The following is a 55,810-nucleotide window of genomic DNA, read 5'->3' on the forward strand; positions in this document are numbered from 1 at the left end:
GGTGATCCGGGCCGTGGACAACTCGGGCACCTGGACGCCCGCGCTGGAACCGAACATGGCGGGCGTCAAGGTGACCCTCACCGATGACGCCGGCGTCTCGATCGACGGCACCACGGCGGCGGACGGCACGGTCACCCTGTCGCCCGCGACCAGCAAGGCCACCGGCGGCAAGTACCGGGTCCAGGTGATCAACCCGAAGCCGGGCGTGCTCTTCCCGGCCTTCGCCTCCCGGCAGGGGCTGGACGGCGCGCCGACCCAGCTCAGCTCCAACGAGGAGTTCGTCGACCTCTCCGGGGGCAAGAACGTCTCGTACACCACCGGTCTCTGGAACCCGGCGGACTACTGCCAGAAGAACGCGCCGCTGGCGACCGCCTGCCAGACCGCGACGTACCAGGGCAAGTCCCAGCGCACGCTGGTCACCTACCCGTACAACTCGCGCGGCCAGGACGGCGCGCCGGGCAACGCGGTGACGACCAACCTCGCCACCGACGGGGACACCGGCACGATCTTCGGCATCACCTGGAGCAAGGCCGACAAGCGGGTGTTCTCCGCGGCGACGGCCAAGCGCACCACCGACTACGGCCCCGCCGGTTCCGGCGGGATCTACGTCACCGACATGACGCAGACTCCGGCGAAGACGACCGTCTTCACCACCGTGCCGAACGCGGGCAGCACCGCGCACGGGGCGGGGACGGACGACGCGTTCCTCGACGTGCCCGGAAAGGAGAGCCTGGGCGGCATCAAGATCACCGACGACGGCAAGGACCTGTTCGTCGTCAACCTCAACGACCGCAAGCTCTACCGCTACGACGCCACCGCGCCGAACGCCGCGGCGCCGAAGGCCTCGTACCCGATCCCCGACCCCGGCTGTCCGTCGGCCGGGGACTGGCGTCCGTACGGCCTCGGCCTGAACGACGGCGTCGGCTACCTCGGCGGGGTCTGCTCCGGCGAGTCCACCGGCAAGCTCAGCGACGTACGCGCCCTGGTGCTGCCGTTCGACCTCGGTTCCGGGGCGTTCGGCAAGCCGGTGCTGGACCAGCCGATGGACTACCCGCGGCTGTCCACCGTCGGTTCGGGCACCTGCGACGGGGCGGGCTGGTTCCCGTGGACCAGCACCTTCCCGGCCTCGCAGAACGGCAAGCCCTGCAACATCACCACCATCGCGTTCCCCGAACCGGAGCTGGGCAAGATCCTGTTCGAGACCGACGGCACGATGCTGCTGGCCTTCAAGGACCGCTTCGCCGACCGCGGCCCGGGCGCCCCGGCGCCCAACTCGGCCACCGTCATGTCCGGCGGCGACCTCGACAAGGCCTGCCCGTCGAACGGCATGTACGTGATGGACGTCAACCTCGGCTGCGGCAAGACCGTCCGCGGCGCCCGGTTCTTCTCCACCGGCTGGGACGAGGTCGGCCACCACAACACGGTGTTCGCGGGCGCGGCGCTCTCCAAGGTCGAGAGCACCGTGGCGGCCTCCGCCTTCGACCCGGACCACACCCCGGTCGGCTACGGCACGTCGTTCATGGAGCGCGCGGACGGCAGCCACGACCCGAAGTTCGGGCTGCGGCTGACCCCGGCGACCACCAGCTCGCCGTTCGGCAAGGGCGCGGCGATGGGTGACCTCGAAGTGCTCTGCGACCAGGCGCCGCTGCAGATCGGCAACCGGGTCTGGTACGACCCCGAGCGCAAGGGCATCCAGAACCCGGGTCAGAAGCCGGTGGCCGGAGCCACCGTCAACCTCTACGACGAGTCCGGAAAGGTGGTCGGCACCACCAAGACGACGGCGCGCGGCGAGTACTACTTCGACGACAGCGACGTCCCCGGCGGCCTCAAGCCGCACACCAAGTACACCATCCGGATCGACAACCCCGCCGACTACGCCAAGGGCGGCCCGCTGTACCACTGGGTGCCCACGGACCACGACGTCGGCGACAACCACTTCATCGACTCCAAGGGCATCGTCCCGGCCGGGGCCAGGTTCCCCGAACGGGCGCTGACCACCGGCGGACCGGGCGAGAACGACCACACCTTCGACTTCGGCTACCGCCAGCAGGAGGGCGCGCTGAAGCTGGTGAAGAACGACCAGGACGGCAAGCCGCTGGCCGGTGCCAAGTTCCAGCTGTGGCACGAGACCAACGGCACCGACGGCCTGCAGACCACCGGCACCACGCCCGACACGCCCGTCGGTGACCCCTGCACCACCGGGACCGACGGCCTCTGCCAGGGCAGCGGTGTGCCCGGGACGTACTACTGGCAGGAGTTGAGCCCGCCCGACGGCTACTCGGCGCCCGACAACACGGTCTTCGGACCGCTGGTGCTCACCGCCGACAACCTGGACGACGGGGTCAGCGTGACGGCCGTCAACAAGCTGATCCCCACTCCGACACCCACCGCGTCGGCGACACCCACGCCGACCCCGACCCCGACCCCGAGCTCCCCGCCGAGCACGCCGGCCCCACCGGCGCCCGCTCCCGGCGGTGAACTGCCGCACACCGGCGCCAGCAGCGGGATGCCGCTGATCGCGACCGGCGCCGCGGCGCTGATCGTGCTCGGCACGGCGCTGTTCGTGCTGGTGCGCCGACGCCGGGCCCAGCACCGATGACCGACCCGCACTGACGGGGTGACGCCCGGACCGGGCGGGTTCGCGGACCGGAAGGCCCGCGGACCCGCCCGATTCCCGTGTCCGACCGCTGTCCGACGGCGGTCCGACCGCTGTTCGACCGCCCACCCGCCCGACCGCCGACCCGACGCACCGATCGGAGAACCCGAGAGCATGGCCCGGAAGACGAAGGCCGCCGCCGCCCCACCGCCCCGGCGCAGCCGCACCCGCTGGTGGACGGCGCTGATCGCGTTCGCGGTGTGCGCCGCCGCGGCGGGCGGGTTCGCGGTGTACCGGGCCACCTCCGCCGGGGCCGCCGACCGGCCGGTCACCACCGACGAGGCCGCCCGGCTGGCGCTCTCCCGGCTGCACCTCTACCAGGCCAGTCCGGTGGGGGTGGTGCTCACCGCCGACGAGGGCGGGGGAGTGCGGATCCGGGTCGAGGGCGTGGTGGACTACCGCACCCACCGGGGCGTGGGCCGCTACCGCTCGACCGGCGCCGGCGGTGGAGCGCTGGACCACGGGCTGATCATCTGGGACACCGACGGCCTCGGCCTGGCCCCCGAACCGACCGACGACCGGAGCCCGTACTGGCAGCAGGCCGAGCAGGTCCCCCGGGCCGGCTGGTCCCCGCGCAGCTACACCGCCGACCCGCTGGACGCCGGCCTGCAACTGCTCACCCAGGTCGGCGCGGACCGCCCGGACAACCCGCTGCTGCTCGCCCAGTCCGGCGCCCGCTGGCTCGGCCGGGACCGGATCGACGGCCGCGACTTCGACCGCTTCGCCGGCCCGCGCGCCCAGGGCGCCGCGCCGGACGGCAACCGCTCGCCGCTCACCTACTGGGTGGACGGCGACGGCACCCTCGGCCGGCTCACCATGCGGATGCCGGGCCTGGGCACGCCGACCGCCATGGACTTCTCCGGCCGCAACGCCGATGCCAAGCTGCCCGAGGCGCCCTGGCTCACCGACTGACCCCGGCCCATCGGCCGGGCCCGGCTCACCGACCGGTGCTCCTCGGAGCCCGGCCCAGCGCCAACCCGGCGGCCCGCCCCGAGAAGATGCAGCCGCCCAGGAAGGTGCCCTCCAGCGCGTTGTACCCGTGCACGCCCCCGCCGCCGAAGCCGGCCACCTCCCCGGCGGCGTACAGGCCGGGGACCGGGGCCCCGTCGTCGCCGAGGACCCGGGAGTCCAGGTCGGTCTGCAGGCCGCCGAGGGTCTTGCGGGACAGGATGTTGAGCCGCACCCCGATCAGCGGGCCGTGCGCCGGGTCCAGGATCCGGTGCGGCCTGGCCACCCGGGCGATCCGGTCGGTCAGCGAGCGGCGGGCGTTGTGGATCGCCATCACCTGCACGTCCTTGCTGAACTCGTTGTCCAACTCCCGGTCGCGGGCGACGATCTGGCGCTCGATGTCGGCGGCGTCCAGCTTCGGGCCGCGGGCGATCCCGTTCATGGCCGCGACCAGTTCGGGCAGGGTCCGGGCGACCACGAAGTCCTCGCCGTAGCGCTTGAACCGCTCCACCGGGCCGGGCGCGCCCTTGGCGAGCCGGCTCCGCAGCGCGACCCCCAGGTCCCGGCCGGTCAGATCGGGGTTCTGCTCCGAGCCGGAGAGCGCGAACTCCTTCTCGATGATCGACTGGGTCAGGACGAACCACGAGTAGTCGTGACCGGTGGCCAGGATCTGCTTCATCGCGCCGATCGAGTCGGCCCCCGGCACCCCGGACATGCCGCTCAGCCGGCGCCCCTCGGCGTCGAACCACATCGAGGAGGGGCCGGGCAGGATCCGGATGGCGTGGTCCGGCCAGACCGGGTCCCAGTTGTGCACGCCCTCGGTGTAGGCCCACATCCGGTCGCGGTTGACCACCCGGCCGCCGGCCCGCTCGGTGATCGCCAGCATCCGGCCGTCCACGTGGGCGGGCACGCCGGAGATCAGGTGCTCGGGCGCCGGGCCGACCCGCTCGACGGGCCAGTTGGCGCGCATCAGCGCGTGGTTGTGCCCGATGCCGCCGGAGGTCACCACCACCGCCGTGGCCCGCCGCTCGAACGGCTCGACCTCCTCGCGGGAGGAGCTGACCCCGCGTGCGGAGTCGTCGGGCGCCAGCACCGAACCCCGGACGCCGACCACCGCGCCGTCCTCGGTCAGCAGCTCGTCCACCCGGTGCCGGAAGGCGAACCGCACCAGCCCGGCCCGCTCCGCCCGCAGCACCGGCCGCAGGAAGGCCTCCACCACCCCGGGCCCGGTGCCCCAGGTGATGTGGAAGCGCGGCACCGAGTTGCCGTGGCCGGTCGCCGAACCGGCGCCCCGCTCCGCCCAGCCCACCAGCGGTACCACCCGGTGGCCCAGCCCGCGCAGGTACTCGCGCTTGCCGCCGGCCGCCCAGGCCAGGTAGGCCTCGGCCCAGCGACGCCCCCACAGGTCCTCGTCGTCCGGCCGGTCGAAGGCCGCCGAGCCGAACCAGTCCTGCCGGGCCAGCTCCAGCGAGTCCTTGACGCCGAAGCGGCGCTGCTCCGGGCTGTCCACGAAGAACAGGCCGCCGAGCGACCAGAAGGCCTGGCCGCCCAGGTTGCGCCGGTTCTCCTGCTCGACCACCAGCACCCGCCGGCCGGCCAGCGCCAGCTCGTGGGCCGCCACCAGTCCGGCCAGTCCGGCCCCGACCACGATCACCTCGGGCTGGAACGGCATGCGGCTCTCCCTCCGGGCAGTCGCCGTCGCCGGGCGCGACGGCCGTGCCCTCCCATGGTCGCGGGCGGGCCGCGGGCGCCGACACTAGGCTTGTCAGGTGGTGACGAAGAAGACTGTGCCACCGGCACAAGACCCCTCGGCGGAGCGGCACCGGGCCGTGGCGCGGATCCTGGCGGACGAGTCGGGCATGGTGGAGGCCTTCCTGGCCGCCGTCGCCCGGGAGATCCCGGCCTACGCCAACCTGGACCCCCGGCAGCTCGACGAGGTCCGCTCGATCATCGTCTGGACCTTCCGCCGGGTGCTCGAACTCTGGTCGTCGGACGGTGAGTTGGAAGCCGAGGACCTTAGGATGTTCCGCGGCGTGGGCGCGGTCAGGGCGCGCGACGCCCGCCCGCTGGCGGCGGTGCTGCGCGCCTACCGGGTGGCCGCGCTGGCCTTCTTCGAGCGGATCGGCGAACGCTTCGACGACGCCGTCACCGTCCGGGACCTGAGCGCCCTCGCCCGGGTCTGGCTGACCGTGCTCGACCAGTCCTCCGAGGCGATCTTCGACGGCTACGAGTCCACCGGGCGCCGCCTCGGCGAGGACCGCGAGCGCTCGCTGCGCGCACTCCTCACCGACCTGCTGCTCGGCCGGCAGAGCCACGCCGGCACCCTGCGCGCCCGGCTGCGCGAACTGGACGCGGAACTGCCCGCCGCCTTCGACCTGTCGGTGGTCTCCCCGGCGGGGGAGGACGTGGCGGGCGCGGCGGCGCTGGTGGCCGAGGCGCTGGACGACCGGGCCGCGGGCGAACCGGCCGGCCCCGGGATCACCACGCTGCACACCGTCCTGGACGGCGTCGGGGTGGCCCTGGTCAAGGCCGTCGACCCGGCGGAGCTGCACCGGCTGGCCGACGGGCACGGGCTCACCGGCGCGCTGCTCACCGGCGTCACCGCCGCCGCCGCGCCGCGCTCCTACCGGCTCGCCGTCCACGGCCTGCGGCACGCCCCGCCGCTGGTGTGGACCGAGCGCCGGGTGCTCGACCGCGGCGACCTGGAGGTGGTGGCCCTGGTGACCGGGCACCCGGACGCCGACCCCGCCCGGGTCGTCGAAGCCGTCCTCGGTCCGCTCGCCGCGGACGCGACCACCCGGCGGACGCTCGACACCGTGATCTACGCCGACGGCGCCGCCGCGGCCGCCGCCCGGCTGCACCTCCACCCGCAGACCGTCCGCTACCGGCTGCGCCGGCTGGCCGCCGTCACCGGCCGGGATCCGCGGACCCCGTGGAACCGCTTCGTCTTCCAGACCGCCCTGCTGGCCGGTCCGCGCTAGGGCGGGACCGGGCCTGGAGCCGGGCGGTGCTCAGTCGGCGGCGACGGCGCAGCCGGCCGCCGGCACCGGTTCGTCGCCCCGTCGGTGGCTGAACTCCGCGACGAGGGACGAACGGTAGGCCTTGGCGACCTGGATCAGGAAGGCCGCCTCGGCCTCCAGGTCGGCGCCGCCGGACACCGAGAACTCCGCCTTCTGCGTCGAGCACGGCGCGCAGTCGGCGGTCGGGGTGGCGACGCCGACCCGCAGCACGCAGGCGAGCACGGTCGCGTCGGCCTGCTCCGGCGCGACCGCGGCGGCCGCGACGTACCGCTCCGCCGCGTCGAGCAGGTCCAGGGGGGTGCCGTCGCGCAGTACCAGGACGGCGTCCCGGATCTCGATGATCTTGCGGTAGGCGAGCAGGTTCCAGGAGCCGTCCGGCCGGAGCACCTCGCGGATCCGGGAGCGCGGGATGCGCAGGGTCACGTGCGGCACCACCGTGACCAGTTCGTACCAGAGCGGCCACAGCCGCCGGACCGTCGCCAGGTCGTGGACCTTGCGGCGCAGGCTGATGAGCCCGGGTGCGGCCAGCGCGACGGCGCGCAGCAGGCCGTGCAGGCCCATCAGCAGCGGCAGCGCCGCGACGATGTCGGGGTTGCGGACGGGCAGGTAGACCAGGTAGCCCAGCCAGTAGAGGCCGGCGCAGGCGGTGCCCCAGCCGAACAGGTTCAGGCAGAGCCGGAGCGTCCGGTTCTCGCTGCGCCGACCGTAGCGCCAACAGACCAGGCAACAGACGATGTTGGCCGCGAGCTGGATGCCGATCAGCAGCAGCCAGTATGTGGTGGAGGGATCCGGGGCGCCGACCGCGGGGATGGTGTGCTCGGCGTGCGGCGGGGCGTTGAGGTCCAGCGTGAGCAGGGCGGCCATGCCGAACAGGGCCGCGACGTGCAGGCCGAACCGCAGGCGCGGGTGGTCGGTGGTGAACAGCACGAAGTCGAGCACCGCCGCGGCCGAGACGACGCCGGTCAGGTTGCGGATCAGGTCGACGAGGTCCGCCGAGCCGATCACGTGGTGCAGCAGGCGCAGGACCGGTGGCACGTTGAGGGTCATCGCGCCGGCGGCCGTCGCGATGCCGAGCCAGAGGCTCCGCTGCCACGGCGAGCGCGCCGCGGCCGGCGCCCGGAGCAGCACCGTGAACCACAGTGCGGCGATGCTCACGTTCTCCAGCAACTGGCCGTAGTGGTTCAGTTCAGCGAGCATGCCGCTCACCGACGCCCATCGCGGCCTCCAGCTTGCCCAGCACGCTGACCGGCTGCTCGGGGGTGGCGTCGTCGGCGGTGGTGCGGATCAGGCTGGCCAGCATCTCGGCCTCCTGCTCGTGCCGGGTGCCGTAGTTGGTGCGGGCCAGGTAGCGCCGGAGCAGGTCGGGGCCGAGGTCGCTGAAGATCTCGCTCATGCTGGCGGGTTCGGCCATGGACAGCGTCCGGTGGTCGAAGAGCATGTGGCCGATCTCGTGCAGGACGATGTGTTCCTGATGTGGTAGAGATGTGTTGCGTTCCACGAAGATGAAATCGCTGGTGCTGGTCGAGAGCCAGAGCCCGCAGGCGCCGATCGCTCCGGCCTCGGGCGGCAACGGCATGAGGTGCAGCGGTCGTTTCCGCTGTTCGGCCAACTGGTCGCAGAGCGCTTCGACGGAGAACGGCCGCGGCAGGTCGAGTTGATTGACTATCTGTTGGCATTCACGACGCAGGTTTCGGTACAGCAACTGCTTCCCCCAGGCAGAGTTTGATGGCGCAGCGTCGACCTGTGGTGTGTTCGGGCACACCTGGCCGATGATTCACTTCGTGCCGCAGACCTCCCGGCGGGCGGTCGGGCCCGCCGTCCGACGACGGTGTCGGAATGCGTCGTGGCAGGGCTGACGACCCGTGCGCGTCCGGAGGGCCCGAAGGCTCCGGACGGCCGGGCCGTCCTGGTTCCACCTAGGAGCCGGGTCGCTTCCCGGTGGGGGTGTCATCCGCGCAGTGGACCACGTCGTCGACCGGCGAGAGGCGCTCTAGCTTGCGGGCTTCGTTGACCATCACCAACAGTGCTTCCAGGGCCTGGGCCGAGAGGCCGTCGGCCCGCAGGGCGATGCTGCGCACCCGTGCGTCGCGCAGCGCGAGCATCGCCTTGAGCTGGGTGTCGACCCGGTCGGCCACGTCCTCGCTCAGGAAGTACTCGGCCGGCACGCCGAAGAACTTGGCCAACACGGTGAGTTGATCGAGCGTCACATTGCGTTTCTTGCCCGTGGCGAGTTCCCACAGGTAGGTGCCCGAGATGGTGCCGCCGGTCGACTCGCGGATCTCCTTGGCCAGCTTGGTGTAGCCGGGTCGCTTCCGTTCGTCGGGGTACATGGTGCCGATCAGTCCCTGGAGCCGCTCGTCGAAGCTCTGGACGGTCGGTCGACCGGCCGGTGAATCAGCACTGGTCATCTGTTGCCCCTCCCTCCAGGGTCGGGCCTGACACCCGGACCCGGAAACTCTGCGGGCCCACTCTCCCACGGCCGTGCTGCTGTCCGCCATAGTTGACAGCTGTTGCCAACCATGGCGTACGCTGCCGAACCTGAGGGTCAGTCATGGCGCACTCAAGGCCGGGTGGAGGGGCTGGAGGCGGTTCCCGTCGGGGAGTGAGGGCGAGGAGGGGTGGCACCGCCGTGTCCAGGCGTCGCGGTCCGCTTCGTCATGCCCGCACACCCGTCGATCCCCCCGTTCGCCGGCTTCGGGTCCTCAGCCGCACAACCGTCGACCGGACCACCGGTCAGCGGCTATCGGGCGTTGAGAACGGGGGAGTCAATGCAAGTTCTTTTGGCCGAATCCGATGCGGGCCACGCCGGCACCCTGCAGCAGAGTCTCCGGCGGCACGGCTACGACGTGGGGATCGCCTCCAACGGGGTGGCCGCCCTGGAGGCGCACCGCGAGTACGACCTGATGTTGCTCGGGCTGGAACTCATCGACATCGACGGCCTGGAGATCTGCCGGGCGGTCCGTGCGTCGAGCGAGATCCCCATCATCGCGCTGACCGCCCGGGACACCGAACTGGACCGGGTGCTGAGTCTGCAGGCCGGCTGTGACGACTGCCTGGCGAAGCCCTACGGATTCCGGGAGCTGGCCGCCCGCATCGAGGCCGTCATGCGCCGGTCCCGGCGTCAGCCGCCGAGTGTTCACCGAATTGTTCGCGGGCCTTTGAGTATTGACCGGGAAAGCCGCGAGGTGCGCCTCGACGGGCGCTCGATCGCCATGACCAGAAAAGAATTCGACCTGCTTCATATTCTGGCGTCCGAGCCCCGGGCGGTGCTTTCCCGGGAACGCCTGATGTCCGAAGTCTGGAAGGAGACGAGAGGGACCGGGGCGGTGGGCCGTCAGGTCAGTCGGACCCTCGACACCCACGTCAACATGGTGCGCCAGAAGCTCGGTGACCACGAATGGATCGTGACCGTGCGAGGCGTGGGATTCCGTTTCGGCCACTACTAGTCCCGCGTAGTCCCGCATGGTCCCGCGCCGGTCCCCGTACCGGCCCCCACACCCCCGATCTCACCGACACCGCCGCCCCCCGGGGCGGTACGACGGCCGGGCCCGCACCGCATTCGCGCGGTGCGGGCCCGGCCGTCCGTCGTTCCGGGCCCGGCCGTTCCGGCGGCTCGGACCCCCGGGTGCGCCGCCGGTCCCGGGCGTCGTTCCGCCCTCGTGTGACGCTCGACACAATTGTCGTTCCACTGACCCATGGCTTGCCCGGCGCTGCTGTTTTGACATTCCCCTGACCTAGCCCTTTCACGGCCGCGGATAAGGCCCTTGACTTCCCCCGGGTCAACGAACAATCTCTTCGAAGGCTCGATTGCGCGGTGCCGGGGCCGGCCGGTCGAAGTCCGTCCAGGAATTCCAACAGCAGCCAGGGGGAACACATGGATGCGTCAGTCATTGTGGTGGGGGCGGGCCCGGCGGGATTGATGCTGGCCGGTGAACTACGCCTCGGTGGCGCCGACGTGATCGTGCTGGAAAAGAATGCGCAGCCCACCGGTGAGTCCCGTGGTCTCGGTCTGAGCATCCGCACCATGGAGGTATTCGACCAGCGCGGACTGCTGTCCCGTTTCGGAAATGTCGAGACCAGCGGCCAGGGGCACTTCGGTGGTGTCCCGGTCGACTTCGACGAACTGGACAGCAGCCGGCTGCCGGCCAAGACGGTCCCCCAGTCCCGGACCGAGGAGGTCCTGGAGGCCTGGGCCCGGGAACTGGGCGCCGACATCCGCCGCGGCCACGAGGTGCTCGCGGTGCACGACGGCGGTGCCGAGGTCGAGGTCGAGGTCGTCGGCCCGGCCGGTGCGTCCCGGCTGCGGGCCGCGTACCTGGTCGGCTGTGACGGCGGGCGCAGCGTCATCCGCAAGGCCGTCGGCTTCGACTTCCCCGGTTGGGCGGCGACCCGCGAGCTGTTCCTGGCCGACGTCCGCGGCCTGGACCTCGAACCGCGGATGATCGGCGAGACCGTGCCCGGCGGCATGGTGATGGTCGGACCCCTCGGTGACGGGATCCACCGGCTCATCGTGGGGGAGCGCGACGCCCCGCCCCGGCGGCGGACCGAGCCGCCCGCCTACGCGGAGATCGCCGCCGCCTGGCAGCGGCTGATCGGCACCGACATCTCGCACGGCGAGCCGGTCTGGCTCAGCTCGTTCTCCGACGCGGCCCGCCAGGTGTCCGAGTACCGGCGCGGCCGGGTGCTGCTGGCCGGCGACGCGGCGCACATCCACCTGCCGGCCGGCGGCCAGGGCCTGAACACGAGCGTCCAGGACGCGGTGAACCTGGGCTGGAAGCTGGCCGCGGTGGTGCGCGGCACCGCCCCGGAGGACCTGCTGGACACCTACCACGGCGAGCGCCACCCGGTGGGCCGGCGCCTGCTGATGAACACCCGGGCCCAGGGGGTGCTCATGCTCGGCGGCGACGAGGTCCAGCCGCTGCGCGAGGTACTGGGCGAACTGCTCGGGTTCGACGGGGTGAACCGCCATCTGGCCGCCATGGTCAGCGGGTTGGAGATCCGCTACGACGTCGGATCGGACGGCCACCCGCTGCTGGGCCGCCGGCTGCCGCCGCTCGGACTCGACACCGCGGCGGGCCCCACCACCGCCACCGAACTGCTGCACCCGGCCCGTGGCGTGCTGCTGGACCTCACCGCCGACCCCGCGCTGCGCGAGGCCGTCGGACCGTGGTCCGACCGCGTCGACCACTGCGTCGCCACGGTGCGCGACCTCCCGGACGACAGCCCGCTCAAGGCCACGGCGGCCGTCCTGGTCCGCCCCGACGGGCACGTCGCCTGGACCCCCGAAAGCCACCAGGAGCCGACGGCCGCGCTCCGGCGCTGGTTCGGCCCCGCCCGCTAGCGGGCCCCGCCGACCAGACCCTGCCCGACCGACGGCCCAGCTCGACCGAAGGAGAAGCTCTGTGCACAGCAACCTGATCGTCGCCCGGATGGAGATCGGCTCCAGCAACGAGGTGGCCCGCCTCTTCGGTGCGTTCGACGAGACCGACATGCCGCACCGCATGGGCACCCGGCGCCGCCAGCTGTTCGCCTACCGCGGCCTGTACTTCCACCTCCAGGACTTCGACGGTGAGCACGGCGGCGAGCGCATCGAGACGGCCAAGGAGGACCCCCTGTTCGTGCAGATCAGCCAGGACCTCAAGCCGCACATCGAGGCCTACGACCCCGACACCTGGCGCTCGCCCTCCGACGCCATGGCCACGCGCTTCTACCACTGGCAGGCGCAGTGATGGCCGGACGCCGGGTCGTGATCACCGGGGTCGGGGTGCTGGCCCCGGGCGGCATCGGGACCAAGAACTTCTGGACGCTGATCAGCGAGGGCCGGACGGCCACCCGCGGGATCACCTTCTTCGACCCCGCGCCGTTCCGCTCCCGGGTCGCCGCCGAGGTCGACTTCGACCCCTACGAGCACGGCCTGCGGCCGCAGGAGGTCCGCCGGATCGACCGGGCCGGCCAGTTCGCCGTGGTCGCCGCCCGCGAGGCGGTGGCCGACAGCGGGCTGGAGCTGGACCAGCTGGACCCGGCCCGCACCGGCGTCACCATCGGCAGCGCGGTCGGCGCCACCACCGGTCTCGACGACGAGTACCGGGTGGTGAGCGACAGCGGCCGGCTCGACCTGGTCGACCACCGCTACGCCCCCAAGCACCTCTACAACTTCTTCGTGCCCAGCTCCTTCGCCACCGAGGTCGCCTGGTCGGTGGGGGCCGAGGGCCCGGTGACCGTGGTCTCCACCGGATGCACCTCCGGGCTGGACTCGGTCGGGCACGCCGTCGAGCTGATCCGCGACGGATCGGCCGACGTGATGATCGCCGGTGCCACCGACGCGCCGATCTCGCCGATCACCATGGCCTGCTTCGACGCGATCAAGGCGACCACCTCGCGCAACGACGACCCCGAGCACGCCTCCCGGCCCTTCGACGCCACCCGCAACGGGTTCGTCCTCGGCGAGGGGGCCGCCGTCTTCGTCCTGGAGACCCTGGAGCACGCCCGGCAGCGCGGGGCCACCGTCTACGCCGAGATCGCCGGCTTCGCGACCCGCTGCAACGCCTTCCACATGACCGGGCTGCGCCCGGACGGCCTGGAGATGTCCGAGGCGATCGACACCGCGCTGGCGGAGGCCCGGCTGGACGCCGAGGGGATCGACTACATCAACGCCCACGGCTCGGGCACCGTGCAGAACGACCGGCACGAGACCGCGGCGTTCAAGCGCAGCCTGGGCGAGCACGCCCGCCGGGTGCCGGTGAGTTCGATCAAGTCCATGGTCGGCCACTCGCTGGGCGCGATCGGCTCGATCGAGATCGCCGCCTCGGTGCTGGCGATCCGGCACGACGTCGTCCCGCCGACGGCGAACCTGCACACCCCGGACCCCGAGTGCGACCTGGACTACGTGCCGCTCACCGCCCGGGACTGGCGCACCGACGCGGTGCTCACCGTGGGGAGCGGGTTCGGCGGGTTCCAGAGCGCGATGGTGCTGACCGACGCGGACAGGAGCAGGGCATGAGCAGCACGTCCGTCGTGGTCACCGGACTGGGCGTGACCGCTCCCAACGGGCTGGGCGCCGAGGAGTACTGGGCCGCCACCCTGGAGGGCCGCAGCGGCATCGCCTGGATCACCGCCTTCGACCCGAGCGACTACCCGGCCAAACTGGCCGGCCAGATCGACGGGTTCGTGGCGGCGGACCACCTGCCCAGCCGGCTGCTGCCGCAGACCGACCGGATGACCCAGCTCGCGCTGGTGGCCGCCGACTGGGCGCTCGCCGACGCCGGGGTGGACCCGCAGACCCTGCCCGCCTACGACATGGGCGTGGTGACGGCCAGTTCCTCCGGCGGCTTCGAGTTCGGCCAGCGGGAACTGCAGAAGCTGTGGTCCCTGGGCGCGCGGCACGTCAGCGCGTACCAGTCCTTCGCCTGGTTCTACGCGGTCAACACCGGGCAGATCTCCATCCGGCACGGCATGCGGGGGCCGAGCGGCGTCCTGGTCAGCGACCAGGCCGGCGGCCTCGACGCGATCAGCGTCGCCCGGCGCCAGATCCGCAAGGGCAGCCGGCTGATCGTCACCGGCGGCGTCGACGCCTCGATCTGCCCGTGGGGCTGGGTGGCGCAACTCGCCGGGGAGCGGCTGAGCACCAGCGAGGACCCGGAACGGGCCTACCTCCCGTTCGACGCCGACGCCGCCGGCCACGTGCCCGGCGAAGGGGGCGCACTCCTCGTCCTGGAGGCCGCCGACGCCGCGCGCGAGCGCGGTGCGGAGGTCTACGGCGAGATCGCCGGGTACGCCGCTACCTTCGATCCGCGCCCCGGCAGCGGACGCGCGCCCGGTCTCCGCCGGGCGATCGAACTCGCCCTGGCCGACGCCGAGATGACATCGAATCAGATCGACGTGGTGTTCGCGGACGCGGCCGGGCTGCCCGACCTGGACCGGATCGAGGCCGAGGCGATCACCGCGGTCTTCGGCCCGCGCGGAGTGCCGGTCACGGCGCCCAAGACGATGACCGGGCGGCTCTACTCGGGGGCGGCTCCGCTGGACGTCGCCTGCGCGCTGCTGTCCCTGCGCGAGGGCGTGATCCCGCCCACCACCGGTACCTCCCCCGACCCCGACCACCAGCTCGACCTGGTGACCGGCAGCCCGCGCGAGACGCGGCTGCGCACGGCGCTCGTGCTGGCCCGCGGCCACGGCGGCTTCAACTCCGCCCTGGTCGTGCGTGCGGCGCGCTGACCCGTCCACCACCAACCCGAGAACGCGACATCCAAGGAGCGACATGACTGCCCGGGAATTCACCCTGGAGGACCTCAAGCGGATCCTGCGCGAGGCGGCCGGCACCGAGGAGGGCGTCGACCTGGAGGGCGAGATCCTCGACGCCGAACTGGCCGCGCTGGGCTACGAGTCCCTCGCGCTGCTGGAGACCACCGGCCGGATCGAGCGCGAGTTCGACATCACCCTGGACGACTCCGTGGTGACCGAGGCCAAGACCCCGCGCGCGCTGCTGGAGCTCGTGAACGAGCACCTGCTGGCCGTCGCCGCGGCGGCCTGAGCACCGCACCGGTCGCCGCGCCGGAGCACCCGGAGGTCCGGGCCGGCGCCACCCATCACATCAGCCGACGCACCACCAGGAGGGGACATGCCGGACACCGGACAGCGGGTGGCTCTGGTCACCGGAGCCACCAGCGGAATCGGACTGGCGGTGACGCGCGCCCTGGCCGCCCAGGGGCACGCGGTGTTCATCTGCGCCCGTAACGCCGACAACGTGGCCCGTACGGTCGAGGAGCTGCGGGCCGAGGGCCACACCGTCGACGGCGCGCACTGCGACGTCCGGGACCGCGAGGACGTCCGCGCGCTGGTGCGGACGGCGGTGGAGCGGCTGGGCACCATCGACGTGCTGGTCAACAACGCCGGCCGCAGCGGCGGAGGGGTCACCGCCGACATCGACGACGAGCTGTGGGAGGACGTCATCGCGACCAACCTCACCAGCGTCTTCACCCTGACCCGTGAGGTGCTCAACGCCGGTGGCATGCGCGGCAAGGAGCGCGGCCGGATCATCAACATCGCCTCCACCGCGGGCAAGCAGGGCGTGGTGCTGGGTGCGCCCTACTCGGCCTCGAAGCACGGCGTGGTCGGCTTCACCAAGGCGCTCGGCAACGAGCTGGCCCCGACCGGGATCACCGTCAACGCGGTCTGCCCCGGCTACGTGGAGACGCCGATGGCGCAGCGGGTCCGCCAGGGCTACGCCGCCGCCTACGCCACCACCGAGGACGCGGTGCTGGAGAAGTTCCAGGCCAAGATCCCGCTCGGGCGCTACTCGACCCCGGAGGAGGTGGCCGGCCTGGTCGGCTACCTGGCCTCGGACACCGCCGCCTCGATCACCTCCCAGGCGCTCAACGTCTGCGGCGGCCTCGGCAACTTCTGACCGGCAGTCCGCCGCGATCGACCGAAGGAGAACAGCAATGCCCCAGCAGGCTCACCGCGAGGTCGAGCACGAGATCACCGTCGACGCGCCCGCCGAGGCCGTCTACCGGTTGATCGCCGAGGTCGGGAACTGGCCCCGGATCTTCCCGCCGACCGTCTACGCCGACCACGTGGAGCGTGCCGAGGACCACGAGCGGATCCGGATCTGGGCCACCGCCAACGGCGCGGTCAAGAACTGGACCTCGCGCCGCACGCTGGACCCGAAGGCGCTGCGGATCGGCTTCCGCCAGGAGGTCTCCGCGCCGCCGGTCGCCGCGATGGGCGGCGCCTGGATCATCGAGCCGCTCGGCCCGACCGGGTCCCGGGTGCGGCTGCTGCACGACTACCGGGCGATCGACGACGACCCGCAGTCGCTGGCCTGGATCGACGAGGCGGTGGACCGCAACAGCCGTTCCGAGCTGGCCGCCCTCAAGCACAACGTCGAACTCGCCACCGCCGCGGACGACCTGCTGTTCTCCTTCGAGGACACCGTGCAGGTCGCGGGCTCGGCCAAGGACGTCTACGACTTCCTCAACGAGGCCCAGCTGTGGTCCGAGCGGCTGCCGCACGTGGCGACGGTCCGGCTCACCGAGGACACCCCCGGCGTGCAGACCCTGCGGATGGACACCCGCACGGTGGACGGCCACACCCACACCACCGAGTCGATCCGGGTGTGCTTCCCGGACGAGCTGATCGTCTACAAGCAGACCACCCTGCCGGCGCTGATGACCCTGCACACCGGCCAGTGGCGGCTGGTGCCGAACGCGGACGGGGTGTCGGTCACCTCCCAGCACACGGTGGTCGTCAACCCGGAGAACATCGCGGCCGTCCTCGGCGCCGAGGCCGGGGTCGAGCAGGCCCGCCAGCACATCCGGACCGCGCTCAGCGCCAACAGCCGCGCCACCCTGGGGTACGCCAAGGCCCATGCCGAGGGCCGGAGTTGACCATGGACACCCAGGTGATCGTGGTGGGCGCGGGCCCGGTCGGGCTGCTGCTCGCCGCGGAGCTGCGGCTGGGCGGCGTGGAGACGGTCGTGCTGGAGCGGCTGGCCGCCCCGTCGACCGCCTCCCGGGCCTCGACCCTGCACGCGCGCACCATGGAGTTCTTCGACCAGCGCGGCCTGGCGGCCGAGTTGGGCACACCCCCCAACGACGGCGCCGGGCACTTCGGCGGCCTGCCGCTGGACCTGGGCGGGCTGGACACCCGGTACCCGGGCCAGTGGAAGGTGCTCCAGGCCCGCACCGAGGAGTTGCTGCACGCGCGGGCCACCGACCTGGGCGCGCGGATCCTGCGCGGCCACCTGGTCACCGGGCTGCGGCAGCACCCCGACCACGTCGAGGTGGAGGCGCAGGGCCCGGCCGGGCCGGTGCGGCTGCGGGCCGCCTACCTGGTCGGCTGCGACGGCGAGGAGAGCACGGTGCGGCAGCTGGCCGGCATCGACTTCCCCGGCGCCGCGGCCGACAAGGAGCTGCTGCGCGCCGACGTCGACGGCATCGACATCCCCGGTCGGCGCTTCGAACGCTTCCCCACCGGGATGGCCGTCGCCGCCCGGCGTCCGGACGGCGTCACCCGGGTCATGGTGCACGAGTTCGCGTTCCGGCCGGCCCCGCGCACCGGCCCGCCCGCGTTCGCTGAGGTGGCGGCCGCCTGGGCGCGGGTGACCGGGGAGGCCATCGGCCACGGCACCCCGCTCTGGGTCAACGCCTTCGACAACACCTGCCGGCAGGCCGCCCGTTACCGCCTGGGGCGGGTCCTGCTGGCCGGGGACGCCGCCCACCAGCAGATGCCGGTCGGCGGACAGGCGCTGAACCTGGGACTGCAGGACGCCGCCAACCTCGGGTGGAAGCTGGCCGCCGAGGTCCGCGGCCGGGCGCCGGCCGGGTTGCTGGACAGCTACCACGACGAGCGGCACCCGGTCGCCGAGCGGGTGCTGGCCGGCATCACCGCCCAGTCCCACCTGCTGCTCGGCGGTGCCGAGGTGGACGGCCTGCGGGCGGTCTTCGCCGAACTGCTCACCCTGGACGGCGTGGCCGAGCACCTGGCGAGCGGCATCGCCGGACTGGACGTCCGCTACCCGCTCGGCCCGGGGGACCATCCGCTGCTGGGCGCCCGGCTGCCCGCCTTCGAGCTGGCGACCGGTCCGCAGCGCGGGGACGTCCTGCGGCTGCTGCGGACCGGCCGCGGCCTGCTGCTCGCCCTGAGCGGCGACGAGGACCGCACCGCCCGGCTGGCCGCCGAACTCCGGCCCTGGGCCGGGCGGGTGGACCTCGCGGCCGGCTGGCCCGGCCACGGCACCGGTGCCGACCTGGCGGGCCACGACCTGCTGGTCCGCCCGGACGGCCACGTGGTCTGGGCCGACACCTCGGGGGCCCTGGGGCCCGCGCTGCTCCGGTGGTTCGGCGCGCCCACCGGCGACTGACCACCTCACCCCACTCACGAGAAGAGGACGATCATGCCCAAGCTGACCGACAGAACCGCCCTGGTCACCGGCGCGAGCCGAGGCATCGGCCGGGCGATCGCCGAACGGCTGGCCCGGGAGGGCGCGCTGGTCGCCGTGCACTACGGGACCAGTGCGGAGGCCGCCGAGCAGGTGGTCGCCGGCATCCGCGCCGAGGGCGGCCGGGCCTTCGCCGTGCAGGCCGAAATGGGCCCGGCCGAGGGCGTCGACACCCTCTTCGCGAGCCTGGAGGCCCAGCTCAAGGAGCACACCGGCGACACCCGGCTGGACATCCTGGTGAACAACGCCGGCATCATGGGGACCGCCCTGCCGGGGGAGATCACCGACGAGTGGTTCGACCGGATGATGACGGTCAACGCCAAGGCGCCGCTCTTCGTCACCCAGCGGGCCCTGGGCCTGATCCCCGACCACGGCCGCATCATCAACATCTCCTCCGGCCTCACCCGGTTCGCCGCCCCCGAGCAGGTGACCTACGCGATGACCAAGGGCGCGCTGGAGCAGGTCACCCTGCACCTCGCCCGCCACCTGGGCCGGCGCCGGATCACCGTCAACACGGTGGCCCCCGGCAGCACCGACAACGGCAGCGAGGTGTTCCAGAACCCGGAGATCCGGGCGGTCATGTCGCAGTTCAGCACCTTCGGGGACGTCGCCGAGCCGGCGGCGATCGCCGACGTGGTGGCCTTCCTGGCCTCCGAGGACGCGCGCTGGATCACCGGCGCCTTCGTCGACACCAGCGGCGGAACGCTGCTCGGCTGACCCGCACACCCGGCGGACCGCTCCCGGCGGGCCGCTAGCGAAAGGACTCCCACGCATGTTCGGCGAATTCACCGCCACCCTGATCAAGTGCGCCAACTTCGAGGAGATGCGCGCCTTCTACCGGGACCGGCTCGGCCTTCGCACCGTCAAGGAGGGCGAGAACTGGATCACGCTGGACAGCGGCGGCGGCCGCGAGATCGTGCTGGGCGGGGACACCGGCGGGGACACCATGGCCCTCGCCTTCACCGGGGCGGACCTGGCCCGGGCCCGGGAGGCGCTCGCCCCGGTCGACCCCAGCGAGATCGAGCAGCACGACACCATGCACCGCTTCTTCGTCCGGGACCCGGACGGGAACACCGTTCTGATCATCGACTGATCCCGTCGACTCCCTCCTGATCCTGGAGAGTTCGTGAAGATTCTGTTCGTCGCCAGCGGCAGCCCGGCGACGGTGTTCGCGCTGACCCCGTTGGCCACCGCCGCCCGCAACGCCGGTCACCAGGTGTTCATGACCGCGGTGGAGGACATCGTCCCCTACATCGCGGGCGCCGGCCTGCCCGGTGTGGCGGACGCGCCGGCCTCGGTGCGCCGCTTCGTCACCACCGACCGCGCCGGCAATCCGGTCCGGATGCCCCGGACCAAGCAGGAGGAGCTGGAATTCGCCGGCGGCTGGTTCGGCCGGATGGCCGCGGCGAGCATGCCGGCGCTGGTGGAGCTGACCGAGCGCTGGCGCCCGGACCTCGTGGTCGGCGGCTCGATGTCCTTCGCTGCCGCGCTGATCGCCGCCCGGCTCGGCGTGCCCTACGTCCGGCAGGCCTGGGACACCGGCGACGCCTGGCGCACCGACCCGGCCGCCGGCGTCGAACTGCGCCCGGAGCTCACCGAGTTGGGACTGGACCGGCTGCCCGCGCCGGACCTGTTCATCGACATCTGCCCGCCGGGGCTGCGCCCGGCGGACGCCCCGCCCGCCCAGCTGATGCGGTGGGTCCCGGCCAACGGGCAGCGCCCGCTGGAGCCGTGGATGTACACCCGCGGCGAGCGGCCGCGGGTGGTCATCACCTCCGGCAGCCGGCTGGTGGTCGCCAAGAAGACCAGCTTCGTGCGCGAGCTGGTGGGCGACCTCGCCCCGCTGGGCGCGGAGATCGTGATCGCCACCCTGGACGAGGCCGCCGAGGAACTGCGCGCGCAGTTGCCCGGCGTGCGCGTCGGCTGGGTGCCGCTCGACGTGGTCGCCCCCACCAGCGACCTGATCATCCACCACAGCGGCGGGGTCACCGCCCTGACCGCGATGAACGCCGGGGTCCCGCAGCTGGTGGTCCCGCAGGGCGGCAACTTCGTCGAGGCGGCGGAGCGGATCGCCGACTTCGGCGCCGCGATCAGCCTGGAGCCCGGCCAGGACACCGCCGAGGACGTCCGCAAGGCCGCCCTGACGCTGCTCAACGAACCGTCCTACCGGGAGCGGGCCGGTGAGCTGGCGGCCCAGATCGCCGCGATGCCCCCGGCCGCCGAGGTGGTCGGCGCGCTGGAGCGCCTGGCCGCCCGGCACTGACCCGAGTCCGACCCCCCTGACCCGAGTCGAACCCCCCCCCCTGACCCACCCACCCATCGAGCCGTGGAGGCGACAACCATGCAGGAGAACAACCAGATCCGGATCGTGATGGCCATGCCGGGCACCGGCGGCCCGTCGGCGGCCCCGCTGGTCCAGGCGCTGAACGACGGCGGCATCGAGACCTTCACCGGACCGCTGAACACCGTCGAGCAGGTGGTGGAGGCCGCGATCGAGAAGAACGCCGACGCGGTCTGCATCTCCAGCGTGCAGGGTGAGCACCACACGCTGTTCGCCCGGACCATCGAGCTGCTCCGTGAGCGCGGGGCCGACCGGGTCACCGTGTTCGGCGGCGGCGTCATCCCGCTGTCGGACGTGCCGGCGTTGAAGGAGCTCGGCGTCGCGCAGGTCTTCACCGCCGGGACGGTCCTGCCGTCGGTGGCCCGCTGGGTCCACGAGAACGTCAAGCCGGGCGCGGGCGCCAAGTAGCGCCCCCACGTGGTGGGCCGCGCCCGCGTCGGCCCACCACGCCCCCAACCCACCCCGGCAGGAGAGTCAGATGCGCGTCCTCTTGATCACCACACCGGTGTCCACCCACCTCACCCCCCTCGTTCCGCTGGCCTGGGCGATCCGGGCGGCCGGCCACGAGCTGCTGGTCGCCGGACGCACGGACGTGATGGCGGCCGCCGCGTCGGCCGGCCTGAACGCCGTCGAAATCGGCGGCCCGATGAACGTCGACGAGAAGCTGGCGAGCCGGCTCGCGCCGGGCCTGCGGCCGTTGGAGTCCGGCCCGCGGCCGGACCTGGAGCTGCTGACCAACATCGGGCGGCTGTGGATGCCGGCGACCCTTGAGGCGCTGCCGCAGTACCTGGAGGTGGCCCGGCGGTTCGCCCCGGACCTGATCGTCGCCGACACGCTCGAGTACCTCTCGCTGCTGCTGGGCGAGGAGCTCGGGATCCCGGTGGTCCACCACCGCTGGGGGGTCGACCCGGTCTCCGGCCAGGCCCGCACCGCCGGCCGGGACGGTCTGCGGGAGGCCTACGAGCGCCTCGGCCTGACGGACCTGCCGGACCCGACGCTGCTGCTGGACCCGTGCCCGCCCAGCCTCCAGCTGCCGGACATCGCCCCGGGCGCCCCGATCCGCTTCGTGCCGTTCAACGGCAACGGGGCGATGCCCGAGTGGCTCCGCGACTCCCCGGCCGGCGGGGACGGACGCAAGCGGGTGGTGGTCTCGCTGGGCGGGCGCACCATCGAGTACAACGGCGAGGGCCTGTTCCGGCACCTCGTCGAGGCCTTCGACCGACTGCCGGACGTGGACGCCGTGGTGACGGTGCAGCCGGAGTACCACGCCGCGCTGGGCCCGCTGCCCGCCAATGTGCGGCTGGTCGAGCCCGCCCCGCTGACCTTCCTGCTCGACTCCTGCGCGGCGGTGGTCCACCACGGCGGCGCGGGGAGCGCGATGACGGCGACCCGGTACGGCCTGCCGCAGCTCGTCCTGCCCCAGGTGGTCGACCAGTTCTGGTGCGCCGAACAGCTGGCCGGGGCGGGCGCCGCCCTCGCCCTGGACGACGCGGCCGCGCAGGACGACCCCGCCCGGGTGAGCGAGGCCGTGCGGGACCTGCTCGACGACCCGCGCTACGCCAAGGCGGCCGGCGAGCTGGGCACCGAGATGGCCGGCATGCCCTCGCCGGCCCGTGTGGTCGCCGACCTCGAACAGCTGACCCGATGACCAGTCACCCCAGGAGGAACCCGCCGATGGGACCCAGCCCCGCCGAGCACGCCCAGCTGCGCCCCCGCGAGGACGCCGCGCTGGCCGACCGGCTCGCCCGCTCCGCCGCCGCCGTGGCCGGTTCGCACCTGGCCACCGGGGACTTCGCCGACTGGCTCGCCGGCCGCGGCCGGGCGCACCGGTTCGAGGTCGACCGGATCCCGTTCGCCGAGCTGGAGGGCTGGTCCTTCGACGAGGCCACCGGGAACCTCGGGCACCACAGCGGGCGTTTCTTCAGCGTCGAGGGCCTGCGGGTCACGCTCGGCGACGGACCGGTCCGGCACTGGGAGCAGCCCATCATCAAGCAGCCCGAGGTGGGCATCCTGGGCATCCTGGTCAAGGAGTTCGACGGGGTGCTGCACCTGCTGATGCAGGCCAAGATGGAGCCCGGCAACCCCAATCTGCTGCAGCTGTCGCCGACCGTGCAGGCCACCCGCAGCAACTACACCAAGGTGCACAAGGGCAGCGACGTCAAGTACATCGAGTACTTCACCGACCCGGCCCGCGGCCGGGTGCTGGCCGACGTGCTGCAGTCCGAGCACGGCTCCTGGTTCTTCCGGAAGTCCAACCGCAACATGCTGGTCGAGGCGGTCGGCGAGGTCCCCGAGCACGAGGACTTCTGCTGGCTGACGCTCGGCCAGGTGAACGAGCTGCTGCACCGCGACAACGTGGTCAACATGGACTCGCGCACGGTGCTGTCCTGCATCCCGGTGGCGGACCCGCAGCCGCGGGCGCTGTTCGAGGACACCGAGGTGCTGTCCTGGTTCACCGCCGAGCGCTCCCGCCACGAGGTGTCGGCGGAGCGGATCCCGCTGGCGTCCGTGCAGGGCTGGCAGCGCGGTGAGTCCTCCATCGACCACCAGGACGGCCGTTTCTTCCGCGCCGTGGCGGTCCGGGTCCGGGCCGGCAGCCGGGAGGTGGCCAGTTGGACCCAGCCGCTGTTCGAGCCGGTCGGGCGGGGGGTGACCGCCTTCCTGACCCGGACCGTCGACGGCGTGCGGCACGTCCTGGTGCACGCGCGGGTCGAGGGCGGCTTCCTCGACACGGTCGAGCTCGGCCCCACCGTCCAGGCCACCGAGGGCAACCACGCGCACCTGCCGGCCGAGGACCGTCCGCCCTTCCTGGACGCGGTGCTCACCGCCGGGCCGGACCGGATCCACTACCAGGCCGTCCACTCGGAGGAGGGCGGCCGCTTCCTGAACGCCGAGAGCCGCTACCTGATCGTCGAGGCGGACGAGCGGACGGCCGCGGCACAGCCGCCGGAGGGCTTCCGCTGGGTCACCCCCGGCCAGCTCACCTCGCTGGTCCGGCACGGCCACTACGTCAACGTGCAGGCGCGCACCCTGCTGGCCTGCCTCAACGCCACGGCGGTACCGGCCCGATGAAGCCGCTGCGCCTGGGCGTCATGGGCTGCGCCGAGATCGCCCGCCGCCGGATGCTGCCTGCGATGGCGGCCGACGAGCGGATCGAACTGGTGGCGGTCGCCAGCCGGGACGGCCGCACGGCGGCGGAGACGGCCCGGCCGTACGGCTGCCGACCGGTCACCGGCTACGCCGAACTGCTCGGCCTGGCCGAGCTGGACGCGGTCTACGTCCCGCTGCCCGCCGCGCTGCACGCCGAGTGGGTGGCGGCGGCGCTGGACGCCGGCAAGCACGTGCTGGCCGAGAAGCCGCTCACCACGGAGGTCGACCGGACCCGTGAGCTGGTCGGGCTGGCCGAGCGGCGCGGTCTGGTGCTGATGGAGAACGTGATGTTCGTCCACCACCCCGGGCACGAGGCCGTCCGGCGGCTGGTGGCCGACGGCGCGATCGGTGAACTGCGGTCGTTCCGGGCGGCGTTCACCATCCCGGCGCTGCCGTCGACCGACATCCGGCACCGGCCCGAGCTGGGCGGCGGCGCCCTGTGGGACGTCGGCGTCTATCCGCTGCGGGCGGCCCTGCACTTCCTGGGGGACCGGCTGCAGGTGCTGGGTGCCACGCTGGAGACCGTCCCGGGCCGGCAGGTGGAGACCGGCGGCGCGGTCCTGCTGCGGACGCCCGAAGGCGTCACCGCGCAGCTGGAGTTCGGCATGGAGCACGCCTATCGCTCGGGCTACGAGCTGGTCGGCAGTACCGGTCGGATCGCCCTGGAGCGGGCCTTCACCCCGCCCGCCGACCACCGGCCGGTGCTCCGGCTGACCGGCGCCTCGGGCACCGAGGAGATCGAGCTGCCGGCCGCCGACCAGGTCGCGCTCACCCTGGCGGCGTTCACCGCGGCGGTGCGGGCCGGCGCCGGCGCCGCGGCCGGGGACTGCCTGGCGCAGGCCGACCTGCTGGACGCGGTGCGCCGCGCGGCGGTGCGCTGAGGGTCCTGGCCCGGTCCGGCCGATCGTGCCGGACCGGGCCGAGCCGGTCACCGGCCGCCGGTGTGCGCGGCGGCCAGCAGTTCCAGTCCGAGGTCCAGCAGGGCCTTGCGCTTCTCCTCGGCCTCGCCGGGCAGGGCGTAGAGCGAGAACGCACCGAAGTGCACCGTCATCAACGCGCTGGAGGCCCTGACCTGGGCCTCCAGTGGCGCTTCCGGCAGGTAGATCAGCCGGGCCAGGGCGGCCACCCGGTCGTTCAGCGTCTGACCGATGCTCAACTTGCGCAGGGCCGACTGGTTCTCCTGCATCAGCCGGAAGAGCGGGGCGGCGGCGGTGAGCGTCTCGCTGTACCGGGTGAGCAGCTCCTGCCGGGTCCGCAGGGTCGGGGGCTGCTGCTCGCCCCAGGCGATCAGCTCGTCGATCGGGCCGCCCAGTCCCTCGGCGACGCTGACCAGGATGTCCTCCTTGGACTTGAAGTGGTAGTAGAGCGCGGCGTGGGTGACGCCCAGTTCCTCGGCGATCTCCCGTAGCGAGGCGGCCTCGTAGCCGCGCTCCAGGAAGTGCCGCAGCGCGATCTCCTGGATCTCCCGACGGGTGTCCCTCCTGCGGCTGCGGGTGTTCGCCGTGGTTGCCCGGGTGGCCAATGTCCGTCCCACCTTCCTTACTTGACGTTTGGTAAGTAGAGCCCCTACCTTCTCCATCGTACCCAATTAACCAACCGGTAAGTAAGTGGCCGTGCGGGGGAGACCCGTGTGGTCCTGAAGGGGCGTGGACGCCATCTCGCAGAACCCGACGCCGGCCGTCGTGCCGGTCCCGCCGCCGCCGACCCGCGCCACGTACGTCGTGATGGCCGCGGCGGTGCTGGCGATGCTGCTCGCCTCGCTGGACAGCCTGATCCTGGGCACCGCGATGCCCACCATCGTCGGCGACCTCGGCGGCCTCGACCACCTCTCCTGGGTGGCCTCCGGCTACATGCTGGCCACCGCCGCCGCCACCCCGATCTGGGGCAAGCTCGGCGACATGTACGGCCGCAAGGGCTGCTTCCTCGCCTCCATCACGCTCTTCCTGGTGGGCTCCGCCCTCTGCGGCCTCGCCCAGTCGATGGGCCAGCTGATCGGCCTGCGGGTGCTGCAGGGCCTGGGCGGCGGCGGTCTGATGGTCGGCGCGCTGTCGCTGATCGGCGAGCTGGTCACGCCGCAGGCCCGGGGCAAGTTCCAGGCCATGGCCTCGACCTCGATGGGGGCCGCGATGGTCGCCGGACCGCTGGTCGGCGGCTTCCTCACCGACCACCTCGGCTGGCGCTCCTGCTTCTACGTCAACGTGCCGATCGGCGTGCTGGCCCTGGTGATGATCGCCGTCGCGCTGCGGATCCCCGCCCGCCGCGCCTCCGGGCGGATCGACTACCTGGGCGCCGTCCTGCTGTCGACCGCGATCGTCTCGCTGGTGCTGATGACCACCTGGGCCGGCACCAAGTACGACTGGGTGTCGGTGCAGATCATCGGTCTCGGGGTGCTCGCCGTCGCCGCCACCGTGGGGCTGATCGCCGTCGAGCGCCGGGTCGCCGAACCGGTGCTGCCGCTCGCCATCTTCCGCAGCCGCAACTTCTGCTGGGCGAACGTGCTGGCCTTCCTGAGCGGCTTCGTGATGGTCGCCGCGATGACCTTCCTGCCGATCTTCCAGCAGACCGTGCAGGGCGCCTCGGCCACCAACGCCGGCCTGCTGATGCTGCCGCTGCTGCTGTCGATGGTGGCCGTCAACCTGTTCGCCGGTCAACTCATCTCCGGCAAGGGCGACTTCACCCGCTACGCGCTGATCGGCTCGGCGCTGATCGCGCTCGGCGTCTTCCTGCTCTCGCTGATGGACATCGGGACCGGCCCGTGGGTCACCGGCGCCTACATGGCCGTGTTCGGCGCCGGCCTGGGCTTCGCGACGCAGGTGACCCTCTCGGTCGGCATGGAGAGCGTGGGGCGGGCCCACCTCGGGGTGTCCTCCTCCACCGTCACCCTCTCCCGCACCCTCGGCGGCTCCTTCGGCGTCTCGCTGGCCGGCATCGTCTTCGCCCAGCAGATGGCCGACGGCGCCAAGAAGATGGCCGGCGGCCACGGTGGTCCGGGTGGTCCGGGCGGTCCCGGCGGCCCCGGCGCCCACCCCGCGCCCTCCGCCGGTGCGCACCTGAGCGCCGAGAGCCTGCGCGCCCTGCCGGCCGCCGCCCGCGACGCCTACGAGCACGCCGTCGCCAGCGGCACCCACCAGGTCTTCGTGTACTGCACGGTGGCCGGCGTGCTGGCCTTCGCGAGCGCCTGGTTCATCCGCACCCGCACCCAGGTCGCCGCGGTCGCCGCCGCCGCTGCCGCTGCCGCCGCGGCGAAGATGCCCTCCGCCGAGTCCGCGGCGGCCCACTGACCGGGCGCCGCCCGGCGGAACCCATCGAGGGAACGGGAAATACCATGCGGATAGCCGAGACCGGCATTCCCGGCGTGTACGTGGTGGAACCGAAGCTGCTCGTCGACGAACGCGGCTCGTTCTTCGAGTCGGTGCGCACCGAGGAGCTCGGCCGGATCGTCGGAGAGCCGTTCGTGCCGCGCCAGATCAACTATTCGGTGTCCCGGCGCAACACGCTGCGCGGACTGCACAGCGTGACCATTCCGCCGGGCCAGGCGAAGTTCGTGTCGTGCGTGCGCGGTGCGCTGCGGGATTTCGTGGTCGATCTCCGGGTCGGCTCGCCGACCTTCGGCCGGTACGAAAGCAACCTGTTGGACGACGCCACCGGGCGGGCCGTCTACATTCCCGAGGGCGTCGCCCACGGATTCCTCGCGCTGACCGACGACAGCTGCATCTGCTACGTGCTGTCCAGCGCCCACGTCCCGGGCACCCAGATCGACATCGATCCGCTGGACCCGGACCTCGCCATCCCGTGGGGATTCACCGAACTGCCGGTGATCTCCCCGAAGGACCGGTCCGCTCCCTCGCTGGCCGACGCCCTGTCGGCGGGCATCCTCGCCGAGTGGCGGCCGCGGCGGGCCTGACGGCCACCGACGGCCCCGGCCACCCGCCGGCCCCCGCACGACCCCCGTGCCCCGGTCGGACCCACACCCCTGAGGTGGGTCCGAGCGGGGCATCCGGCGTTTCCGGGACGGCCGGCCGCGCCCGCCGTCGCGGCGGCCGCCGAAAACCCCGGCGCGTGATCTGCGCCACATTTTGCACTGCGCTGACATTCCGCTTGCGGGGCGTTTTCAAATTGACCCGGGCCTGGCCCGGCCATGACCTGACCGGAATTTCCTTCCCTTGACGCCGGAGAAGGCAGGCCAGAGGATATTCGTGTCACCTCGACGCGGTTGTGCGGGCGAATACGGCTCCCCATCGCACCGGTTCGAGAAATTGACCGACATAATCCCGCCGCCCGTTCCGCTGGAATTTGGAACCCGTCCAGGACTAGGGAAAACGATGCGCGCTCTCTTCGTCGTCACGCCCGACGGCGGTCATCTGACGCCACTCGCGCCACTCGCTTGGGCGCTCCGTGGCGCGGGGCACGAGGTGCTCGTGCTGGGCCAGCCCGACGTGCAGGCCGCGGCCGCGGGCGCGGGGCTGAGTGCCGCCGGCGTCGGCGACTGGTACGGGATGACCGAGCTGATCCGCGGCAGCCTGCCGTACGGCGGCCGTCCGATCGAGTTCTGGGGGCACCCGTCACGCAACGGCGACCCCGGCAACTTCGCCGCCTTCTGGGCGGCGCACAACGAGACCGTGCTGGCCGGGTACCTGGAGATCGCCCGGGCCTTCGGTCCGGACCTGATCGTCGCCGACGGCCTGGAGTACTGCTCCCTCATCATGGGCGGGCTGTTGGACGTCCCGGTCGTGCACCACCGTTGGGGCGTCGACCCGTTGAGCGGCACCACCCGCGTCCAGGCGCGGGAGGCCCACCGCAAGCTGCTCGACGCCCACGGGCTCGCCGAACTGCCGGACCCCGTCGTCCTCCTGGACCCGTGCCCGCCGTCGCTGCAGTTGCCGGACATCGAGCCGGGCACGCCGATCCGGCACGTGGACTCGCACGGCAACGGCGCGCTGCCCGACTGGCTCCACCAGGAGTGGGTCGACGCGGGCCGGGCCACCGGGCGCCGCCGGCGCGTGGTGGTCTCGGTGGGCCGCAATGTGCTGGCCCTCAACGGTGTGGGGATGGTGGCCGGGATCCTGCGGGCCTGCGGCGAACTGCCCGGGGTCGACGCGATCGCCACCGTCCACAAGGCCTACCGCGAGGAACTCGGCCCGGTGCCGGACAACGTCCGGCTGATCGAGCCCACCCCGCTGAACCTGCTGCTCACCGAGCACGACGTGGTCGTGCACCACGGCGGTGCGGGCACCACCATGAGCGCCACCTGGCGCGGCCTTCCGCAGCTCGTCCTGCCCCAGCTGGCCGACCAGTTCGCCCACGGCCAACGGCTGACCGAGCTGGGGGCCGGCCTCACGCTGGACGAGGCGGAGGATCAGAACAACCCGGCCACGATCACCGCGGCCCTCGCAGACCTGCTGGCCAAGCCCGGCTTCAAGACGGCGGCCGACGAACTGCGCCACGAGATGGCCTGGATGCCCACCCCGGCCCAGGTCGTGCGCGACCTGGAGAAGCTGCTCTGACCCACGGTCGGCACCGCCGGATCGCGCACCGCACTCCACACCCGTGAGGAGAGTCCTTCCATGAAAGCTCTGGTCCTCGCAGGCGGGACAGGGACCCGTCTGCGGCCTTTCAGCTACTCCATGCCCAAGCAGCTCATCCCGGTGGCCAACCGGCCGGTCCTGGAGCACGTGCTGGAGTCCGTCCGTGACCTCGGGGTCACCGAGATCGGGCTCATCGTCGGAGAGCACGAGCAGCAGATCGCCGAGGTGCTCGGCGACGGCGACCGGCTCGGCGTGCGACTGACCTACCTGCGCCAGGACGCCCCGCGGGGGCTGGCGCACACGGTCGCCATCGCCCGCGAGTTCCTGGGCGACGACGACTTCGTCATGTACCTGGGCGACAACATGCTCCCCGAGGGCGTGGCGGACATCGCCGCCGACTTCCGGGCCGCCCGGCCCGCCGCCCAGGTCGTGGTGTACAAGGTCGCCGACCCGCGCGCCTTCGGCGTGGCCGAACTCGGCCCGGACGGCGAGGTGTTGCGCCTGGTGGAGAAGCCCGCCGAGCCGCGCAGCGACCTCGCGCTGATCGGCGTGTACTTCTTCACCCCCGCCATCCACGAGGCGGTGGCCGCGATCCGGCCCAGCGCCCGCGGCGAGCTGGAGATCACCGACGCCATCCAGTGGCTGGTGGAGTCGGGGGCCGATGTGCGGGCCCGCGAGTACAGCGGCTACTGGAAGGACACCGGCCGGGTCGAGGACGTGCTGGCCTGCAACCGCCGCCTGCTCGACGACCTGACCCCGGAGATCGCCGGCGAGGTGGACGAGGCGACCAGGGTGATCGGTCGCGTGGTCATCGAGGCCGGTGCCAAGGTCACCGCCTCCCTGATCGAGGGCCCGGCGATCATCGGCGCCGGCACCGTGGTGGACGCCGCGCACGTCGGCCCGTACACCGCGCTGGGCCGCGACTGCGTGCTGCACGCCACCCACGTCGACGACTCGATCATCCTCGACGGCGCCGAGGTCTCCAACGCCGGTCGGCTGAACGCCTCGCTGATCGGCCGCGCGGCCACCGTCAACTCCGGCGCCCAGGGCGCCGCGCACCACCGGCTCATCGTCGGCGATCACACCCACGTGGAGGTGGCGGCATGAGGCTCCTGGTCACCGGCGCAGCCGGATTCATCGGATCGACCTACGTCCGGGCCATGTTGGACGGTCGCTTCCCGGGGTACGAGGACGCCCGGGTGACCGTGGTGGACAAGCTCACCTACGCGGGCAACCGGGCCAACCTGCCCGCGCACCACCCCCGCCTGGAGTTCGTCCAGGGCGACATCTGCGACCTGCCGCTGCTGCTCGACCTGCTGCCCGGCCACGACGCGGTGGTGCACTTCGCCGCCGAGTCGCACGTGGACCGCTCCATCGAGGCCGCCGCCGACTTCGTGCACACCAACGTGGCCGGCACCCAGAACGTCCTGGAGGCCTGCCTGCGCACCGGTGTCCAGCGGGTGGTGCACATCTCCACGGACGAGGTGTACGGCTCCATCGAGCAGGGCTCCTGGACCGAGGACTGGCCACTGCTGCCCAACACCCCGTACGCCGCCTCCAAGGCGGGCTCCGACCTGATCGCCCGGTCGTACTGGCGGACCCACGGCCTGGACCTGTCGATCACCCGCTGCTCCAACAACTACGGGCCGTACCAGCACCCCGAGAAGCTCATCCCGCTGTTCATCACCAACCTGCTCAAGGGCGAGCAGGTGCCGCTCTACGGCGACGGCCGCAACATCCGCGAGTGGCTGCACGTGGACGACCACTGCCGGGGCATCCAGCTGGTGCTGACCCGCGGCCGGGCCGGCGAGGTCTACAACATCGGCGGCGGCAACGAGCGCACCAACGTCGCCATCACCCACAAGCTGCTGGAGCTGTGCGGCCAGGACGAGTCGCTGGTCCGCCGGGTGGCCGACCGCAAGGGCCACGACCTGCGCTACTCGGTCGACGAGAGCAAGATCCGCGAGGAGCTCGGCTACGCCCCGGAGGTCTCCTTCGAGGACGGGCTGGCCGCCACCGTCGCCTGGTACCGGGACAACCCGGACTGGTGGACGCCGGTCAAGCACCCCGAGCCGTCGGCATGACGGCGTCCGCCGACGGCCGCTCACCGGCCGGACGCCGGGTGGTCGTCCTGGGCGGCAGCGGCTTCCTGGGGCGCCACCTGGGCGCCGCCTTCCGCCAGGCGGGCGCCGACGTCCTCACCGTCTCCCGCACCGCGCCCACGCAGCGCCATCCCACCCCCGGTGTGCGCGCGGCGGCGATGGACCTCACCGGGGCCGGCCCGGAACGGCTGGCGACCCTGCTCGCCGAGGCCGGGGCCGACCTGGTGGTCAACGCCGCGGGCGCGGTGTGGGGAGTCACCCCGGAGGAGATGCAGCGGGCCAACGCCGACCTGGTCGGCGACCTGGTCGAGGCCATGGCCGGACTCCCGGGCCGGCCGCGGCTGATCCAGCTCGGCACCGTGCACGAGTACGGCCCGGGCACGGTCGACCGCGGCACCCCGGAGTCGCACCCCCCGGCCCCGGTCACGCCCTACGGCCGGGTCAAGCTGCAGGCCGCGGACCGGGTGCTGGCCGCCGCCCGGTCCGACGCCCTGGACGGCGTGGTGCTGCGGATCGCCAACATCATCGGTCCCGGCACCCCGCCCGGCAGCCTGCTCGGCGGCCTCGCCGAGCGGGTGGCCCGGCTGCGCGAGGCGCCCGACCCGGACCCGGTGCTGGAACTGGCCCCGCTGCGCGCCAGCCGCGACTTCGTCGACGTCCGGGACGTGGTCGACGCGGTGCTGGCCGTGGCCGCCGCCCCGGCCGACCTGGTCTCCGGGGAGGTCGTCAACATCGGCAGCGGCCGGGCCGTACCGGTCCGGCACGCCGTCGAACGGCTGATCGCCCACAGCGGGTTGGCCCTGCGGCTGGTCGAGCGGGAGGCGGACACCGCCCGCACCGACGCCGAGTGGCAGCAACTGGACATCGCCAAGGCCGCGCGACTGCTCGGCTGGCAGCCCCGCCGCGACCTGGACAGCTCGCTCGGCGCGCTGGTGGCCACCGCATGAGCCCGAATGAGCACCGACACGAGAAGGACGGAGTGGGACATGAGTGACCTTCAGGCGCAGGTGCTCGAACAGGTCCGGGACTACCACCGGGCCCAGGCGGGCACCGGCGTGTTCGAGCCCGGCGTGACCGAGATCTGGCCCTCGGGCGCGGTGCTGGACGAGGAGGATCGGGTCGCGCTGGTCAAGGCCGCCCTGGAGATGCGGATCGCGGCCGGCCCGAACTCCCGCAAGTTCGAGTCGGCGTTCGCCCGCAAGCTCAAGCGCCGCAAGGCGCACCTGACCAACTCGGGGTCGTCGGCGAACCTGCTCGCGGTCTCGGCGCTGACCTCGCACCTGCTGGAGGACCGCCGGCTGCGGCCGGGCGACGAGGTGATCACGGTCGCCGCGGGCTTCCCGACCACGGTCAACCCGATCCTGCAGAACGGTCTGGTGCCGGTCTTCGTCGACGTCGAGCTCGGGACCTACAACACCACCGCGGACCGGGTCGCCCAGGCGATCGGGCCGAAGACCCGGGCGATCATCATCGCGCACGCCCTCGGTAACCCCTTCGAGGTCACCGAGATCGCCCAACTGGCCGACGAGCACGGCCTGTTCCTGATCGAGGACAACTGCGACGCGGTCGGCTCGACCTACGACGGGCAGCTCACCGGCTCGTTCGGCGACCTGTCGACGGTCAGCTTCTACCCGGCGCACCACCTGACCATGGGGGAGGGCGGCTGCGTGCTGACCTCCAACCTGGCGCTGGCCCGGATCGTGGAGTCGCTGCGCGACTGGGGCCGGGACTGCTGGTGCGAGCCGGGCGAGAACGACAAGTGCCTGAAGCGCTTCCAGTACCAGATGGGCACGCTGCCGGCCGGCTACGACCACAAGTACATCTTCTCGCACGTGGGTTACAACCTGAAGGCGACCGATCTGCAGGCCGCGCTCGGGCTCACCCAGCTCGCCCGGATCGACGAGTTCTGCGAGGCCCGGCGGCGCAACTGGCGCCGGCTGCGCGAGGGCCTGGACGGCGTGCCCGGGCTGCTGCTGCCCGAGGCGACCCGGCGCAGCGACCCCAGCTGGTTCGGCTTCGCGATCACCGTGGACCCGGAGGCCTCCTACAGCCGGGCCGGACTGGTCGACTTCCTGGAGTCGCGGCGGATCGGGACCCGCCGGCTGTTCGCCGGCAACCTCACCCGCCACCCCGCCTACATCGGTCAACCGCACCGCGTGGTCGGGGACTTGACCAACAGCGACATCATCACCGAACAGACCTTCTGGGTGGGCGTCTACCCGGCCCTGACCGACGAGATGCTCGACTACGTCGTCTCCTCGATCAAGGAATACGTCGGCGCGTCGGCCGCCTGAGCGGGCGGCCCCCACCTCGAAGGGAGTGATCCATGGAGATCATCGGAAACGGCTTCATCGCGCGAAGTCTCCAGCCGATCGCGGAGAAGTACCCGGACACGGTCGTCCTCGCGGCCGGCGTGTCCTGGGCCAGCGGCACCGCCGCCGCCGACTTCGACCGGGAGGCCCGGCTGCTGCACCGGACCGCCGCCGACTGCCGGCGCACGGGCCGGCGCCTGCTGTTCTTCTCCACGGCCGCCACCGGCATGTACGGGCTGGTGGACGGGCCGGGCCGGGAGGACCTCCCGGTCGTCCCCTGCACGCCCTACGGCGTGCACAAGCTGGCGCTGGAGGAGCAGCTGCGCGACTCGGGCGCGGACCACCTGGTGCTCCGACTCGGACACCTGGTGGGCCCCGGACAGCCGGCCCACCAGCTGCTGCCCACGCTGGTCCGGCAGATCCGCGACGGCGACGTGCGGATCCACCGCGGCGCGGCCCGCGACCTGATCGACGTCGCCGACGTGATCACCGTCATCGACCGGCTGCTCGCCCAGGACCTCTCCGGCGAGATCGTCAACGTCGCCTCCGGCGAGGCCGTACCGGTGGAGCTGATCGTCGACCGGCTGGAACTGGGGCTCGGCTGCACCGCCCGCCGCCACTACCAGGACGCCGGCACCCACCACGTCATCGCCATCGACAAGCTGCGCGCCCTCGTCCCGGAGACCGACCGGCTGGGCTTCGGCCCGCGCTACTTCGAGCGGATCGTCGACGACTTCGCCGCCACGGTCGTCGCCGCGACCGCGTCCTGACGACCGGGCCCCCACCGCCCGCCCCTGGAGAAACCTGATGCGTGTCCTGTTCACCGTGTTTCCCGCCACGGCCCACGTCTACCCGATCGTGCCGCTGGCCTGGGCCCTGCAGAACGCCGGCCACGACGTGCGGGTGGCCATCCACCCGGACGCCGTCGACCTGGTCACGGACGCGGGCCTGACCGCGATCCCGCTCGGCCGGCGGGAGATCCTCTCCAGTGTGGTCGAGTTCAACTCGAACCTCGACCTGCTCGACGGGCTGGACGACAGCTACGTCCTGGACACCGGTGCGGAGACCCCGCGCTGGGAGGCGCAGTGGTACGGCATGACCCAGGTGCTGTCCATGTTCACCCCGCTGCTGCAGGACCTGGTCGACCTCGCCGAGCGCTGGCGGCCCGACCTGGTGCTCTGGGACCCGTTCTGCCCGGTCGCCGCCGTCGCCGCCCGGATCACCGGCGCCGCCCAGGCCCGGATCCTGTGGGGCCAGGACAACATCGCCTGGCTGCGCACCAAGTCCAAGCAGCAGCTGGCGGCCCGCGGCGCGATGCCCGGCGAGGACCCGGTCAACACCCTGATGGCCCCGATGCTGAGCCGCTACGGCCTGGACTACGACGACGAGCTGCTGCTCGGCCAGTGGACCATCGACCCGATGCCGGCCGGGATGCGGCTGCCGCTCGACCTGCCCTACCAGACCCTGCGCCGGGTGCCCTACAACGGGGCGGCCGTCGTCCCGGACTGGGTGCTGGACCGGCTGGACCGCCCGCGGGTCTGCCTCACCCTCGGCGTCGGCGGCCGGGGCCGGCAGGTCTTCCGGGAGAGCGGCGTCTCCTTCCCGGAGATCGTCGCCACGCTCGCTGAACTGGACATCGAGCTGGTCGCCACCATCGACGCCAAGCAGCGCGAGCAGGTCACCACGGTGCCCGACAACGTCCGGCTGGTCGACTACGTCCCGCTCAGCCAGCTGCTGCCGACCTGCTCGGCGATCATCCACCACGGCGGCGGCGGCACCTTCGCCGCGGCGGTGGCCCACCAGGTGCCGCAGCTGATCACGCCCATGCCGTTCTGGGGCGAGCACATCACCGCCCAGTACGTGGCCGACCGGGGCGCCGGCCTGGTCATCCCCAGCGCCGAACTGACCGCCGGGAAGCTGCGCGACCAGCTCTCCCGACTCCTGACGGAGCCCACGTTCGGCGACGGCGTGGCCACCCTGTACCGGGAGATGCGCGAAGCCCCCGGCCCGGCCGAACTGGTGCCGGTCCTGGAGGACCTGACCACCAAGCACCGCAGCTGACCAGCTGCCTGTCGGAAGGAGAGCACCGCCATGTCCGCACCCCTCCCCCGTCTCGCCCTCATCGTGGGCAGCACCCGGACCGGCCGGCTGGGCAACACCGTCGCCCGCTGGTTCCTCGACCAGGCGACCGGCGCCGGCTACCGGGACGTCGACGTCATCGACCTCGCCGAGGCCGACCTGCCCGTGGTGATGCAGGAGTTCGGGGCGACCTCCCGCCCCGCGGCCGTCGAGGCGCTCTCGGTCCGGCTCGCCGCCGCCGAGGCGTTCGTGGTCGTGACGCCCGAGTACAACCACAGCTTCCCGGCCCCGCTGAAGAACGCCATCGACTGGTACCGGAACGAGTGGCACGCCAAGCCGGTCGGCTTCGTCTCCTACGGCGGGATCTCCGGCGGCCTGCGCGCGGCGGAACAGCTGCGCCCGGTCTTCGCCGAGGTCCACGCGGTCACCGTGCGGGACAGCGTCAGCTTCCACCACGCCTGGGAGCAGTTCGGACCGGACGGCCACCCGGTGGACCCGGCCGGGTGCAACCAGGCGGCCAAGACCATGCTGGACCAGCTCGACTGGTGGGCCCAGGCGCTCAACGAGGCCCGCGCCAAGCGGCCGTACAGCGCATGACGGCCGGGAAGCGGGGCACCGCGCCGACCGCCCTGACCGAGGCCGCCGAGCAGGTCGCCCGGGTGGCCGGCGAGCACGCCACCGCCTCGGAGCGGACCCGGACGCTGCACCCCGCGGTCGTCGACGCGATCCGCGGGGCCGGCTTCGCCCGGCACTTCGTGCCCACCGGGTACGGGGGCACCGGCGGCGGGGTGCTGGACCTGACCCGGGCCCTGGTCACCGTCGGCGAGCGGTGCGCCGCCGCCTCCTGGAGCGCCTCGATCGTCGCGGGCCTGAGCCGGATGACGGGCTTCCTGCCCGAGGCCGGACGCGCCCGCGTCTGGCAGGACGGCCCGGACGCCCTGGTGGTCGGCTCGCTCGCGCCGGTCGGCCGGGCCGTGCCGACCGGGGACGGCTGGCAGCTGTCCGGGACCTGGCCCTCGATCAGCGTGGTCGACCACTGCGACTGGGCCCTGTTCCGGGCCGTGGTCGGCGGCGACCCCAAGCACACCCGGGTGTTCGCCGTGCCCCGGGCCGACTTCCTGGTCAAGGACACCTGGACGACCATCGGCATGTGCGGCACCGGCAGCAACACCGTGGTGGTCGACGAGGTCCTGGTCCCGGAGGAACTGACCTTCCCCGCCGACGACCTGCTGAACGGCCGGCCGGACGCGGACCAGCCCTACCACCGGATCCCGCTCCAGGGCCTCAACGGACTGCTGTTCGCCGCCCCCGCCCTGGGCGCGGCCCGCGGGGCCTACGCCCACTGGTCGGGCTACGCCGGCGAGAAGATCCGCAGCCTGCCGGCCAAGCCGGGCGGCTCGGGGCCCAGCCGCACCCACTACGCGACCACCCTGGCCCGCTGCGCGGGGGAGCTCGACACGGTCGAGCTGCTGCTGGAGCGCGTCGCCAGGACCGCCGAGCAGGACGGCGGGCCCGGCCCGCTGGAGGTGGCGCGCAACAGCCGGGACTGCGCGCTGGCGAGCGAACTGCTGGTGACCGCGGTCAACCGGATGTTCGGCAATGCCGGCACCAGCGGCCAGTCGACGACCAGCCCGCTCCAGCGCTTCTGGCGGGACGTCAACAGCGCCGTCACCCACGTCGGCCTCCAGTTCGAGCCGGCCGCCCTCGGGTACGCCGCGCTGGCCGCCGGGCAGTAGCCGGCGGCGGGCCGGTTCCGGGCCGGTCGGCTCCGGGCCGGAACCGGGGGCCGGGTCAGCCCGTGAGCCGGGCCCGGAGCTCGCGCTTGAGCAGCTTGCCGCTCTGGTTGCGCGGCAGCTCGTCGACGAAGTGGACGTGCTTCGGGACCTTGAACGGCGCCAGCCGGCCCCGGACGTGGGCGATCAGCTCCGCCGCCGTGGGTGCGGCCGGGCCGGGGCGGAGCACCACGAAGGCGGTGACCGCCTCGATCCACTTCTCGTCGGGCGCGCCGACCACCGCGACCTCCGCCACGGCGGCGTGGCTGTACACCGCCTCCTCGACCTCCCGGGAGGCGACCAGCACCCCACCGGTGTTGATCACGTCCTTGATCCGGTCGACCACGGTGAGGTAGCCCGCCTCGTCGGCGACCACCAGGTCCCCGGAGTGGAACCAGCCGCCCCGGAAGGCCTCGGCGGTCTGCTCGGGCGCGTCCCAGTAGCCCAGGCACAGCTGCGGCGAGCGGTAGACGATCTCGCCGGGGGTGCCGGGCGGCACCTCGACGCCCGCCCGGTCGACGATCCGGGCCTCCACGAAGAGCACCGGGCGGCCGCAGGAGGCCGGCCGCTCCCGGTGCTCCTCGGGCCGCAGCACGGTGGTCAGCGGCCCGGCCTCGGACTGGCCAAAGCAGTTGTAGAAGCCCACCTGCGGGTAGCGCTCGCGCAGCCGGTCCAGCACGGCCACCGGCATGGCCGAGGCGCCGTACTGCGCCTTGCGCAGCGAGGACAGGTCGCGCCGGTCCAGGTCCGGGTGATTGGCGAGCGGCACCCAGACCGTCGGCGCCAGGAACAGCGAACCGATCCGGTCCGCCTCGATCCGCCGCAGCAGCTCGGGGACGTCGGGCGTCTCCAGCAGCAGCACCGAGGCCCCGACCGCGAGGTAGGGCAGTAGGAAGACCTGCATGGCGGCCGAGTGGTAGAGCGGCATGCAGACCAGCGGGCGGTCGTCCTCGTGCAGGTCGAGGGCGTGGATGGTGGACAGATAGGCGTGCACCAGGGCGCGGTGGGTCATCATCGCGCCCTTGGGCCGCGAGGTGGTGCCGGAGGTGTACAGCAGCTGGACGAGGTCGGTGTCCGCCGCCCCGGCGTCCAGCTCGGGCACCGGACCGGCCATCGCCACGCCCAGCAGGTCGGCGTCGGCCCCGCCGTCGTGCAGCGGCAGCAGGTGCTCGACGGCCAGTCCCGTCCGGACCCGTTCGACCTCCGGGCGCAGCGCCGGGTCGACCAGCACCGCCCGACTGCCGGACTGGCCGAGCAGGTGCCGCAGCTCCTCGCCGGTGAGGGCGTGGTTCACCGGGACGTGCACCAGCCCGGCCCGGGCGCAGGCGAGGAAGCCGATCGCGTACGCGTCGGAGTTGCGCCCGTACGCCGCGACCCGGTCGCCGGGGCGCAGGCCCAGAGCCAGCAGGTGCCCGGCCGCGCGGCTGACCGCCTCGTCCAGCCGCCGGTACGTCCAGCTGCGCTCGGCGAAGGTGAGCGCCGTGCGGTCGGGGGAGCGGCGGGCGCTGCGGCGCAGCAGTCCGTCGACGGTGTCGGCTCGGGGGTCGGTCATGCGTGCGGTCTCGCTTCCGGGTGCGGGGGCGGGGCGGCAGGGCTCGGTCCGGACGGCCGGACCGCAGCAGCAGCCTGCCCACTCCGGGCCGCGCGCACCAGGGGGTGCTGGCCCCTGGGGTGCAAAACCGCGTCAAGACCTCCACCGTTCGTGTACAGCCGCCCGGGCGCGGAGGACAATCGACACAGGCGGGGAGTCCGACGAGGAGGACGGCGATGAAGAGCCTTGAACGCCGCTACGCGGTGACCCTGCCTGGGCCGGTCTGCGGGCACGCCCCACCGGCCGTCGTCGTGGTGCACCGCACCGACGCCCTGGGCCCCGGCGGCGGGCCGGTCTGGGCGAGCTCCGACGGCACGCTCCGGGTGGAGATCACCGGAGAGGTGGCCACCGTCCTGAGCGCCCCCGTCGGCACGGCCCCGCACCCCTGCCTGCACGCCGTCGCCCTGCCCGACCGGGTGGTTCCGGCGTAGAGCATCACATTCGGTCCTCCCCGGTGACGCCCGGTGCCCGGCAGGGCCCGGGCGTTCCGGCGTCGGTGGTGCCGGTTCGGTGGTGGTGGCGTGGAAAGGCCGTGGACAGGGCGGATGTGCGTCCCTATCCTTCTGGCGATCTCTGCGTGTGACCAGCACCGCAGGCGTTTCCGGTGGGGGCCGCGTTGAGTACTGAAGCCGATCGTGTCGAGCCGCGTCCGCGCGTCCTGCGCTGGCCGGCGGGTGATCCCCGGTCGTTGGCGGTGGCGGCGCAGGTGTTGATCGCGGCGCAGACCGCGCTGCAGGTGGTGCTGGCGGCGGCCGGTGGGATCAGGACGGAGCTGTTCCGCCAGTGCGCGCCGCTCAACGCGCCGCTGTTCATCGGCGCCGTGGTGGTGTTCCTCTGCTGGTTCCGGCGCTGCCGGCTCAACGCCGAGCGCTTCGCGCCCCGGACGCACAAGTACTCGACCGGGTTCGCCGTCGGGGCGTGGTTCATTCCGGGGGCGATGTGGTGGATCCCGCGCCAGGTGGCGCTGGACATCTGGCGGGCGAGCCCGTCGGCGGGCGGCGCCTGGTTGATCGACGCGTGGTGGGTCGCCTTCCTCGCCAAGACGGTCGGCGGGGTCGTCCTGGAGCTCACGCTGCCGTTCCAGTACCTGTACTCGCCCTATGACGCCGCGGTCGCGGTGGTGGCCGCGGTGCTGGCGGTCCTGGTGATCCGGGGGACCACGGCCGGCCAGTACGCCGCGGCGAGCGCGGAGCCGGCCGTGCCGCCGTTCGCGGGGTTCTCCGCCCGCTGAACCGCCCGCTGAGCCGCCCGCCGACCCGGGCCGCTAGTCGGCGGTGCGTTGGGCCCGGTGGGCGGCGACCCGGACCCGGGTGGCGCAGCGCGGGGTGCAGTAGCGCTGGGGGGTGCGGCGGCCGGTGTCGATGAAGTGGCGCCCGCAGCCGGGTGCGGCGCAGCGGCCCCAGGCGCAGCTGCCGCGTTCGCTCAGCCACAGGCCGAGCGCGAGGGCGGCGGTGGAGAGCAGCCAGTGGGTGAGGCCGGCGTCGGCGGGGGCCCGGGTGTGCAGGGACCACGGGCGGCCGGGGAGCCGGACCAGGTGGGGGCGGGGCGGGTGGCGGTCGAGGAGGGCGTTGATCGCCTCGGCGGCCCGGTCGACGTCGTCGGTGTCGAGGACGGCGATCACGGCGCCGGTGGCCCGGCACAGCTCCCGGGCGTCGGCGTCGGTGAGCCGGAACGGCGGGCCGCCGTGGCGGTCCAGCAGGGCCTGGAGTTCGGCGGCGTCCGCGTCGGGGTCGGCGCGGACGGTGTTGGCGAGTTCGGCGAGGAAGTGGAGGCCGCGGGGGTTCTCCTCGTCGGGGGTCCTGGTCATGGCCACATGGTAACGTCAAAAACGGAATATAGGCGTTACGGAGGAGTGGCATGCGATATCCGGCATCGACGTCCGTACTCATCGTCGGCGGGGGTCCGGTCGGCCTGACGCTCTCCGTCCTGCTGTCCCGCCACGGGGTGGACCACCTGTTGGTCGAGGCGCACCCCGGCACCTCCCGGCATCCCAAGGCCCGTGGCGTGTCGGCGCGTTCGATGGAGGTGTTCCGGCGCTGCGGGCTGGAACCGGAGATCCGGCGGGCCGGGCTCCCGGCCTCGCAGGTGTTCTTCTACCGCGGCCGCACCCTGGTCGACCCGGACTTCGTCCGCACCGGGGCGCCGACGTCGGACGGCCCCGAGCGGACCCCGGCGCCCGGGCTGATCTGCTCCCAGGACGCCCTGGAGGCCGTGCTCCTCCGGCGGGCCCGTGAACTCGCCCCGGACGCCGTCCGGTTCGCGACCCGGCTGACCGGGTACCGCGAGGACGGCGACGGTGTGCACGCCGTGCTGGAGGAGCCGGACGGCGGGGCGCGGCACACCGTACGGGCCGACTGGCTGATCGGCTGCGACGGCGCGTCGAGCACCGTCCGGACGGCCGCCGGGATCGCCATGGACGGGCCGACCGGTCTGGGCCACTTCCTCAGCGTCCGCTTCGAGGCGCCGCTGGGCGCGGTGGTGGCCGACCGGGCCAGTGCCTCGTACTTCCTGACCGAGCCCGGCCGGGGCGGCTTCCTGGCCGTCGACAACGACCGGCGCTGGATCTACCAGCACCCGTACGACCCCGGGCACGAGTCCGTCGACGCCCTCCGGGACGACCACCCGAGGCTGGCCCGGCTGGTCCGGGACGCGGCGGGCCTGCCGGAGCTGCCGGTGACCGTCCTGGACACCACCACCTGGCGGATGGACGCCCGACTCGCCGCGGCCTACCGCCGCTCCCGGGTGCTGCTCGCCGGCGACGCGGCCCATGTGACGCCCCCGACCGGCGGGCACGGCATGAACACCGGCATCGGCGACGCGGACAACCTGGCCTGGAAGCTGGCCTCGGTGGTGGACGGGACGGCGGGGGAGGCGCTGCTCGACAGCTACCAGGCGGAACGCCGCCCGGTGGCCCGGCAGGTGATCGACCTCTCGCTGGCCAACTCCCGGGCCCGGACCAGCTACCGGATCGACGACGAGCTGCTGCTCACCGCGGCGTACACCTCCACGGCCGTCCTCCCGGAGACCCCGTCGGATCCGTCGGCCCCGCCGGCCCCACCGCGTCCGGCGCTCGACCCGGAGCGCGAGCACCCCGAGGGCGTCCCCGGCACCCGCCTCCCGCACCTGCGGATCGGCGAGGGCTCCACCCTGGACCTGGTCGGCCCCGGTTTCACCCTGTTCGCCGCCGACGCCGCCTGGCAGCGGCACGCCGACGCCGCCACCGCGGCCGGCCCGCCCGTCGCGCTGCGTCGGCTGCCGGCGGACCTGCTGGCGCGGCTCGGCCTCCCACCGGGCGGCGCGGCGCTGGTCCGCCCCGACGGTCATCTCGCCTGGCGCGCCGCGGGGTTGCCCGCCGACGAGGCCCGGCTGCCGGACGTGCTACGGCGGATCCTGGCCCGGGACTGAGCCCACCCGGGCCTCCGTCGACCGCGCGGCCTCGACGAGCAGGCCGCGGAGCTCGGTGAAGCGCTCCAGCAGCGGATCGCGGAAGTACCCGCCGATCAGCTGGGACCAGCCGACCGGGAGCCGGTCGGCGAGGGCGAGCACCCGGGCGGTCTCCTCCTCGGACAGGCAGCGGCTCTCCCGCAGGCAGAACGCCAGCAGGTCGCGCTCCTGCCAGCGCTGCTCCGCGTCCTTGCCGGACCAGTCGACCAGGAGGTCCCGGGCGACGGACGCCGAGGTGTGCTGCGGGTGTTCGCAGAACTCCGCGTCGGGGTGGAGGCACCAGCCGTTCTCCAGGGCGGCCACCGCCGAGCGCAGTACCGCCCGGTCGACCGCGACCCGCGCCAGCTCCCGGCAGTGGCCCAGCAGGGCGAGGGCGCGGGAGCGGAGGATCGGCGGGGCCAGCAGCTCCAGCGGGCCGTAGCCGGTCTCGACCGCCAGGGCGCGGTCGGCGAGCCGGGTGCGGCGCCGCTCGTGCGCGACCTCCGGCAGCCCGCGCACCGTCGCCGCCAGCGCGTCGGCCGCGCGCAGGAACGCGGCCGAGGCGTCGGTGAGCGCGTCCCGGCGCCGGGACTCGTCCTCGCCCAGCCGCTGCAGCCGGGCGGCCTCGACGGCGGCGCGGGCCTGCCGGAGGCCGGCGTCGAGCGCGGCGTCCGCCGCCCGCTCGCCGCTGCGCCGGGCCCAGAGGGCGGTGAGGAAGGCGATGGGGAGGGTGAGCAGGGCGGGGACTGTGGTGGCGAGCTCTGCCGGGTTCACGGGACCCGATGGTGCCGGTTCGGGGGAGTCGCCCGGGTCGGGCGACGGGAACTGAAGCAAACTGATCGACGGCCGACCGTTCCTCGATCGTTCACGATCGAATCGTTGCAGGGCAGTTGCGCCGGGAGCGGGGTGGCTCACGACGGCGCCTGACCGGCTCACGGCGACGCGTGACCGGCTCCCGGCGGCGGCCCGGTGGAGGGTGACTCCCGTCCGCCGGGCCGCCGTCACGCGGTCAGGAGCGCCAGACCGGCGCGGTCGCCAGGGCCTTCAACCCGTCCACGTCCAGGGCCGGATCGCCGGGGTTGAAGGTGTAGTCGTTCTCGCCGTTCCACTCGTTGATCCGCACCTGGCCGCCGTCCGGGAAGTAGACGACGGCCGTCCAGTGCAGGACCGGATTGGTCGCGGTCTTCCCGTTGCCGAAGCGGTTGGTGACGACGAGCGTTCCGTCCGGCCGCTTCTCGTGGACCTCCAGCGGGGTCGGGTGGTCGTTCCTCGCCGTCATCGCGAGGTCCTCCCGGCCGCGTTGGGACGGCGGGTCCACGGCGACCGTCAGCATGCTGGTGCGGCCCTCGAAGGTGACGGTGAGCGCGGCGTGGTCGGCATCCTGCTTCTCGACCTTCGCCCCGGCGGGCAGCAGCGGGACGAGCTTCGCGAGCAGGTCCGCGTTCGACGGGCCGGGGGTCGACGGCCGGGGAGCCGGGGTGAGGTTGGGCCTCGGCCCCTCGCCGGCCGGGGCGAGGGTGGCGAAGACCCGCTCCCAGGCGGGGGAGGTGACCAGGTCGGTCAGCTGGCTGTCGCTGGTGAGCGGCGGGTTGGGCCGGTTGACCGTGGCCGGCTGGCCGTTGTACTCGGTGAACGAGACCCGGCGGCCGTCCGGGCCCGCCCAGGTGACCCGCCATTCGCGGCCGCCCGGGGTGTGCTCGCTGCGCAGCTTGTCGATCACCAGCACGGAACCGTCCGGCCGGACCGTCCGGTCGCAGGAGTCCTGCGGCGTCTGGAAGCCGTCCATGCAGACCGCGGCCGCCTCCGGCGCCAGGTCGGTCCGCTCCACGGTGAAGGCGACGAGGCTCGCCCCCGCGCCGTCGTCGAACAGCAGAGTGGCGCCGTTCCGGTGCTGGTCCTGCTGCCCGGGCGCGCCGCTGGCGAGCAGCTGCGCCGTGCCCTTCGGCAGCAGGCCGGTGACCAGTGCCGTCAACTCCTCGGAGTCCATCGTCGGTCGCCCGGGCCCCGGATCGGCCGGTCCGACCAGCCCGAAGGCGCCGCCCCCGACGGCCGCGAAGCCGCCGGCCCCGGCCAGTACCAGGACCGCGAGGGTGCTCGCGACGGCGGTCCGTCGGCGGCGACGGCGCCGGCGGCCGCGGTGTTCGGCCTGGGCGGTGAGGGTGTGCTGCACCGGCTCCGGTGCCAACTCGGCGGCCCCGCGCAGGGCCTGGGCGAACACGTCGCCGAACTCGTCACCGAACCGGTCGGCGAACTCGTCATCAGTGGGCATGGCGCAGCACCGCCTTCTGGGAGGAGGGGTCGGGTCCGTTCGGGCCGGCCGGTCCGGCGGACTCGGCGGGGCCGGCGCGGCCGTCCAGGACCGCCCCGAGGTCGTCGCCCAGCACCGTGCGCAGCTTGGCCAGGGCGCGGCGGCAGCGGGTGCGGACGGCGGTGTCGCTCAGCCGCAGGACGGCGGCCGTCACCTCCACGCTGCGGTCCTCCCAGAAGCGGAGCACCAGCACGGCGCGGTCCGGCGCGGGGAGTTCGGCGAGGGCGCGCAGCAGCGTCAGTCGCAGTGCCGGGTCCGGGTCGTGCACGCCGACCTCGGGGAACTCGTCGGTGACGCGCTCGGAGGCGCTGCGCTTGCGCCGGTAGGAGAGGAAGGTGTTGACCAGGACGGTCTGCGCGTAGCCGCTGGGGTTGTCCATCCGGGAGATCTTGCGCCACTTCAGGTAGACCCGGCCGAGCGTCTCCTGCACCAGGTCCTCGGCGAGGTGGGCGTCACCGCCGGTCAGCAGGAAGGCGGTGCGCAGCAGGTGCCGGGCGCGGGAGGCGACGAAGTCCGGGAACTCCGGCCAGGGCGGCCCGGCCTGGGCGTCCGGACTCGATTCTTGATCCATACCTGGCTAACGCGGTGGGTCGGCGGTTGTGTGACAGTCAGGTTGTCAGGTGCCGTGCTTCGGGCGGTCGACCGGGGTCGGTGCCCAGGGGGGAAGCACGGCGGTGCCGAGGGCGAGCCACCCGGCGGCGAGCAGCCAGCCGCCGAGCACGTCCAGCGGCCAGTGCACCCCGAGGTAGATCCGACTGAGGCCGACCGCGACCGCGAACCCGACGGCGCCCGCGACGACCGCCCCGGTCGCGCTCGGCCGGACCCGGGCGACGGCCAGTGCGAACAGCCCCGCACAGACCGCTGCGGTGAAGGAGTGTCCGGAGGGGAAGGAGAATCCGGACGCGCCGGTGGCCCAGTCGACCCGGGGCGGCCGGGGCCGGGCGAAGGCCTGCATCAGACCCAGGCGCACCAGCTGGCCGACGATCAGCCAGAGCAGCGGGGCGAGCAGCAGCAGCGCGGCCCGCCGGGGCGGTCGCGGGGCCGGCAGGGCCCGGACGGCGAGGGCCCCGGCGGCCAGGGCGAGCAGATAGGGCACCACCGCGGAGCCGAGCGAGGTCACCACCACGGCCGCGGTCCGGGCCGCAGCCGGCCGGTGGGCGGCGCTCCAGTCGTCGGCCGCCCGCTCGAAGTCGTACGGCCCCCAGGCGTGGTCGGCCAGCAGGGCCGCCAGGACGGCGAACAGCAGGGCCGTGACGGCGGCCGCCATCGGCCACCGGGGCCGCCGGCCGGGCGGGTGCGGGTGCGGGTGCGGGTGCGGCGGTCCAGGCGGGCCAGGCGGGCTCGGCGGGTGGTTCATCGGGTCGGGAGCCCTTCCTGGGGAGCGGGGGTGCGGCCTCCATGATCGGGGGCGCCCCGCGCCCGCGACGGCCCATGCCGCGCGGGAATCGGCCCGGTCAGCGGCCGGGAGCGGTCGGCGGGGGAGCTGCCGGGAGGTGCTCCGGGAGGCGGCCGTACCATGTCCGACCTGTGGGTTTGCCGATCCGGGGCGAGTCCGGGAAAAGGTGGGCGGCTGGGCAGGGGCCCCGCGCCGAGGCGTGAGCGGAGGTGTCGGGGTGTCGGAGTGCAGGGGGGCCGGCGAGGACCGGGGGACGGGCCGGAAGGAGACGGCGATGGCGGCAGGAGTGGGACAGGTGTTCCGCGGTGAGGAGGTGCCCCGGAAGGAACGGTTCGACTGCTGGCGGGAGTTGCTGGAACGGACCCGGGCCTGCGACACCACCAGTGAGCACGCCGACGACTTCCGGGCCGAGCTGAGACTCTCCGAGCTGGGCGAGGTGGTCCTGCTGGGGACGGCCTTCCCCGCGGCCCGGTTCCGGCGGACCGAGCGGATGGTGCGGCGGTCGGACGCGGAGGTCTACCACCTGTCGTTCCTCCAGCAGGGCGGCATGGAGCTGACCCGCGGGGACGACCGGACGGAGCTCCTCGCGCCGGGCGACCTGCACCTGGTCGACAGCTCGACCCCGTACGACCTGCGGACCTTCGGGGTGTCCGGGGTGGGCATCGACTTCCCCGCCGCACTGCTGCCGCTGCCGCCGGAGCGGCTGCGCACACTGCTCGGCCGCGGGATCCCGGCGCGGGCGGGTTCGGCGGCGCTGCTGTCGGAGTTCCTGCTCGGGCTGGACCGGCAGGCCGCGGCGCTGGGGCCGGACGAGGCGGCCCGGATGGGCGCGGTGACGGTCGACCTGGTGGCCGCCTGGCTGGCCCGCGAGCTGGAGGCCGAGGCCGTGCTGCCGGAGGAGGCCCGTCACCGGGCCCTGGTCCAGGAGGTCCGGGCCTTCGTCTGCCGCAACCTGCACGACCCCGAGCTGACCCCGGCCGTGATCGCCGCCGCCCACCACGTCTCGGTCAGCCACCTGCACCGGGTCTTCACCTGCCAGTCGCAGGGCCGCACCCTGGCCGCCTGGATCCGCGAACGGCGCCTGGAGCGGGCCCACCGCGAGCTCGCCGACCCGGCCCGGCGCACCACCGCCGTCCAGACCGTCGCCGTCCGCTGCGGCTTCGCCCGGGCCGATGACTTCAGCCGCGCCTTCCGCGCCGCTTACGGCCTCTCACCCCGCGAACACCGGCAACAGGCCCTGGCCGGGGCGAGTTGAGGAAGCGTCAGGAAGAGGGGGTGGGTCCGGGGTCGGGGGCGGCCCGGTCGTAGCCTGAGCCGCGCAAGCCCGTGCTTCGACTTCCAGGGGGAAAGATGCGTTGGCGTTCCATGGCGACCGCCGTCCTGCTCGCCGCGGTCACCGCGACCGGACTGGCCGCGCCCGTCGCGAGTGCGGCCGAACCGAGTGCGGCCGAACCGGGGGCGGCCGTACCGGGGGTGCTGGTCCCCGCCGCCGACCGCGAGATCAGCTTCACCGCGGACGGCACCACCGCCTACGGCACCGTGCACGTTCCCGCCCACCGGGCCGGACAGCGGCTGCCCGCGGCCCTGTTGCTGCCCGGCAGCGGCCCGACCGACCGCAACGGCGACGAGCCGCCCGCGCTCACCCCGGGGACGCTGGCGGCGATCGCCGACACCCTCGGCGCCGACGGTGTGCTGACCCTGCGCTTCGACAAGTACTTCACCGGCCGCACCGGCCCCGGCGCCTACCAGGGCGACCCCGGCCGGCTCGACCTGCCCGCCTTCACCCGCCAGGCCGCCGCGGCCTACGACACCCTGCGCGAGCAGCCGGAGGCCGACCGGCACGAGCTGCTGGTGGTCGGCCACAGCGAGGGCGGGCTGCAGGCCCTGCTGGTCGCCCGGACCGTCCGGCCCGCGCCGGCCGGCCTCGCCCTGCTGGCCCCGCAGGACCAGCGCCTGCTGGACCTGCTGAGCGCCCAGCTCGACGGCCAGCTGGACCAGGCGGTCGCGGCCGGGCAGGTCACCGCGGAGGCGGCCCGGGCGAATCGGGCGGGCATCGCCGCCGCCGTCGCGGACTTCCGGGCCGGCCGTCCCACCGAGGCCGACACGGCCGGGCTGCTGCCGCCGCTCGCCGGACTGCTGAACGCGCTGTTCGGGCCGAACAACGCCCGCTTCGTGCGCAGCGACGACGCGGTCTACCCGCCGGACGTCGCCCGGCAGGTCCGTCCCGGCACCCGGGTCACCGTCACCTGCGGCACCGCGGACGCCAATGTGCCCTGCGCGGGCGTGCCGCCGCTGCTCGCCGCCCTGGCCCGGGCGCACACCACCGGCCCGGGCCTGCGCACCCTGGACGGCCTGGACCACTTCCTGCACCCGGCCGGCACGCCGGTGAACGACCGTGCGCTCGCCCCGGCGGCGGTGGCGGCGCTGCACGAGTTCGCCCGCCCCTGGAAGCGGTGACGCGCGAACCGGCAACCCCGGCGACGGGGTTGCCGGTTCAGCCTGGCGGGCCTGGCGGTCCTGGCGGGCCGGAGGGGCCTGCAGCCCGGTGTCAGATCGGCCGGCTGGCGGCCAGCAGGTCGTGCAGCAGCGGCAGCAGTTCCTCGGGGTCGGCCGCGGCGAGTTCGGCGAACGCCCCGCTGGACCGGGCCAGGATCACCCCGGCGAAGGCGGCCGCCGCCAACTCGGCCCGCAGCTGCGGCCGGTCGACCCCCTCGGTGGTGAAGCGCTCGTGCAGCGGGTGCACCATCCGCTCGTAGAGGTAGGTGCGTGAGGCCTGCTGCACCTCGGTGTTGTCGCCGGGGAGGACGGCGGCCTGGAAGGAGGGGCCCGGTCCGCGCTGGGTGAGCCGCACCAGCAGGGTGCGCAGCCGTTCCTCCTCCAGCAGGTCGGCCGGTGCCTCGGCACCCAGTTCGAGCTTGACGGTGGCCAGGTAGAGCTGGGTCTTGCCGCCGAAGTACCGGGCGATCAACGCCGGGTCCACTCCGGCCCGTTCGCCGATCTCCCGGGTGGTGGTGCGGTCGTAGCCGCGCTCGGCGAAGAGTTCCAGGGCGGCCCGGGTCAGCAGTTCGCGGCTGCGGGCGGCGTCCCGCCGCCGGGGCGGGGCGGGCTCGGTCCGGCCGTCGTTCCCGTCGAGGGGCTCGCCGTCGGGCGCGGTCACCGGTCGGCCCCCGCCCGCAGCACGGGCACCTCGGCCTCGCCGGCCACGGCGTCGGCGATGCTCTCTTCCACCAGCAGCTCCTCGTCCACGCGCACGCCCTTCCGGGCGGCGGCCGCGGCGCTGAGCCGCGGCAGGACGATCGTAGTCAGCCCGATCACCACCCACACCACGCAGCCGATCAGCGCCGCGTCCCGGTAGCCGCTGTCGGTCGGCAGCAGCCGGCCCGGCTGGGTGTGGGCCTGGAGCACCGCGCCGCACAGCGCGCTGCCGGTGGAGTAGCCGATGGTGCGCAGCAGCTGGTTGAAGCTGACCGCGCTGCCGACCTCGCCGGCGGGCACCGCGGCGACGATCAGCCCCGGCATCACGGCGAAGGTGCAGCCGACCCCGAGCCCGGCCAGCGCCATCACCACCAGGTGGCCCCAGAGCTGCTCGCGGCCGAAGAGGAAGAACAGCATCGAGCCCAGCGAGACGGCGCAGCCGATCGGCAGCACCAGGGCGGAGGAGGTGCGCCGGGTGAGGACCGGCACCATCTTGCTGGAGGCCAGGCTGGCCGCCGAGAAGGGCAGCAGCACCAGCCCGGCGACCACGACCGAGGCGCCCAGGCCGTAGCCGGTGCTGGTCGGGGTCTGGACGTAGCGGATCACCAGGGAGATCAGCAGGTACATCCCGACGCCGCCGACCAGGCCGGCCACGTCCGCGGTGAGCACGATCGGGTTGGTCAGGCTGCGCAGGTCGACCAGCGGGTGGGCGGTGCGCAGCTCGTGCCGGATCCAGGCGGCGAGCAGCAGCAGCGAGACGGCCGCGACCGTCCACAGCCGACCACTGGCCCAGCCCCAGCTCTCGCCCTCGCTGAGCACCAGCAGCAGCCCGACCAGGGCGAGGCTGAGCAGCACCGTGCCGAGCAGGTCCAGCGGGCGCCGTTCGCGCGGTGCGGGCCTGGGCAGCACGAGGGCGGCCAGCACCAGGGCCACGCCGCTGATCACGGCGCCGAACCAGAATCCGGCGTGGATCCCGAAGGACTGGGCGATCAGCCCGGTGATCGGGTAGCCGAGGCCGACGCCGGCGACGGTGGTGATCGACAGCAGTGCGACCGCCGGTCGGGACTTCTCGCCCGGCAGGGCGTCCCGCGCGGTGGCGATGGCCAGCGGCGTCAGGCCGACGCCGACGCCCTGCAGCGCCCGCCCGGCGATCAGCCACCAGAAGCCGAGCGGCAGCGCGGCCAGCACGCTGCCGACCACCACCACGGCGGCGGCCGCCAGGGTGACCGTACGGCGGTCCGGCCCGTCGCCGAGGCGGCCCAGCACCGGGGTGGCGACCGCCCCGACCAGCATGGTGATGGTCAGCGACCACTGGGCCTCGGCGAGCGAGACGTGGTTGACGGTGGCGATGGTCGGGATCATCGGCGCGCCGAGACTGCTGATCACCGCCACCACCGCGCTGAGGAACACCAGGACGGGCACCAGGGCCCGCTCACGTCGCGTCGACAGGCCCGTTCGGGTCTCCATGGACGCGCCCTCCCTTGTCACAGATCGAGCATCGGAACCGGGGAGCGGGACGCCGACCCCCGGGCATCCCGGGGTACAGGTGTGACCAAGGGATGTCATCATCAGATGTCATCGGATGATGTCTTCAGATGATGACATGCCGAGGGGCCGACACAGAAGCCGGGTCGGCGATGGAATTCCTCGTCGGTCCGTGGAGTCGGACGGGCGCGTTGCCCAGGGGTGGGCGGACGGGCCCACGGGTCGGCGATCGAGGCGGGGCAGGCCTGATCGGGCCGGGTGCCTGACCGGGCCGGGTGCCTGACCGGGCCTGATCGGGCCGGGCCCGGCCGTTGGGCCCGCCGTCACGGGCGGGGCAGCAGGGACTCCCACACGTCGCGTTCGGCCGTGGCCGACCAGACCACGTCCCCGTGGCCGTAGCCCGGCACCACCCGGTAGTCGACCCGGGCGCCGCCGGCGCGGACCAGCCGGGCCCCGAGGTCGTGGTCGCCGCGGCCCGACTCGGCGTTCACCCAGACCACGTCGGCCCGGATCGCGGCCCAGTCGATCCGGTGGGTGTCGGTCCGGCCGGCCCAGAGTGCCGCCAGGTCGCGCAGCAGCGCGGTCGGCTGGAGGCCGCTGCCGAGCCGGGCGATCGCCTCCCGCCAGACCGGCAGCGGGGTGTGGGTCAGGCCGAAGCGGTCGTCCGCGGGCGTGGCGCCGAAGACGTAGTCGCCGTCGCTGTGGCCGCGGTGGTGGATCCAGTTGGCGGGCCCGGGCAGCTCCCGGGTGCGGGTCAGGGCGTAGTGCAGCAGCCCGAGGTTGCTGAACTGCCCTGCCCGGCCGGCCGGTCGGGGCAGGCCGCTAGGGCCGTCCGGGTCGGTGGTGGCCCGGGCGAACAGGCCCTTCAGGCCGGGGTCGACGGTCGTCACGCCCGCCGCCAGCTGCTGGTCGAGCAGGTCGGTGAGGGCCTCGGCCCGGGCGACCAGGTCGGGTTCGGTCCGCGGGTCGTAGGGGCCGGTGGTGTCGAGGACGAGGACCCGGCGCAGGGCGTCGTCACCACTGCGGGCGGCGGCGGTGGCCAGGGCGAGCGCGGCCCCGGCGGAGTGGCCGAGCAGGTCGTACGGCAGGCCGGTGACGGATCCGGCGGCGGTGACCACCCGTTCGAGGTCTTCCCGGTGCCCGTCCAGGCCCCAGTCGGCGCACCGGGGGCCGATGCGATCGGCGGTCAGCGCGTCCTCGCGCGGGGTGGTGCCGATGACCAGGTACCCGTGGTCGGCGAGGAAGCGGGCGAGGCTGCGGCCCTGCGCGGTGCAGTAGTTGGCGGCGACGTTGAGCCCGCCGCCCGGGAGCAGGTGCACCACCCGGTGGGCCGGGCGCTCCTCGCCGCGGGTGTCTTCCAGGGCGTCGACCGTGAAGGCGTCCCCGTGCCGGTCCGGGACGACCAGCCGGCGGTGTCCGGGGCCGACCCGCAGCACCGCCGGGCCGTCGCAGCCGAGGGCCGCCCCCAACTCCTCGACGACGTCCACGCCCACCGCTGTTCCTCCCGTACCCGAGCCGCTCGCGCCGCCGGACGGCGCTGAGCAGCGCTGACCGGCGTCGAACAGTGTGACGTATCACCGCTGTCGGCCGCGAGGTAGCGTTGGGTAGAGATGGCATGTACGCTGCGTGTCGCTGGTTGAACAGTATGCGGGCCTGGCCGCTGCTCCGTGGGGGGAGTCACGCCCAGGCCCGGTCGCCGGCCTGGGCCCGGTCGCACTCGTGGGGGAGTCGCGGTCGGGCCCGTCGCCGGTCGAGTTTCGTATGCCCGGTCAACGGTCCGTCCAGACATGACAATTGTCCAGTGGGAAGGCGATTCCAGGCGCGTTCGTCCAGAAGCGCAGGTGGCGGGGCCGTTCCTGACATCACCTCAGTTGTGGGTCCGGTGTCCGGGAGCGCCCGGACACCGGACCCGGCCCGCTCGACTCAGCGGGCCAGGAGCTGCCGCAGCTGGTCGATGACGAACTGCGGGTTCTCCTCCATCACCCAGTGGTTGGCGTTCGGGGCCACCGCGGTGGTCACGTTCGCGGGCACGGCCACGTTCTTCAGGTCCTCGCCGATCGAGTCGCGCATGCTGTACTCCCCGCCGAGGCCGAGCACCGGAACGGTCAGCTTCTGCGCGTCGAGCAGGTCCTGCACCTCCTGCTCGCCCTTCTCCTGCTGGCGGAAGAAGTCGAAGCCGGACCGGGTGGCGCCGGGCCGGCTGTAGGCGGCGATGTACTCCTGCTGGCTCTTGGCGCTCGGCTTCCCGCCCGGGATGTCGCGGTTGAACACCGAGCCGTAGAAGACCTTCTCCCGGCCCGCCACCAACTGCTCCGGCACGCCCGGCTGCTGGCCGTTGACGAAGGAGTCCCACCACAGGAAGTTCGGCTGATCGGCCACCAGCTTCAGGTACCAGGTGGTCGGCGGCGCCTCCAGGACGGCCAACTGGCTCACCTGGTCGCGGTACTTGGCCGCGTAGGCCAGCGCCACCCCGCCCCCGACGTCGTGGCCGGCCACCGCGATCCTGGCGCCGCCGAAGCCGAGGTGCTCCACCACGGCGTGCACGTCCGCGGCCTGGGTGAGGGCGGTCTGGGTGCCGTAGGCGTCGCTCGGGGAGGCCTGCGAGCGGCCCAGGCCGCGCAGGTCGACCGCGATGACGGTGTGGTCCTTGGTGAACGCCGGCGCCACCGGCTCCCAGGCCTGGAGGGTCTCCGGCCAGCCGTGCAGCAGCACCAGCGCCGGACCGTGGCCGGAGACCGCGTAGTGGATCCGCAGGCCGTCGCTGATCGCGTAGCCGTCCTTGAAGCCCGGCAGCCCGCCGGGCGGGGTGCCGGCGGCGTCGGCGGCGCCGCCGGTGGCGGTGAACAGTGTGGCGACGGTGAGCGCGGTGGCGGCCGCCGTGACCGGCCAGCGGCGCCGACGCTTCGTCAACTCGGGTGCTAAGGACATGACTTCCCCCATGTGATCGTTTCGACGTGAGGCGCATCGTAGCGCTGCGGCCGGGCGCCTAGGACGCCGGGGCGCCTAGGACGCCGGGGCGCCTGGCCGCAGCGGCGTCAGTACGAGTCGGTGTAGCCCGCGTGACTGCCGATCTGCCCCGAGGAGTCGGTGGCGTTGCCGACGGCGTAGGACTTGTAGTTGGCGTCGTCGACCATGGCGGTGTAGCAGTAGTACTGCCCGGCGCCCGAGTCCCAGGACGAACGGTCGCAGCCTTCCCGCTGGTTGTCCCTCTGGCGGACCACGTTCGCCCAGAGGTTGCCGCCCCGGGAGTAGACCCGGGCCCAGACGGTGCGGCACGACGGGCTGTACCGCAGTTCGATGGTGCCGACCTGGCCGATGCCGTCGGCGTTCAGGGGGACGGACCGCGCGGTGATCGCGTCGGCGGCGCAGCCGGACGAGATCGGGTCCTGCCCGTCGCGGCCGGCGGCGTTCGCGGTCCCGCCGACGCCCGCGGCCAGGGCGACGGTGACCGCGCCGACCGCGGCCGCTCGCTTGAGAGTGGTGGAGATGCGCATGTGACCCTCCGGGGGTGGCTGGTGATCAGTACAGGGTCGAGCAGGCGTGGCCGCCGTTGTCGTCCTCGTCGTCGCAGGCCTTGGACTGGACGCCGGCGTCGTTCACCACCGCGGTGTAGAACGGCCCGGAGGCGTTGGAGGGGACGTACTGCGGGGATTGCCGCGACGCAGAGTGTTGCGCCCGGAGCCCGCCCCCGTCACCGGCTGGGCGTCCCCGGTCGTCCCCGGGACGCGCGCCCGCACCGCCGGGACACCTGACCGCACCGCGGGGACGCCACTGGGACGTGGGACGGCGCTGGTCGGGGGCGGTCCGGGGCGGTCCGCGGTGGTCTTCCGCCGGGTGGAGCAGGCCTCAGGCCGGCTGCCGTGCGGCGCCGGACGCCGCCGGGGGCGGGAGGGGCCGGCCCTCGCGCCACTGGGCGGTGGTGCGCTCGCCGCCGGCCCGGCGGCGCAGGAACAGGTGCTGGACGACGATCAGCGGCCCCAGCGCGGTGAGCAGCGGGAAGCCGGTGGAGAGCAGGCCGAGGGCGAAGCAGGCGCTGACCGCGCTGGTCACCAGCAGGCCGGTCAGCGCGGCGCACCAGGCCGCCGCCCGGCCGTACGCCTTCGCGGCGACCAGCGGGAAGAGCACCAGCAGCAGCAGGTCGCCGAGGCCGACGGCGACCGGGTGCGGCCCGCCGGTGAGGGCCAGCATCGGGGCGAACGGGCGGTCCCGGACCTGCTCGAAGAAGCGTCCGGTGGTGTCGGTGAGGGTGGTGGCGACCAGGTCGTAGCAGGTGAGCGCGGCGGCCAGGGCGGCGGCGTGGGTGGACCGCAGGCCGCTCTGGGTCCAGAGGTTGGCGACGCCGACCACGGCGACGGCGATCAGCAGGTCGCTGCCGGCCCGGGCGGCGCCCGGGTGGCCGGTGAGCGCGGCGAGTGCGGTGGCGGCGGTGCCGGCCAGGGCGGTCGCCCAGGACCAGGGCGCGGCCCGCAGCCGGGTGGCGGCGAGCAGCGGGGCGAGGGTGAACTGCACGGCGAGGCAGAGGACCAGTCCGAACACGGCGGAGACGGCGGCCCCGGGCAGCGCGGTGTA

Annotated in this window: 51 protein-coding genes and 1 pseudogene (2 of these 52 cut by a window edge); 35 read left to right on the plus strand and 17 right to left on the minus strand. The window is 73.5% G+C overall.

What is annotated here, in order from left to right; genetic code table 11:
- Positions 1–2,599, plus strand: partial view of an SdrD B-like domain-containing protein gene (locus ACIP4P_RS00345; protein WP_400913143.1) — the 3' portion only. Its footprint begins 161 nt before the window's first position; the window shows 2,599 of its 2,760 coding nt (coding positions 162–2,760); the start codon falls outside the window, past its left edge; the stop codon is at positions 2,597–2,599.
- 171 nt (positions 2,600–2,770) lie between these two features.
- On the plus strand, positions 2,771–3,568 hold the full coding sequence (locus ACIP4P_RS00350) for a hypothetical protein (RefSeq protein ID WP_400913144.1): 798 nt from the start codon (positions 2,771–2,773) through the stop codon (positions 3,566–3,568).
- Positions 3,569–3,593: 25 nt separating this feature from the next.
- Here the strand turns inward: ACIP4P_RS00350 and ACIP4P_RS00355 are convergent, their stop codons facing one another.
- On the minus strand, positions 3,594–5,276 hold the full coding sequence (locus ACIP4P_RS00355; protein ID WP_400913145.1) for an FAD-binding dehydrogenase: 1,683 nt from the start codon (positions 5,274–5,276) through the stop codon (positions 3,594–3,596).
- A 100-nt stretch (positions 5,277–5,376) separates the two neighbouring features.
- Between ACIP4P_RS00355 and ACIP4P_RS00360 the strand changes: the two genes are divergently transcribed.
- The gene (locus tag ACIP4P_RS00360) at positions 5,377–6,585 is read left to right on the plus strand and encodes a helix-turn-helix domain-containing protein (RefSeq protein ID WP_400913147.1); all 1,209 of its coding nucleotides are present in this window, start codon (positions 5,377–5,379) and stop codon (positions 6,583–6,585) included.
- 30 nt (positions 6,586–6,615) lie between these two features.
- Here ACIP4P_RS00360 and ACIP4P_RS00365 read toward each other — a convergent pair whose 3' ends face one another.
- From ACIP4P_RS00365 to ACIP4P_RS00375, 3 genes are all read right to left on the minus strand, one after another.
- Positions 6,616–7,821 (minus strand): MAB_1171c family putative transporter, encoded by a 1,206-nt coding sequence (locus ACIP4P_RS00365; RefSeq protein WP_400913150.1) that lies wholly within the window; start codon positions 7,819–7,821, stop codon positions 6,616–6,618.
- Entirely contained in the window at positions 7,811–8,326 is a 516-nt protein-coding gene (locus tag ACIP4P_RS00370; protein WP_400913152.1) for a hypothetical protein, read from the minus strand. Before ACIP4P_RS00370 ends, ACIP4P_RS00365 begins: the two co-directional genes overlap by 11 nt.
- A 214-nt stretch (positions 8,327–8,540) precedes the next feature.
- Positions 8,541–9,032 (minus strand): hypothetical protein, encoded by a 492-nt coding sequence (locus ACIP4P_RS00375; RefSeq protein ID WP_400913154.1) that lies wholly within the window; start codon positions 9,030–9,032, stop codon positions 8,541–8,543.
- A gap of 360 nt (positions 9,033–9,392) precedes the next feature.
- Between ACIP4P_RS00375 and ACIP4P_RS00380 the strand changes: the two genes are divergently transcribed.
- The 16 genes from ACIP4P_RS00380 (at position 9,393) to ACIP4P_RS00455 (ending at position 24,934) form a co-directional block, all read left to right on the plus strand.
- Entirely contained in the window at positions 9,393–10,070 is a 678-nt protein-coding gene (locus tag ACIP4P_RS00380; RefSeq protein ID WP_400913156.1) for a response regulator transcription factor, read from the plus strand.
- Between the two features lie 428 nt (positions 10,071–10,498).
- Positions 10,499–11,965, plus strand: coding sequence for an FAD-dependent monooxygenase (locus tag ACIP4P_RS00385; protein WP_400913158.1), 1,467 nt, complete (start codon positions 10,499–10,501; stop codon positions 11,963–11,965).
- A gap of 61 nt (positions 11,966–12,026) precedes the next feature.
- A complete protein-coding gene (locus tag ACIP4P_RS00390; RefSeq protein WP_400913160.1) occupies positions 12,027–12,353 on the plus strand; it encodes a TcmI family type II polyketide cyclase in 327 nt (108 codons plus the stop codon).
- Entirely contained in the window at positions 12,353–13,624 is a 1,272-nt protein-coding gene (locus tag ACIP4P_RS00395) for a beta-ketoacyl-[acyl-carrier-protein] synthase family protein (protein ID WP_400913163.1), read from the plus strand. Before ACIP4P_RS00390 ends, ACIP4P_RS00395 begins: the two co-directional genes overlap by 1 nt.
- On the plus strand, positions 13,621–14,838 hold the full coding sequence (locus ACIP4P_RS00400; protein ID WP_400913165.1) for a ketosynthase chain-length factor: 1,218 nt from the start codon (positions 13,621–13,623) through the stop codon (positions 14,836–14,838). The genes ACIP4P_RS00395 and ACIP4P_RS00400 overlap by 4 nt, the downstream gene beginning before the upstream one ends.
- Positions 14,839–14,881: 43 nt before the next feature.
- A complete protein-coding gene (locus ACIP4P_RS00405; RefSeq protein ID WP_400913166.1) occupies positions 14,882–15,154 on the plus strand; it encodes an acyl carrier protein in 273 nt (90 codons plus the stop codon).
- A gap of 87 nt (positions 15,155–15,241) precedes the next feature.
- On the plus strand, positions 15,242–16,027 hold the full coding sequence (gene fabG, locus ACIP4P_RS00410; RefSeq protein ID WP_400913167.1) for a 3-oxoacyl-ACP reductase FabG: 786 nt from the start codon (positions 15,242–15,244) through the stop codon (positions 16,025–16,027).
- 37 nt (positions 16,028–16,064) lie between these two features.
- Positions 16,065–17,009 (plus strand): aromatase/cyclase, encoded by a 945-nt coding sequence (locus tag ACIP4P_RS00415; RefSeq protein WP_350518429.1) that lies wholly within the window; start codon positions 16,065–16,067, stop codon positions 17,007–17,009.
- Between the two features lie 2 nt (positions 17,010–17,011).
- A complete protein-coding gene (locus tag ACIP4P_RS00420) occupies positions 17,012–18,484 on the plus strand; it encodes an FAD-dependent monooxygenase (protein WP_400913169.1) in 1,473 nt (490 codons plus the stop codon).
- 33 nt (positions 18,485–18,517) lie between these two features.
- Positions 18,518–19,279, plus strand: a complete 762-nt coding sequence (locus tag ACIP4P_RS00425) for an SDR family oxidoreductase (RefSeq protein WP_400913172.1) — start codon at positions 18,518–18,520, stop codon at positions 19,277–19,279.
- 55 nt (positions 19,280–19,334) lie between these two features.
- Entirely contained in the window at positions 19,335–19,655 is a 321-nt protein-coding gene (locus ACIP4P_RS00430) for a VOC family protein (RefSeq protein WP_350518426.1), read from the plus strand.
- Positions 19,656–19,688: 33 nt separating this feature from the next.
- The gene (locus ACIP4P_RS00435) at positions 19,689–20,825 is read left to right on the plus strand and encodes a glycosyltransferase (RefSeq protein ID WP_400913174.1); all 1,137 of its coding nucleotides are present in this window, start codon (positions 19,689–19,691) and stop codon (positions 20,823–20,825) included.
- A 78-nt stretch (positions 20,826–20,903) separates the two neighbouring features.
- Complete coding sequence (locus tag ACIP4P_RS00440) at positions 20,904–21,311, plus strand: cobalamin B12-binding domain-containing protein (RefSeq protein WP_400913177.1); 408 nt, start codon at positions 20,904–20,906, stop codon at positions 21,309–21,311.
- Between the two features lie 70 nt (positions 21,312–21,381).
- Complete coding sequence (locus tag ACIP4P_RS00445; RefSeq protein WP_400913178.1) at positions 21,382–22,551, plus strand: nucleotide disphospho-sugar-binding domain-containing protein; 1,170 nt, start codon at positions 21,382–21,384, stop codon at positions 22,549–22,551.
- 26 nt (positions 22,552–22,577) lie between these two features.
- Complete coding sequence (locus tag ACIP4P_RS00450) at positions 22,578–23,975, plus strand: NDP-hexose 2,3-dehydratase family protein (protein ID WP_400913181.1); 1,398 nt, start codon at positions 22,578–22,580, stop codon at positions 23,973–23,975.
- The gene (locus ACIP4P_RS00455; protein WP_400913183.1) at positions 23,972–24,934 is read left to right on the plus strand and encodes a Gfo/Idh/MocA family protein; all 963 of its coding nucleotides are present in this window, start codon (positions 23,972–23,974) and stop codon (positions 24,932–24,934) included. The genes ACIP4P_RS00450 and ACIP4P_RS00455 overlap by 4 nt, the downstream gene beginning before the upstream one ends.
- A gap of 47 nt (positions 24,935–24,981) precedes the next feature.
- On the opposite strand, the gene ACIP4P_RS00460 is transcribed toward ACIP4P_RS00455, so the two are convergent.
- The gene (locus tag ACIP4P_RS00460; RefSeq protein ID WP_400913185.1) at positions 24,982–25,575 is read right to left on the minus strand and encodes a TetR/AcrR family transcriptional regulator; all 594 of its coding nucleotides are present in this window, start codon (positions 25,573–25,575) and stop codon (positions 24,982–24,984) included.
- Positions 25,576–25,699: 124 nt separating this feature from the next.
- Between ACIP4P_RS00460 and ACIP4P_RS00465 the strand changes: the two genes are divergently transcribed.
- From ACIP4P_RS00465 to ACIP4P_RS00515, 11 genes are all read left to right on the plus strand, one after another.
- The gene (locus tag ACIP4P_RS00465; protein WP_400913187.1) at positions 25,700–27,334 is read left to right on the plus strand and encodes a DHA2 family efflux MFS transporter permease subunit; all 1,635 of its coding nucleotides are present in this window, start codon (positions 25,700–25,702) and stop codon (positions 27,332–27,334) included.
- A 44-nt stretch (positions 27,335–27,378) separates the two neighbouring features.
- Positions 27,379–27,957 (plus strand): dTDP-4-dehydrorhamnose 3,5-epimerase family protein, encoded by a 579-nt coding sequence (locus tag ACIP4P_RS00470; protein WP_400913189.1) that lies wholly within the window; start codon positions 27,379–27,381, stop codon positions 27,955–27,957.
- Positions 27,958–28,375: 418 nt separating this feature from the next.
- Positions 28,376–29,557 carry a nucleotide disphospho-sugar-binding domain-containing protein gene (locus ACIP4P_RS00475; protein ID WP_400913191.1) on the plus strand — a complete coding sequence of 394 codons (1,182 nt, stop codon included), beginning with the start codon at positions 28,376–28,378 and terminating at the stop codon, positions 29,555–29,557.
- Positions 29,558–29,617: 60 nt separating this feature from the next.
- Positions 29,618–30,685, plus strand: coding sequence for a glucose-1-phosphate thymidylyltransferase (locus ACIP4P_RS00480; RefSeq protein WP_400913193.1), 1,068 nt, complete (start codon positions 29,618–29,620; stop codon positions 30,683–30,685).
- Positions 30,682–31,662 (plus strand): dTDP-glucose 4,6-dehydratase, encoded by a 981-nt coding sequence (gene rfbB / locus ACIP4P_RS00485; RefSeq protein ID WP_400913195.1) that lies wholly within the window; start codon positions 30,682–30,684, stop codon positions 31,660–31,662. The genes ACIP4P_RS00480 and rfbB overlap by 4 nt, the downstream gene beginning before the upstream one ends.
- Positions 31,659–32,627, plus strand: a complete 969-nt coding sequence (locus ACIP4P_RS00490) for an NAD-dependent epimerase/dehydratase family protein (RefSeq protein ID WP_400913196.1) — start codon at positions 31,659–31,661, stop codon at positions 32,625–32,627. Before rfbB ends, ACIP4P_RS00490 begins: the two co-directional genes overlap by 4 nt.
- Positions 32,628–32,666: 39 nt before the next feature.
- Positions 32,667–33,974 (plus strand): lipopolysaccharide biosynthesis protein RfbH, encoded by a 1,308-nt coding sequence (rfbH, locus tag ACIP4P_RS00495; RefSeq protein WP_400913198.1) that lies wholly within the window; start codon positions 32,667–32,669, stop codon positions 33,972–33,974.
- A 32-nt stretch (positions 33,975–34,006) separates the two neighbouring features.
- Complete coding sequence (locus ACIP4P_RS00500; protein WP_400913201.1) at positions 34,007–34,762, plus strand: NAD-dependent epimerase/dehydratase family protein; 756 nt, start codon at positions 34,007–34,009, stop codon at positions 34,760–34,762.
- A 37-nt stretch (positions 34,763–34,799) separates the two neighbouring features.
- On the plus strand, positions 34,800–36,053 hold the full coding sequence (locus ACIP4P_RS00505) for an activator-dependent family glycosyltransferase (protein WP_400913204.1): 1,254 nt from the start codon (positions 34,800–34,802) through the stop codon (positions 36,051–36,053).
- Between the two features lie 30 nt (positions 36,054–36,083).
- Positions 36,084–36,668, plus strand: coding sequence for an NADPH-dependent FMN reductase (locus ACIP4P_RS00510; RefSeq protein WP_400913206.1), 585 nt, complete (start codon positions 36,084–36,086; stop codon positions 36,666–36,668).
- Positions 36,665–37,807, plus strand: coding sequence for a hydrolase (locus ACIP4P_RS00515; RefSeq protein WP_400913208.1), 1,143 nt, complete (start codon positions 36,665–36,667; stop codon positions 37,805–37,807). The genes ACIP4P_RS00510 and ACIP4P_RS00515 overlap by 4 nt, the downstream gene beginning before the upstream one ends.
- Positions 37,808–37,862: 55 nt before the next feature.
- Here the strand turns inward: ACIP4P_RS00515 and ACIP4P_RS00520 are convergent, their stop codons facing one another.
- Positions 37,863–39,395, minus strand: a complete 1,533-nt coding sequence (locus ACIP4P_RS00520; protein ID WP_400913210.1) for a fatty acyl-CoA synthetase — start codon at positions 39,393–39,395, stop codon at positions 37,863–37,865.
- Between the two features lie 215 nt (positions 39,396–39,610).
- On the opposite strand from ACIP4P_RS00520, the gene ACIP4P_RS00525 reads away from it, so the two are divergent.
- Both ACIP4P_RS00525 and ACIP4P_RS00530 read left to right on the plus strand, forming a co-directional pair.
- A complete protein-coding gene (locus tag ACIP4P_RS00525) occupies positions 39,611–39,865 on the plus strand; it encodes a DUF6296 family protein (RefSeq protein WP_400913212.1) in 255 nt (84 codons plus the stop codon).
- Between the two features lie 185 nt (positions 39,866–40,050).
- Positions 40,051–40,665 (plus strand): DUF4328 domain-containing protein, encoded by a 615-nt coding sequence (locus ACIP4P_RS00530; protein WP_400913214.1) that lies wholly within the window; start codon positions 40,051–40,053, stop codon positions 40,663–40,665.
- A 33-nt stretch (positions 40,666–40,698) separates the two neighbouring features.
- Here the strand turns inward: ACIP4P_RS00530 and ACIP4P_RS00535 are convergent, their stop codons facing one another.
- Complete coding sequence (locus ACIP4P_RS00535) at positions 40,699–41,241, minus strand: CGNR zinc finger domain-containing protein (protein ID WP_400913215.1); 543 nt, start codon at positions 41,239–41,241, stop codon at positions 40,699–40,701.
- Positions 41,242–41,291: 50 nt separating this feature from the next.
- Here ACIP4P_RS00535 and ACIP4P_RS00540 point away from each other — a divergent pair, with 50 nt between their 5' ends.
- Positions 41,292–42,839 (plus strand): FAD-dependent monooxygenase, encoded by a 1,548-nt coding sequence (locus ACIP4P_RS00540; protein WP_400913217.1) that lies wholly within the window; start codon positions 41,292–41,294, stop codon positions 42,837–42,839.
- On the opposite strand, the gene ACIP4P_RS00545 is transcribed toward ACIP4P_RS00540, so the two are convergent.
- From ACIP4P_RS00545 to ACIP4P_RS00560, 4 genes and pseudogenes are all read right to left on the minus strand, one after another.
- Positions 42,813–43,631 (minus strand): hypothetical protein, encoded by an 819-nt coding sequence (locus tag ACIP4P_RS00545; protein ID WP_400913219.1) that lies wholly within the window; start codon positions 43,629–43,631, stop codon positions 42,813–42,815. The two genes, ACIP4P_RS00540 and ACIP4P_RS00545, sit on opposite strands and share 27 nt — an antisense overlap.
- Positions 43,632–43,866: 235 nt before the next feature.
- On the minus strand, positions 43,867–45,126 hold the full coding sequence (locus ACIP4P_RS00550) for a hypothetical protein (RefSeq protein WP_400913221.1): 1,260 nt from the start codon (positions 45,124–45,126) through the stop codon (positions 43,867–43,869).
- A 97-nt stretch (positions 45,127–45,223) separates the two neighbouring features.
- Positions 45,224–45,736: pseudogene (locus tag ACIP4P_RS00555) on the minus strand (SigE family RNA polymerase sigma factor); the annotation flags it as partial.
- Between the two features lie 45 nt (positions 45,737–45,781).
- Positions 45,782–46,432 (minus strand): phosphatase PAP2 family protein, encoded by a 651-nt coding sequence (locus ACIP4P_RS00560; protein ID WP_400913222.1) that lies wholly within the window; start codon positions 46,430–46,432, stop codon positions 45,782–45,784.
- 403 nt (positions 46,433–46,835) lie between these two features.
- On the opposite strand from ACIP4P_RS00560, the gene ACIP4P_RS00565 reads away from it, so the two are divergent.
- Both ACIP4P_RS00565 and ACIP4P_RS00570 read left to right on the plus strand, forming a co-directional pair.
- Positions 46,836–47,816, plus strand: a complete 981-nt coding sequence (locus ACIP4P_RS00565; protein ID WP_400913223.1) for a helix-turn-helix domain-containing protein — start codon at positions 46,836–46,838, stop codon at positions 47,814–47,816.
- 95 nt (positions 47,817–47,911) lie between these two features.
- Entirely contained in the window at positions 47,912–49,018 is a 1,107-nt protein-coding gene (locus ACIP4P_RS00570; RefSeq protein ID WP_400913225.1) for an alpha/beta hydrolase, read from the plus strand.
- A gap of 91 nt (positions 49,019–49,109) precedes the next feature.
- Here ACIP4P_RS00570 and ACIP4P_RS00575 read toward each other — a convergent pair whose 3' ends face one another.
- From ACIP4P_RS00575 to ACIP4P_RS00600, 6 genes are all read right to left on the minus strand, one after another.
- Positions 49,110–49,718 (minus strand): helix-turn-helix domain-containing protein, encoded by a 609-nt coding sequence (locus tag ACIP4P_RS00575; RefSeq protein ID WP_400913227.1) that lies wholly within the window; start codon positions 49,716–49,718, stop codon positions 49,110–49,112.
- Positions 49,715–51,223, minus strand: a complete 1,509-nt coding sequence (locus ACIP4P_RS00580; RefSeq protein ID WP_400913229.1) for an MFS transporter — start codon at positions 51,221–51,223, stop codon at positions 49,715–49,717. The genes ACIP4P_RS00575 and ACIP4P_RS00580 overlap by 4 nt, the downstream gene beginning before the upstream one ends.
- Positions 51,224–51,564: 341 nt before the next feature.
- The gene (locus ACIP4P_RS00585) at positions 51,565–52,734 is read right to left on the minus strand and encodes a hypothetical protein (protein WP_400913231.1); all 1,170 of its coding nucleotides are present in this window, start codon (positions 52,732–52,734) and stop codon (positions 51,565–51,567) included.
- Between the two features lie 430 nt (positions 52,735–53,164).
- The gene (locus ACIP4P_RS00590) at positions 53,165–54,169 is read right to left on the minus strand and encodes an alpha/beta fold hydrolase (protein ID WP_400913234.1); all 1,005 of its coding nucleotides are present in this window, start codon (positions 54,167–54,169) and stop codon (positions 53,165–53,167) included.
- Between the two features lie 107 nt (positions 54,170–54,276).
- Positions 54,277–54,735 (minus strand): DUF2690 domain-containing protein, encoded by a 459-nt coding sequence (locus tag ACIP4P_RS00595; RefSeq protein ID WP_400913237.1) that lies wholly within the window; start codon positions 54,733–54,735, stop codon positions 54,277–54,279.
- A gap of 352 nt (positions 54,736–55,087) precedes the next feature.
- Positions 55,088–55,810: the 3' portion of a hypothetical protein gene (locus ACIP4P_RS00600; RefSeq protein ID WP_400913239.1), read on the minus strand. It continues 171 nt past the right edge of the window; 723 of the gene's 894 nt are visible here — the last part of the coding sequence; its start codon lies off the right edge, out of view; the stop codon is at positions 55,088–55,090.

Origin of the sequence: Kitasatospora sp. NPDC089509, from assembly GCF_044749365.1 — a bacterium.
GTDB lineage: Bacteria > Actinomycetota > Actinomycetes > Streptomycetales > Streptomycetaceae > Kitasatospora.

What these genes read in the sequence shown, in the direction of transcription:
- ACIP4P_RS00500 (WP_400913201.1), top strand. Translation starts at nt 34,007, where the DNA reads ATGGAGATCATCGGAAACGGCTTCATCGCGCGAAGTCTCCAGCCGATC.
- ACIP4P_RS00470 (WP_400913189.1), top strand. Translation starts at nt 27,379, where the DNA reads ATGCGGATAGCCGAGACCGGCATTCCCGGCGTGTACGTGGTGGAACCG.
- fabG (WP_400913167.1), top strand. Translation starts at nt 15,242, where the DNA reads ATGCCGGACACCGGACAGCGGGTGGCTCTGGTCACCGGAGCCACCAGC.
- ACIP4P_RS00455 (WP_400913183.1), top strand. Translation starts at nt 23,972, where the DNA reads ATGAAGCCGCTGCGCCTGGGCGTCATGGGCTGCGCCGAGATCGCCCGC.
- ACIP4P_RS00580 (WP_400913229.1), bottom strand. Translation starts at nt 51,223, where the DNA reads ATGGAGACCCGAACGGGCCTGTCGACGCGACGTGAGCGGGCCCTGGTG.
- ACIP4P_RS00535 (WP_400913215.1), bottom strand. Translation starts at nt 41,241, where the DNA reads ATGACCAGGACCCCCGACGAGGAGAACCCCCGCGGCCTCCACTTCCTC.
- ACIP4P_RS00550 (WP_400913221.1), bottom strand. Translation starts at nt 45,126, where the DNA reads ATGCCCACTGATGACGAGTTCGCCGACCGGTTCGGTGACGAGTTCGGC.
- ACIP4P_RS00350 (WP_400913144.1), top strand. Translation starts at nt 2,771, where the DNA reads ATGGCCCGGAAGACGAAGGCCGCCGCCGCCCCACCGCCCCGGCGCAGC.
- ACIP4P_RS00365 (WP_400913150.1), bottom strand. Translation starts at nt 7,821, where the DNA reads ATGCTCGCTGAACTGAACCACTACGGCCAGTTGCTGGAGAACGTGAGC.
- ACIP4P_RS00445 (WP_400913178.1), top strand. Translation starts at nt 21,382, where the DNA reads ATGCGCGTCCTCTTGATCACCACACCGGTGTCCACCCACCTCACCCCC.
- ACIP4P_RS00450 (WP_400913181.1), top strand. Translation starts at nt 22,578, where the DNA reads ATGGGACCCAGCCCCGCCGAGCACGCCCAGCTGCGCCCCCGCGAGGAC.
- ACIP4P_RS00480 (WP_400913193.1), top strand. Translation starts at nt 29,618, where the DNA reads ATGAAAGCTCTGGTCCTCGCAGGCGGGACAGGGACCCGTCTGCGGCCT.
- ACIP4P_RS00515 (WP_400913208.1), top strand. Translation starts at nt 36,665, where the DNA reads ATGACGGCCGGGAAGCGGGGCACCGCGCCGACCGCCCTGACCGAGGCC.
- ACIP4P_RS00590 (WP_400913234.1), bottom strand. Translation starts at nt 54,169, where the DNA reads ATGTCCTTAGCACCCGAGTTGACGAAGCGTCGGCGCCGCTGGCCGGTC.
- ACIP4P_RS00380 (WP_400913156.1), top strand. Translation starts at nt 9,393, where the DNA reads ATGCAAGTTCTTTTGGCCGAATCCGATGCGGGCCACGCCGGCACCCTG.
- ACIP4P_RS00570 (WP_400913225.1), top strand. Translation starts at nt 47,912, where the DNA reads ATGCGTTGGCGTTCCATGGCGACCGCCGTCCTGCTCGCCGCGGTCACC.
- ACIP4P_RS00385 (WP_400913158.1), top strand. Translation starts at nt 10,499, where the DNA reads ATGGATGCGTCAGTCATTGTGGTGGGGGCGGGCCCGGCGGGATTGATG.
- ACIP4P_RS00420 (WP_400913169.1), top strand. Translation starts at nt 17,012, where the DNA reads ATGGACACCCAGGTGATCGTGGTGGGCGCGGGCCCGGTCGGGCTGCTG.
- ACIP4P_RS00415 (WP_350518429.1), top strand. Translation starts at nt 16,065, where the DNA reads ATGCCCCAGCAGGCTCACCGCGAGGTCGAGCACGAGATCACCGTCGAC.
- ACIP4P_RS00560 (WP_400913222.1), bottom strand. Translation starts at nt 46,432, where the DNA reads ATGGCGGCCGCCGTCACGGCCCTGCTGTTCGCCGTCCTGGCGGCCCTG.
- ACIP4P_RS00440 (WP_400913177.1), top strand. Translation starts at nt 20,904, where the DNA reads ATGCAGGAGAACAACCAGATCCGGATCGTGATGGCCATGCCGGGCACC.
- ACIP4P_RS00400 (WP_400913165.1), top strand. Translation starts at nt 13,621, where the DNA reads ATGAGCAGCACGTCCGTCGTGGTCACCGGACTGGGCGTGACCGCTCCC.
- ACIP4P_RS00525 (WP_400913212.1), top strand. Translation starts at nt 39,611, where the DNA reads ATGAAGAGCCTTGAACGCCGCTACGCGGTGACCCTGCCTGGGCCGGTC.
- ACIP4P_RS00490 (WP_400913196.1), top strand. Translation starts at nt 31,659, where the DNA reads ATGACGGCGTCCGCCGACGGCCGCTCACCGGCCGGACGCCGGGTGGTC.
- ACIP4P_RS00505 (WP_400913204.1), top strand. Translation starts at nt 34,800, where the DNA reads ATGCGTGTCCTGTTCACCGTGTTTCCCGCCACGGCCCACGTCTACCCG.
- rfbB (WP_400913195.1), top strand. Translation starts at nt 30,682, where the DNA reads ATGAGGCTCCTGGTCACCGGCGCAGCCGGATTCATCGGATCGACCTAC.
- ACIP4P_RS00565 (WP_400913223.1), top strand. Translation starts at nt 46,836, where the DNA reads ATGGCGGCAGGAGTGGGACAGGTGTTCCGCGGTGAGGAGGTGCCCCGG.
- ACIP4P_RS00520 (WP_400913210.1), bottom strand. Translation starts at nt 39,395, where the DNA reads ATGACCGACCCCCGAGCCGACACCGTCGACGGACTGCTGCGCCGCAGC.
- ACIP4P_RS00395 (WP_400913163.1), top strand. Translation starts at nt 12,353, where the DNA reads ATGGCCGGACGCCGGGTCGTGATCACCGGGGTCGGGGTGCTGGCCCCG.
- ACIP4P_RS00540 (WP_400913217.1), top strand. Translation starts at nt 41,292, where the DNA reads ATGCGATATCCGGCATCGACGTCCGTACTCATCGTCGGCGGGGGTCCG.
- ACIP4P_RS00475 (WP_400913191.1), top strand. Translation starts at nt 28,376, where the DNA reads ATGCGCGCTCTCTTCGTCGTCACGCCCGACGGCGGTCATCTGACGCCA.
- ACIP4P_RS00510 (WP_400913206.1), top strand. Translation starts at nt 36,084, where the DNA reads ATGTCCGCACCCCTCCCCCGTCTCGCCCTCATCGTGGGCAGCACCCGG.
- ACIP4P_RS00425 (WP_400913172.1), top strand. Translation starts at nt 18,518, where the DNA reads ATGCCCAAGCTGACCGACAGAACCGCCCTGGTCACCGGCGCGAGCCGA.
- ACIP4P_RS00375 (WP_400913154.1), bottom strand. Translation starts at nt 9,032, where the DNA reads ATGACCAGTGCTGATTCACCGGCCGGTCGACCGACCGTCCAGAGCTTC.
- ACIP4P_RS00355 (WP_400913145.1), bottom strand. Translation starts at nt 5,276, where the DNA reads ATGCCGTTCCAGCCCGAGGTGATCGTGGTCGGGGCCGGACTGGCCGGA.
- ACIP4P_RS00595 (WP_400913237.1), bottom strand. Translation starts at nt 54,735, where the DNA reads ATGCGCATCTCCACCACTCTCAAGCGAGCGGCCGCGGTCGGCGCGGTC.
- ACIP4P_RS00430 (WP_350518426.1), top strand. Translation starts at nt 19,335, where the DNA reads ATGTTCGGCGAATTCACCGCCACCCTGATCAAGTGCGCCAACTTCGAG.
- ACIP4P_RS00405 (WP_400913166.1), top strand. Translation starts at nt 14,882, where the DNA reads ATGACTGCCCGGGAATTCACCCTGGAGGACCTCAAGCGGATCCTGCGC.
- rfbH (WP_400913198.1), top strand. Translation starts at nt 32,667, where the DNA reads ATGAGTGACCTTCAGGCGCAGGTGCTCGAACAGGTCCGGGACTACCAC.